This window comes from Chromatium okenii (assembly GCF_016583745.1).
Taxonomy (GTDB): Bacteria; Pseudomonadota; Gammaproteobacteria; order Chromatiales; family Chromatiaceae; genus Chromatium; species Chromatium okenii.
In genome coordinates, this window is the sequence record NZ_NRRQ01000003.1 from 1 (window position 1) to 57,178 (window position 57,178).

Annotated in this window: 55 protein-coding genes, 2 tRNA genes and 1 pseudogene (1 of these 58 cut by a window edge); 30 read left to right on the top strand and 28 right to left on the bottom strand. The window is 52.6% G+C overall.

Annotation, left to right across the window (positions count from 1 at the left end; translation table 11 throughout):
• Positions 1–86: 86 nt before the first annotated feature.
• From CKO12_RS01515 to typA, 9 genes are all read left to right on the top strand, one after another.
• Positions 87–845 carry a hypothetical protein gene (locus tag CKO12_RS01515; protein WP_200152970.1) on the top strand — a complete coding sequence of 253 codons (759 nt, stop codon included), beginning with the start codon at positions 87–89 and terminating at the stop codon, positions 843–845.
• 234 nt (positions 846–1,079) lie between these two features.
• Complete coding sequence (locus CKO12_RS01520) at positions 1,080–1,490, top strand: hypothetical protein (protein ID WP_200152971.1); 411 nt, start codon at positions 1,080–1,082, stop codon at positions 1,488–1,490.
• A 108-nt stretch (positions 1,491–1,598) separates the two neighbouring features.
• Positions 1,599–1,802: a type II toxin-antitoxin system HicA family toxin gene (locus tag CKO12_RS01525; RefSeq protein WP_200152972.1), complete on the top strand. Its 204-nt coding sequence runs from the start codon at positions 1,599–1,601 to the stop codon at positions 1,800–1,802.
• 400 nt (positions 1,803–2,202) lie between these two features.
• Positions 2,203–2,442: a type II toxin-antitoxin system RelE family toxin gene (locus CKO12_RS01530; RefSeq protein WP_200152973.1), complete on the top strand. Its 240-nt coding sequence runs from the start codon at positions 2,203–2,205 to the stop codon at positions 2,440–2,442.
• 12 nt (positions 2,443–2,454) lie between these two features.
• Complete coding sequence (locus tag CKO12_RS01535; RefSeq protein ID WP_200152974.1) at positions 2,455–2,652, top strand: type II toxin-antitoxin system Phd/YefM family antitoxin; 198 nt, start codon at positions 2,455–2,457, stop codon at positions 2,650–2,652.
• 103 nt (positions 2,653–2,755) lie between these two features.
• A complete protein-coding gene (locus tag CKO12_RS01540; protein ID WP_200152975.1) occupies positions 2,756–2,947 on the top strand; it encodes a type II toxin-antitoxin system HicB family antitoxin in 192 nt (63 codons plus the stop codon).
• Positions 2,944–3,117 carry a type II toxin-antitoxin system HicA family toxin gene (locus CKO12_RS01545; RefSeq protein ID WP_200152976.1) on the top strand — a complete coding sequence of 58 codons (174 nt, stop codon included), beginning with the start codon at positions 2,944–2,946 and terminating at the stop codon, positions 3,115–3,117. The genes CKO12_RS01540 and CKO12_RS01545 overlap by 4 nt, the downstream gene beginning before the upstream one ends.
• 61 nt (positions 3,118–3,178) lie before the next feature.
• Complete coding sequence (locus tag CKO12_RS01550) at positions 3,179–3,868, top strand: hypothetical protein (RefSeq protein ID WP_200152977.1); 690 nt, start codon at positions 3,179–3,181, stop codon at positions 3,866–3,868.
• Between the two features lie 180 nt (positions 3,869–4,048).
• Positions 4,049–5,866, top strand: coding sequence for a translational GTPase TypA (gene typA / locus CKO12_RS01555; RefSeq protein WP_200152978.1), 1,818 nt, complete (start codon positions 4,049–4,051; stop codon positions 5,864–5,866).
• Between the two features lie 67 nt (positions 5,867–5,933).
• Here typA and mutS read toward each other — a convergent pair whose 3' ends face one another.
• Positions 5,934–9,599: a DNA mismatch repair protein MutS gene (gene mutS / locus CKO12_RS14815; RefSeq protein WP_242466152.1), complete on the bottom strand. Its 3,666-nt coding sequence runs from the start codon at positions 9,597–9,599 to the stop codon at positions 5,934–5,936.
• A gap of 138 nt (positions 9,600–9,737) precedes the next feature.
• On the opposite strand from mutS, the pseudogene CKO12_RS01565 reads away from it, so the two are divergent.
• The 3 genes and pseudogenes from CKO12_RS01565 to CKO12_RS01575 form a co-directional block, all read left to right on the top strand.
• Positions 9,738–10,100 (top strand): annotated as a pseudogene (locus CKO12_RS01565) (cobalamin biosynthesis protein); the annotation flags it as partial.
• A 69-nt stretch (positions 10,101–10,169) separates the two neighbouring features.
• Positions 10,170–11,474, top strand: coding sequence for a cobyrinic acid a,c-diamide synthase CobB (locus CKO12_RS01570; protein ID WP_200153077.1), 1,305 nt, complete (start codon positions 10,170–10,172; stop codon positions 11,472–11,474).
• Between the two features lie 37 nt (positions 11,475–11,511).
• A tRNA-Lys gene (locus CKO12_RS01575) sits at positions 11,512–11,587 on the top strand.
• 61 nt (positions 11,588–11,648) lie between these two features.
• On the opposite strand, the gene purE is transcribed toward CKO12_RS01575, so the two are convergent.
• On the bottom strand, positions 11,649–12,122 hold the full coding sequence (purE, locus tag CKO12_RS01580) for a 5-(carboxyamino)imidazole ribonucleotide mutase (protein ID WP_200153078.1): 474 nt from the start codon (positions 12,120–12,122) through the stop codon (positions 11,649–11,651).
• A 41-nt stretch (positions 12,123–12,163) separates the two neighbouring features.
• Positions 12,164–13,324: a 5-(carboxyamino)imidazole ribonucleotide synthase gene (gene purK / locus CKO12_RS01585; RefSeq protein ID WP_200152979.1), complete on the bottom strand. Its 1,161-nt coding sequence runs from the start codon at positions 13,322–13,324 to the stop codon at positions 12,164–12,166.
• A 38-nt stretch (positions 13,325–13,362) separates the two neighbouring features.
• Between purK and CKO12_RS01590 the strand changes: the two genes are divergently transcribed.
• Positions 13,363–13,758 carry a DUF7682 family zinc-binding protein gene (locus CKO12_RS01590; protein ID WP_200152980.1) on the top strand — a complete coding sequence of 132 codons (396 nt, stop codon included), beginning with the start codon at positions 13,363–13,365 and terminating at the stop codon, positions 13,756–13,758.
• Positions 13,759–13,763: 5 nt separating this feature from the next.
• Here the strand turns inward: CKO12_RS01590 and CKO12_RS01595 are convergent, their stop codons facing one another.
• Positions 13,764–14,417 (bottom strand): HAD-IIIA family hydrolase, encoded by a 654-nt coding sequence (locus CKO12_RS01595; protein WP_200152981.1) that lies wholly within the window; start codon positions 14,415–14,417, stop codon positions 13,764–13,766.
• On the bottom strand, positions 14,414–15,427 hold the full coding sequence (locus CKO12_RS01600; RefSeq protein WP_207146214.1) for an RluA family pseudouridine synthase: 1,014 nt from the start codon (positions 15,425–15,427) through the stop codon (positions 14,414–14,416). Before CKO12_RS01600 ends, CKO12_RS01595 begins: the two co-directional genes overlap by 4 nt.
• 591 nt (positions 15,428–16,018) lie before the next feature.
• Between CKO12_RS01600 and rne the strand changes: the two genes are divergently transcribed.
• Positions 16,019–18,619, top strand: a complete 2,601-nt coding sequence (rne, locus tag CKO12_RS01605) for a ribonuclease E (RefSeq protein ID WP_242466153.1) — start codon at positions 16,019–16,021, stop codon at positions 18,617–18,619.
• A gap of 60 nt (positions 18,620–18,679) precedes the next feature.
• Here rne and polA read toward each other — a convergent pair whose 3' ends face one another.
• Complete coding sequence (polA, locus tag CKO12_RS01610) at positions 18,680–21,385, bottom strand: DNA polymerase I (RefSeq protein ID WP_200152982.1); 2,706 nt, start codon at positions 21,383–21,385, stop codon at positions 18,680–18,682.
• Positions 21,386–21,602: 217 nt separating this feature from the next.
• Here polA and CKO12_RS01615 point away from each other — a divergent pair, with 217 nt between their 5' ends.
• The 5 genes from CKO12_RS01615 to hisC all read left to right on the top strand — a co-directional run bounded on the left by CKO12_RS01615 (position 21,603) and on the right by hisC (position 29,168).
• Complete coding sequence (locus CKO12_RS01615; protein ID WP_200152983.1) at positions 21,603–24,938, top strand: type ISP restriction/modification enzyme; 3,336 nt, start codon at positions 21,603–21,605, stop codon at positions 24,936–24,938.
• A 54-nt stretch (positions 24,939–24,992) separates the two neighbouring features.
• The gene (locus tag CKO12_RS01620) at positions 24,993–25,526 is read left to right on the top strand and encodes a hypothetical protein (protein ID WP_200152984.1); all 534 of its coding nucleotides are present in this window, start codon (positions 24,993–24,995) and stop codon (positions 25,524–25,526) included.
• Entirely contained in the window at positions 25,523–26,719 is a 1,197-nt protein-coding gene (locus CKO12_RS01625; RefSeq protein ID WP_200152985.1) for a protoporphyrinogen/coproporphyrinogen oxidase, read from the top strand. The genes CKO12_RS01620 and CKO12_RS01625 overlap by 4 nt, the downstream gene beginning before the upstream one ends.
• Before the next feature lie 68 nt (positions 26,720–26,787).
• Complete coding sequence (hisD, locus tag CKO12_RS01630) at positions 26,788–28,092, top strand: histidinol dehydrogenase (RefSeq protein WP_200152986.1); 1,305 nt, start codon at positions 26,788–26,790, stop codon at positions 28,090–28,092.
• A complete protein-coding gene (gene hisC / locus CKO12_RS01635) occupies positions 28,089–29,168 on the top strand; it encodes a histidinol-phosphate transaminase (RefSeq protein WP_200152987.1) in 1,080 nt (359 codons plus the stop codon). Before hisD ends, hisC begins: the two co-directional genes overlap by 4 nt.
• Before the next feature lie 16 nt (positions 29,169–29,184).
• On the opposite strand, the gene CKO12_RS01640 is transcribed toward hisC, so the two are convergent.
• Entirely contained in the window at positions 29,185–29,742 is a 558-nt protein-coding gene (locus CKO12_RS01640; protein WP_200152988.1) for an NADH-quinone oxidoreductase subunit B family protein, read from the bottom strand.
• 60 nt (positions 29,743–29,802) lie between these two features.
• On the opposite strand from CKO12_RS01640, the gene CKO12_RS01645 reads away from it, so the two are divergent.
• Positions 29,803–30,798, top strand: a complete 996-nt coding sequence (locus CKO12_RS01645; RefSeq protein WP_200152989.1) for a serine/threonine protein kinase — start codon at positions 29,803–29,805, stop codon at positions 30,796–30,798.
• A gap of 8 nt (positions 30,799–30,806) precedes the next feature.
• Here the strand turns inward: CKO12_RS01645 and CKO12_RS01650 are convergent, their stop codons facing one another.
• The 14 genes from CKO12_RS01650 to bchZ all read right to left on the bottom strand — a co-directional run bounded on the left by CKO12_RS01650 (position 30,807) and on the right by bchZ (position 41,337).
• Complete coding sequence (locus tag CKO12_RS01650; protein WP_200152990.1) at positions 30,807–31,565, bottom strand: YdcF family protein; 759 nt, start codon at positions 31,563–31,565, stop codon at positions 30,807–30,809.
• A gap of 28 nt (positions 31,566–31,593) precedes the next feature.
• Positions 31,594–32,577, bottom strand: a complete 984-nt coding sequence (gene lipA / locus CKO12_RS01655; RefSeq protein WP_200152991.1) for a lipoyl synthase — start codon at positions 32,575–32,577, stop codon at positions 31,594–31,596.
• A 26-nt stretch (positions 32,578–32,603) separates the two neighbouring features.
• Positions 32,604–33,203 (bottom strand): isopentenyl-diphosphate Delta-isomerase, encoded by a 600-nt coding sequence (gene idi / locus CKO12_RS01660; protein WP_200152992.1) that lies wholly within the window; start codon positions 33,201–33,203, stop codon positions 32,604–32,606.
• Complete coding sequence (locus CKO12_RS01665) at positions 33,200–34,543, bottom strand: RuBisCO large subunit C-terminal-like domain-containing protein (RefSeq protein ID WP_200152993.1); 1,344 nt, start codon at positions 34,541–34,543, stop codon at positions 33,200–33,202. The genes idi and CKO12_RS01665 overlap by 4 nt, the downstream gene beginning before the upstream one ends.
• 3 nt (positions 34,544–34,546) lie before the next feature.
• Positions 34,547–34,975: a secondary thiamine-phosphate synthase enzyme YjbQ gene (locus CKO12_RS01670; RefSeq protein ID WP_200152994.1), complete on the bottom strand. Its 429-nt coding sequence runs from the start codon at positions 34,973–34,975 to the stop codon at positions 34,547–34,549.
• Between the two features lie 77 nt (positions 34,976–35,052).
• Positions 35,053–35,250, bottom strand: coding sequence for a light-harvesting antenna LH1, alpha subunit (pufA, locus tag CKO12_RS01675; protein WP_200152995.1), 198 nt, complete (start codon positions 35,248–35,250; stop codon positions 35,053–35,055).
• Positions 35,251–35,385: 135 nt separating this feature from the next.
• Positions 35,386–35,514, bottom strand: coding sequence for a light-harvesting antenna LH1, alpha subunit (gene pufA, locus CKO12_RS01680; protein ID WP_200152996.1), 129 nt, complete (start codon positions 35,512–35,514; stop codon positions 35,386–35,388).
• A gap of 326 nt (positions 35,515–35,840) precedes the next feature.
• The gene (pufB, locus tag CKO12_RS01685) at positions 35,841–35,987 is read right to left on the bottom strand and encodes a light-harvesting antenna LH1, beta subunit (protein WP_200153080.1); all 147 of its coding nucleotides are present in this window, start codon (positions 35,985–35,987) and stop codon (positions 35,841–35,843) included.
• Positions 35,988–36,084: 97 nt separating this feature from the next.
• Entirely contained in the window at positions 36,085–37,176 is a 1,092-nt protein-coding gene (gene pufC, locus CKO12_RS01690; RefSeq protein WP_200152997.1) for a photosynthetic reaction center cytochrome PufC, read from the bottom strand.
• Complete coding sequence (gene pufM / locus CKO12_RS01695) at positions 37,173–38,171, bottom strand: photosynthetic reaction center subunit M (RefSeq protein ID WP_200152998.1); 999 nt, start codon at positions 38,169–38,171, stop codon at positions 37,173–37,175. Before pufM ends, pufC begins: the two co-directional genes overlap by 4 nt.
• A 16-nt stretch (positions 38,172–38,187) precedes the next feature.
• Positions 38,188–39,024, bottom strand: coding sequence for a photosynthetic reaction center subunit L (gene pufL, locus CKO12_RS01700; RefSeq protein ID WP_200152999.1), 837 nt, complete (start codon positions 39,022–39,024; stop codon positions 38,188–38,190).
• 118 nt (positions 39,025–39,142) lie between these two features.
• Positions 39,143–39,340, bottom strand: coding sequence for a light-harvesting antenna LH1, alpha subunit (gene pufA, locus CKO12_RS01705; protein WP_200153000.1), 198 nt, complete (start codon positions 39,338–39,340; stop codon positions 39,143–39,145).
• Between the two features lie 96 nt (positions 39,341–39,436).
• On the bottom strand, positions 39,437–39,577 hold the full coding sequence (gene pufB, locus CKO12_RS01710; RefSeq protein ID WP_200153001.1) for a light-harvesting antenna LH1, beta subunit: 141 nt from the start codon (positions 39,575–39,577) through the stop codon (positions 39,437–39,439).
• A 320-nt stretch (positions 39,578–39,897) separates the two neighbouring features.
• Complete coding sequence (bchZ, locus tag CKO12_RS01715; protein ID WP_200153002.1) at positions 39,898–41,337, bottom strand: chlorophyllide a reductase subunit Z; 1,440 nt, start codon at positions 41,335–41,337, stop codon at positions 39,898–39,900.
• Between the two features lie 135 nt (positions 41,338–41,472).
• Between bchZ and CKO12_RS01720 the strand changes: the two genes are divergently transcribed.
• The 3 genes from CKO12_RS01720 to CKO12_RS01730 are packed head-to-tail and all read left to right on the top strand — an operon-like array spanning position 41,473 to position 44,489.
• Positions 41,473–42,531 carry an FAD:protein FMN transferase gene (locus tag CKO12_RS01720; RefSeq protein ID WP_200153003.1) on the top strand — a complete coding sequence of 353 codons (1,059 nt, stop codon included), beginning with the start codon at positions 41,473–41,475 and terminating at the stop codon, positions 42,529–42,531.
• A 5-nt stretch (positions 42,532–42,536) separates the two neighbouring features.
• Positions 42,537–44,108, top strand: coding sequence for a polyphosphate:AMP phosphotransferase (gene pap / locus CKO12_RS01725; protein WP_200153004.1), 1,572 nt, complete (start codon positions 42,537–42,539; stop codon positions 44,106–44,108).
• A 21-nt stretch (positions 44,109–44,129) separates the two neighbouring features.
• Positions 44,130–44,489, top strand: a complete 360-nt coding sequence (locus CKO12_RS01730) for a hypothetical protein (protein ID WP_200153005.1) — start codon at positions 44,130–44,132, stop codon at positions 44,487–44,489.
• Between the two features lie 12 nt (positions 44,490–44,501).
• Here the strand turns inward: CKO12_RS01730 and CKO12_RS01735 are convergent, their stop codons facing one another.
• The 3 genes from CKO12_RS01735 to cysG are packed head-to-tail and all read right to left on the bottom strand — an operon-like array spanning position 44,502 to position 46,667.
• Positions 44,502–45,005, bottom strand: a complete 504-nt coding sequence (locus CKO12_RS01735) for a Slp family lipoprotein (protein ID WP_200153006.1) — start codon at positions 45,003–45,005, stop codon at positions 44,502–44,504.
• 6 nt (positions 45,006–45,011) lie between these two features.
• Positions 45,012–45,212: a Trm112 family protein gene (locus CKO12_RS01740; protein ID WP_200153007.1), complete on the bottom strand. Its 201-nt coding sequence runs from the start codon at positions 45,210–45,212 to the stop codon at positions 45,012–45,014.
• Positions 45,213–45,251: 39 nt separating this feature from the next.
• Positions 45,252–46,667 carry a siroheme synthase CysG gene (gene cysG / locus CKO12_RS01745; RefSeq protein ID WP_200153008.1) on the bottom strand — a complete coding sequence of 472 codons (1,416 nt, stop codon included), beginning with the start codon at positions 46,665–46,667 and terminating at the stop codon, positions 45,252–45,254.
• A gap of 145 nt (positions 46,668–46,812) precedes the next feature.
• Here cysG and CKO12_RS01750 point away from each other — a divergent pair, with 145 nt between their 5' ends.
• Positions 46,813–47,136 (top strand): rhodanese-like domain-containing protein, encoded by a 324-nt coding sequence (locus CKO12_RS01750; protein ID WP_200153009.1) that lies wholly within the window; start codon positions 46,813–46,815, stop codon positions 47,134–47,136.
• An 11-nt stretch (positions 47,137–47,147) separates the two neighbouring features.
• Here CKO12_RS01750 and CKO12_RS01755 read toward each other — a convergent pair whose 3' ends face one another.
• The gene (locus tag CKO12_RS01755) at positions 47,148–48,233 is read right to left on the bottom strand and encodes a response regulator (RefSeq protein ID WP_200153010.1); all 1,086 of its coding nucleotides are present in this window, start codon (positions 48,231–48,233) and stop codon (positions 47,148–47,150) included.
• Position 48,234: 1 nt separating this feature from the next.
• Positions 48,235–51,072, bottom strand: coding sequence for an ATP-binding protein (locus CKO12_RS01760; protein WP_242466154.1), 2,838 nt, complete (start codon positions 51,070–51,072; stop codon positions 48,235–48,237).
• A gap of 32 nt (positions 51,073–51,104) precedes the next feature.
• Here CKO12_RS01760 and CKO12_RS01765 point away from each other — a divergent pair, with 32 nt between their 5' ends.
• The 3 genes from CKO12_RS01765 (at position 51,105) to CKO12_RS01775 (ending at position 54,240) form a co-directional block, all read left to right on the top strand.
• A complete protein-coding gene (locus CKO12_RS01765; protein WP_200153012.1) occupies positions 51,105–52,400 on the top strand; it encodes a hypothetical protein in 1,296 nt (431 codons plus the stop codon).
• A 10-nt stretch (positions 52,401–52,410) separates the two neighbouring features.
• Positions 52,411–52,827, top strand: coding sequence for a type 2 periplasmic-binding domain-containing protein (locus CKO12_RS01770; protein WP_200153013.1), 417 nt, complete (start codon positions 52,411–52,413; stop codon positions 52,825–52,827).
• Positions 52,828–52,920: 93 nt separating this feature from the next.
• Positions 52,921–54,240 carry an MFS transporter gene (locus CKO12_RS01775; RefSeq protein ID WP_200153014.1) on the top strand — a complete coding sequence of 440 codons (1,320 nt, stop codon included), beginning with the start codon at positions 52,921–52,923 and terminating at the stop codon, positions 54,238–54,240.
• Between the two features lie 52 nt (positions 54,241–54,292).
• On the opposite strand, the gene CKO12_RS01780 is transcribed toward CKO12_RS01775, so the two are convergent.
• Positions 54,293–54,366, bottom strand: a tRNA-Cys gene (locus tag CKO12_RS01780).
• 116 nt (positions 54,367–54,482) lie between these two features.
• Between CKO12_RS01780 and menB the strand changes: the two genes are divergently transcribed.
• Genes menB through CKO12_RS01795 form a run of 3 tightly spaced genes read left to right on the top strand, consistent with a single transcriptional unit; the run spans position 54,483 to position 57,087 of the window.
• A complete protein-coding gene (gene menB / locus CKO12_RS01785) occupies positions 54,483–55,331 on the top strand; it encodes a 1,4-dihydroxy-2-naphthoyl-CoA synthase (protein WP_200153015.1) in 849 nt (282 codons plus the stop codon).
• Between the two features lie 30 nt (positions 55,332–55,361).
• Positions 55,362–56,579: an AAA family ATPase gene (locus tag CKO12_RS01790; RefSeq protein WP_200153016.1), complete on the top strand. Its 1,218-nt coding sequence runs from the start codon at positions 55,362–55,364 to the stop codon at positions 56,577–56,579.
• Positions 56,572–57,087 (top strand): hypothetical protein, encoded by a 516-nt coding sequence (locus tag CKO12_RS01795; RefSeq protein WP_200153017.1) that lies wholly within the window; start codon positions 56,572–56,574, stop codon positions 57,085–57,087. Before CKO12_RS01790 ends, CKO12_RS01795 begins: the two co-directional genes overlap by 8 nt.
• Before the next feature lie 67 nt (positions 57,088–57,154).
• Here the strand turns inward: CKO12_RS01795 and CKO12_RS01800 are convergent, their stop codons facing one another.
• Positions 57,155–57,178 carry the 3' portion of a CARDB domain-containing protein gene (locus CKO12_RS01800; RefSeq protein ID WP_200153018.1) on the bottom strand. The gene runs 630 nt beyond the window's last position, so the window shows 24 of its 654 coding nt (coding positions 631–654); its start codon lies beyond the right edge, outside the window — the gene reads right to left on this strand; it ends in the stop codon at positions 57,155–57,157.

Genomic DNA, 57,178 nt, shown 5'->3' on the forward strand with positions numbered 1-57,178 from the left:
CGGAGTAGCGATTAAAAACTGAATGTAATCTTGTTCGGTACATTTTGCAGCGTTCATCTTTGTATAGCCAAGCCAGAATAAATTGATTGCGGCACAACAGTAGGATTGAAGGTGCTGCGCCGATTTTAACAATCATTTTGTGGTGGATCGACTATATTCTAAAGCTATTTTTGGTCAACTGCGTAACTCCTAAATGTATTGAAAATTTAATTTCGCAGATTGAAGAGACCATTGAGGAACTTGAGCCTCACGACTATTTTAATGAATCATTAAGGCGTAATTCAAATGCTTTGCTTCATCTGTTCTATTGTAATTATGAAAGAATAAAGGAAAACGAGTTTAGTAAGATTGATGAAAGAATTGAAATTTGTAGAAGAACAATAGTTGATAAGCATGGTGAAATAAACTACTATGTAATTGCACAACAATTACCGCTTTTTATTATTAATCTATATTTTAATAGTAAGGTTTTTACTAATGAAAAATATAACTATATTCCGTTGCTTAACCATAAGAAATCAGACATTAGGATTGTAACGTATTATTGTTTGTGGAACATCAGAGCTGAAATAAACAACGAAAAAATAATAGAATGTTTACTACTTAATATCGCGGAAACCTTAGGTTATGTAGAAGAAGCTGTTGGGCTGCTTTTTGGAATAATAAACGATGAAGATGATTTTTTTAAAATTGCGTTAAATTATACTCCACCCAACAACTGGACTGAGCAATTCAAGAGTAGGATTAGTCAGGTTAAAGAAAACAACCTACTTTCACATTGCTACTTAGAAATGCTCAACGAAGAAGTAAAAACGCTTAAGCATATAGAAAATATGTTGGAATAAATAGCAGCGTAGGTTGGGTTGCTGCTTTTGGCAATTAACCACCTAAACGGCGCAATGCTTATTCAAAGTTTTCAATTAAAAACCCTCACTTTCTAACTAAAATGGGGGTTTATTTTTTTATTGAGGTTCCTGTTTGATCGGAGCATCTATGAATTATTTTCGTCAGTGTTGACGAATTTTTAGTTTGCCTTGAGCCTCAGATTCGAGGTCGAAATCTCGTTAGGGTCAAAAGACATGACTTGTTCTGGCACCATCTGTGTGAAATGCGGTGAATCGCTTGAATCCATCGACTTGGCGGCTGCGCCACGAATTCCCTGCCCACGCTGCGGCAGTACTACACGCGCCTTTACAGAGATGATCATTGATGGTCTACGCATATTCGATTCTCTGCACGGACGCCTCAAACGTCCATCTCTCCCAAGCAATAAAAAAATACGCTGGGAGTCGTTTACCGGTTATGAATTCAGTCATGACCGCCAAAAGATGGTTCAAAAAGTACGTATGTTTGACAAAGATACCGACGAGTACGTGGAGCGCGTTATAGATATCGAGACTGGTGAGATCATTCATGAATGCGTTGAACCATTAACTAAGCATGTTGGACATGGCACAACAAAGCAGCGTAGGTTGGGTTGCCGTTTTTAGCAACCCAACAACTAGCAACATTGAACCACGCAGACGGCACTGCGCTCATTCTGCAACGCTATACCAGCGAGGTTGTTTAACCTACTCGTTAGGAAAATGGGGTTTCCAGTGCCACAGAAGATTCGTGACTTGCTCAAAAGGCTGAAACACGCCGGCTTTACGGAAATTACTGGAGGTGGAAAAGGATCGCACCGAAAGTTTGTTCACCCGAAATACCTTGGTGCAGTGACAGTGAGCGGACAGTCAGGTGATGACGCGAAGCAATATCAAGAAAAAGATGTCGTGCAAGCAATTGAAATGGTGAGCAAATGAAAGCGTTCGATAAGTATCATAAATGGGTGGATTGGAGTGAGGAAGATCAGGTTTATATCGGCAGATGCCCTGACCTCATCACCGGAATACATGGAGATGATCCTATCGCTCTTTATAGCGAGCTTTGCGCTGTCGTTGAGGATGTAATCCGCCACTTTAACGCTGAACAGCGACCACTTCCGGAGCCACGAGTTCGCCCTATGCGCGAAGTCGCTTAAGAGAATGTTTAGCAGCGTAGGTTAGGTTGCTGCTTTTAACAACCCAACATTCAATCAATCGGAACCTAACTGGCTGCTGCACCGGAGACCGCGCCATTGTAATTAAAGTACCGCAAGGTGCGACTTCGGTGAGCAAAGACGTTAGCTAAAAGCAGCAACACCAAAAATTAAGCACATCGCGCATGAAGATCGAATTAAAACCTCAAGCGATTAAAGATTTACGCAGTCTTCAGAAACAGGACGCTGCCCGTATTTTGGAGAAACTCAGTCAACTGGAACATGAATTTAGCGGAGATATTAAGCGCCTAACGAACTTTACTCCTGAGTATCGTCTTCGCGTTGGTAACTACCGTGTTCTTTTTGAGATCGAAGAATCTGCAATCGTCGTATATCGCGTAATGAATCGAAAACACGTTTACTAAAAGAGGTAATCAATGAATCTGCATCCGCAATTCATAGGACAAAACGGAGCCGAAGAATACGCAATTCTTCCAATTAAAGAATTTCGTGCGCTCACAGAGGTTCTTGAAGACTATCAAGATATAAAGAATCTGCGTAGTGCCAAGCGAGCTGAGGCTACACAAAAATCAACATCTTTGCCTGATGTCATCAGTGAACTTGACCTACGATAACAGCTAACAAGCAGCGCAAATTGGGTTGCCGTTCTTAGCAACCCAACATCAGCAATCAACACCTAAACGGCGCAATACTTAACAAGTTTATAAAGGCGCAACAATGACAACACTTAAGTATATTTATTGGCAAGATGAAGACATGTGGCTTGGATACCTTGAAGAATATCCAGATTATATGACGCAGGGAGATACGCCAGAAGAGCTACAGGAAAATCTAAGAGACATCTACCAAGAATTGACTAATAATTCTATTCCGTCTGTGCGTCATGTTGGAGAACTCGCAGTCGCATGAAAAGACGCGAACTAATCGCTCGATTGCAAAGAATAGGCTGCGTTTTAATCCGGCATGGCAGTAAACACGATTGGTATCAAAATCCGCTGACCAAAGAATCACAGCCTGTGCCGCGACATATCGAAATTAAAGACGTTCTCGCCAATCACATTCTAAAAAAGTTGAGTTGAGCGAGTTAGCTTAATTATTCAGTTCTGCGCTATGCGGTAAATTTAGCAACTGTTTTTTATCATGCTTTCATCATCCCACCCCGCAAAAATTGCTCGTCGTGCCATGCTGCGTTGGCAGCGCGGAGCAACCATTCCCGAATTGACCGATTATTTTGTTCACGCGCTGCCGCAACCTGAATTGATGCAGCAGTTGCTCATTGCGTCTCCCGCTTTACTGTTGCCATTACAAATCGCTTTGCAGCAAGCAATCATCATTCGTGAACAACAAATCGCAACAAAAGCATTGCGGCAATTGGAAACAACGCAAAAAACCCTTATTCCAACGATTGATGATGAGCAATTACTGCGCGACATGGTTGAGCAATGCCGCAGCGATGGCAGTTTAACGCGCTGGTTAGCAGGTTTATCACCTCAGCAACGAGATAAATTAGGTACGCCTGCTGAACGACACGCTGCAATTGCGTTGCGAAAACAAGGCGTTACTGCTTCAATAGCGCGGCAAATTCTCAATTGCTCTCTCACTGAATTAAATCGCTGGACGCAAGAAAATCGTTTGCAAGTGCTATATCAACGCACATTGATGCTGCCAAAACAAACGCTGGCACGGTTTTGGTTACGCAGCGATTTAGAAGCTGTCATTCCGCAACTCGTCGCATGGCTCAGCGAATGGAATCAACGCAAAACGGCTAAACGGACGCGCTTGCGTTTGGTTAAAGTCAAGCAACACGCCGAATCAACGTCGCCAAAATAACGTTGACAACCTTGCGCAAGCACTCAAAACGCGCTCGCTCCCGCCTAAAGACGCCAAACAGCATATACTTACCCCGCTAGTTGCCCCGCATTTTGGCAACATCCCCAGCGGTGTACCGCTAAATTCCTGATTTTTAAGCCTAAATTTTTCTTTTGTGACCGTTTTTTGGAGCTTGCCCTCGTGATCGAAACTCTTCGCAACATCGCCATCATCGCCCACGTCGATCATGGAAAAACCACGTTGGTGGACAAGCTCTTACAGCAGTCTGGCACCCTCGGCGACCGTTTTGGCCCGGTGGAGCGCGTGATGGATTCCAATGCGCTGGAGAAAGAACGCGGGATCACAATTCTGTCGAAAAACACCGCCATTCGTTGGAATGATTACCGCATTAACATCGTTGACACGCCCGGACACGCCGATTTTGGCGGCGAGGTCGAGCGCGTGTTGTCGATGGTGGATTCCGTGTTGCTGCTGGTCGATGCGCAGGAAGGGCCGATGCCGCAGACCCGTTTTGTGACCAGCAAAGCGTTCGCGCACGGGCTGCGCCCGATTGTCGTGATTAACAAAATTGACCGCCCCGGCGCACGTCCCGATTGGGTGATTGATCAGGTGTTTGAGCTGTTTGATCGGCTCGGTGCGACCGATGAACAGCTTGATTTTCCAATCGTTTACGCCTCCGCCATCAACGGTTATGCCGGGCTAGACAACACCGTCAACGGTGGCGACATGACGCCGTTATTTGAGGCGATTGTTGAGCATTGCCCCGCGCCAGAGGTCGATCCCGATTCGCCGTTTCAAATGCAAATTTCGACGCTCAATTACAACTCGTTTGTGGGCGCGATTGCGGTCGGGCGCATCCGTCACGGCAGCGTGCGTCCCAATCAACAGGTCGTCGTGGTCAAGCCCGATGGCGAACGTTATAAAGCCAAAATTGGCTTAGTTTACGGCTACTTAGGTTTGGATCGTTACGAAGTGCCCTCGGCATCGGCGGGCGACATCGTGGCGCTGACCGGCATCGACGCGCCCAACGTATCCGACACGCTCTGCCATCCCGATCACGCTTACGCGCTGCCGGCGCTGACGGTGGACGAGCCGACCGTGACCATGACGTTTCAAGTAAATACTTCGCCGTTTTGTGGGCGCGACGGCAAATACTTGACCTCGCGGCAATTAAAAGATCGTTTAGAACGCGAGTTAATTCATAACGTCGCGCTGCGGGTTGAAGAAGGGAATGATCCCGAAAAGTTTCGAGTTTCCGGGCGCGGTGAATTGCATTTATCCATTCTGCTCGAAAATATGCGCCGTGAAGGTTATGAAATGGCGGTATCGCGTCCTGAAGTGATTTTCCGTGAAATTAACGGGCAGATTTGCGAACCGTATGAACAATTAACGGTTGATATTGATGAGACCGCGCAGGGCGCAATTATGCAGGCGTTAGGTGAACGGCGCGGCGAATTAAAAGATATGATTCCAGATGGTAAAGGGCGGGTGCGTTTGGATTATGAAATTCCGTCACGCGGCTTGATTGGGTTTCAAACAGAATTCATGTCGCTGACCTCCGGCACTGGTTTGAAATATCATATCTTTGATCGTTATCGTCCGGCAAATCAGAGCGGAATTGCGCCGCGTCGCAATGGCGCATTGATTTCTAATGGCACCGGCAAAGCCTTGGGTTATGCGTTATTTAGTTTGCAAGAACGCGGGCGCATGATGGTTTCACCCGGTGAAGAAGTCTATGAAGGACAGGTCGTTGGCATTCATTCGCGTGATAACGATTTGACCGTCAATCCGTTGAAAGCCAAGCAGTTGACCAATATCCGCGCTGCTGGTTCGGATGAGAACATTTTATTAACGCCGCCGATTAAGTTTACGCTGGAGCAGGCGTTAGAATTTATTGAAGATGATGAATTGGTGGAGATCACGCCGAAAGCCATTCGGGTGCGCAAGCGTCATTTAACTGAGAACGAGCGCAAACGCAGTTCCCGCATTAAAGTTTAGCTGTTCAGCATGTTGTGTTAAATAAAAAAGCCGCCCCAGTTTGGCGGCTTTTTTATGTGTGGCGCATTTACTTGGTTTCATTCAATAACGCCCGCAGTCGATATAATGCCGCCAATGCGTCACGCGGCGTTAATTCATCAGGATTTAATTCACGCAGCGCGATATGCAATGGAGATTCCGATTCTGGCTGCGGCGCAGGTTGTGATTCTGGCGCGGTAAATAACGGCAATTGTGGCGGTTCCCGTTCTGCTTGTCGCCGCGCTCCAGCTTCTAAATCGCGCAACCGCGCCCGCGCTCGTTCAATCACCACTCGCGGCACTCCCGCCAGCGCCGCCACTGCTAAACCATAACTTTGGCTGGCTGCGCCCGCGTGGACGCGATGTAAAAAGACAATTGAATGCCCGTGCTCAACTGCATCTAAATGCACATTCGCAATTCCAGAGTGCGTGTCTGCTAATTGCGTTAATTCAAAATAATGGGTTGCAAATAAACTCAATGCGCCAATGCGGGTCGCTAATTCCACTGCACACGCCCATGCTAACGATAACCCATCAAAGGTGCTGGTGCCGCGTCCAATTTCATCCATTAACACTAAACTTTGTGCCGTCGCGTTATTCAAAATGTTGGCGGTTTCTTCCATTTCTACCATGAATGTAGAGCGCCCGCCCGCTAAATCATCAGAAGCGCCAATCCGCGAAAAGATGCGATCAATAGGGCCAATGCGTGCCGTTTGCGCGGGAACAAAACTGCCGCTATACGCCAATAATACAATTAAAGCTGTTTGGCGCATGTATGTTGAATTGTGGCTAACGAATCCGTTTGCAATATAAGCATGTTCTTGTGTCACACTTAAATCAAACACTTCAGCATCTTGCGCAGTTACACTGACAATATGATCGTAAAAATAGTTGTTTTTATAAAGTGTTTCTAGTTCTGCATCAGGCAAAGCTGCTGATTTTTTCTTGTGAGTCAAGCGAAAACCAACGCGCTGATGAAAAAGAATTGCATTTTCGCCATCAATACAAATAATGTAGTTTGGATGACAGGTTGTTTTTTTCGTTCTCAACGCAGCAATGATGCCAAAATTTAATAAAACTAACTGCACCTGGGTTGCCATTTGATAAGAAGATGTAGAGAGTTCAACGTTGCCATAACGATTGTCTACTGTTCCGTCTGTATCAAATAAGCCTTGTAAAAAAGCGACGACTATTTCTTTTGGTGCAATCAAAATACTCTCTGGAATGTATTTATGCAGCGAATTCACATATTCCAAACCTAGTTGCGCAAAAAACATTCTGATTTGCAGACTGCACAGCCGATACCGATATTGCGGTGTTTCGACGACAGTATAATGAAATAAATCTGCGCAAATTTTCGTAAAGGCGTCCGTGATGTCACGATCAGCATTCGTGAAGTCCAGATAATTTTTATAAATCAATGACCCATCACCAATAAGCAGCCCCATTAAATAAGCTAAATCGCTGCTCAATTTATTCGGTAGCGGATACTGTTTTTTGAGATTGCGAATTTTGGGCAATGCAGGAATAGCAACAGTTTTGCCCCACAAGTCGATATGCCGATCAATAATGATGATTTCGTTACCGCGTAAATCACCCAAACAACACCACTGTTCATCACCATTGTCGGTTTTAATGCGTACTTTGTGTTCGGCAGTTCCTTTTAAACTAAACCCATACCCAGTGGTGATTTTAATGGTTTTTTGAATACCACCAGAATAAAAATGTGTCGCAGTTTGTTGTGTGTGTAAACTTTTAACAATGACGTTGTGCGCTAAAGGTGCAAAATCATGTTCCGGTGCGCAATGCGGTTTTAATGCTGCGAGTGACATCAGCCCTTGTGATGTAAAAATGAAAGTATTGGCGGCTAAACATTTCCCTCCCATATTTGGCCCAGTAATCATTAACATTTGTTGCGTTGCGTTGAGCTGTAAATCATTGGCAACAAACGGTAAATCTAAAATGCGTTCCACAACCGGATGTCGCCCTTCAATAATATCAAGCTGGCGCGTACTGGTGAATTCAGGGCATTGCCAATGCAGCGTCGCCGCCCGTTCCGCCAAATTAGTGAGCACATCAAGCGTCGCCAATGCGCCAGCGGTGGTGTGCAGCGGCTCCAACGCCGTCGTCAATTGCATCAGCAGCGCTTCATACAGCATTTTTTCTCGCGCCAGCGCCCGCTCGCGGCTACTCAACACCTTGTCTTCAAACGATTTTAATTCGGCGGTGATGTAGCGTTCGACGCCTTTTAGCGTCTGTCGGCGCTGATAATCAGGCGGCACCTGTTCTGCTTTGGCGCGACCCAATTCGATGTAATAGCCATGCACGCGGTTGTAGCCAACTTTGAGCGTCGGTAAGCCAGTGCGAGCGCGTTCGCGGCTTTCAAAATCCAGCAAAAACTGATCAGCGTGATCCGATAGCGCCCGCAATTCATCCAATTCGGCGTCATAACCGGGCGCGATCACGCCACCGTCGCGGATCAACACCGGCGGCTGCGCGAGCAAGGCGCGAGTGAGCAATTCCAGCACGTCGGAATGTTCACCCAGCTCGGCAGCGATTTGCGCCAATAACGGCGCAGCAGTCGTCGTCAGCACCGCCAACTGTTTCCGCAGTGCCGGCAGTAGCGCCAGCGAATCGCGCAAGCCAGTCAGATCGCGGGGACGTGCCGAACCGAGCGCAATTCGCGCCAAAATGCGCTCAATATCGCTGCTGCCCGCCAGCGTTGTGTGCAATTCGGTCACGCTCGCTTCCGCCGCCAGCAGCGCCGTGACGGCCTGATGACGCGAGCCAGCGATCTCCTGCGCCCGCAGCGGACGTTTGAGCCAGCGCCGCAGCAAGCGACTTCCCATCGCCGTCGCCGTGCGATCAACGATGCCCAGCAACGTGTGCGCCGGGCGTCCGGTCAAACTGGCGGAGATTTCGAGATTGCGATGCGTGGCGGCGTCGAGCAGCAGCGCGTCATCGCGTTGCTCGGTGGTCAAGCCACGCAGATGCGGCAGCGTGGCGCATTGGGTGGCGCGGACGTATTGCAGCAAACAACCCGCTGCGCCAACCGCCAGCCGCAGCGCTGCGCAGCCAAAACCGCTGAGATCACGGGTGCCGAATTGGGCGCACAGCAGGCGCTCGCCGCTATCGGGATCAAAATGCCACGCCGGACGGCGGGTGATGCCGCGCTCCAGCCGCAGCTCCGTCGGCAACGCGCTGTCTTCATCGAGCAGAATTTCTGCCGGTTGCAGCCGCTCCAGCTCGCTGGTCAACGCCTCGCGGGTGGCGACTTCCAACACCGCAAAGCGTCCGCTGGAGAGTTCCAAATACGCCAGCCCGCAGCCGGTTTTACCCTCGGCGATGGCAAGCAACAGATTGTCATGGCGCTCTTCCAACAGCGCCTCATCGGTCAAGGTGCCGGGCGTGACGACGCGGGTCACGCGCCGTTCTACCGGGCCTTTGCTGGTCGCGGGATCGCCGATTTGTTCACAAATTGCCGCAGAAATACCTTTGCGCACCAATTTAACGAGATAACTTTCCAGCGCGTGATACGGCACGCCTGCCATTGGAATGGCTTGACCGGCGGCGTGACCGCGTTTTGTGAGGGTAATATCAAGCAATTGCGCAGCTTGTTGGGCATCTTCAAAAAAGAGTTCATAAAAATCGCCCATGCGATAAAACAATAATACCTGCGGATATTCGGCTTTTAAGCGCAAATACTGCTGCATCATGGGAGTATGGTTAGCGAATAAATGACTGGTCATTGCATAAAAAAACTGTGGCAGTGAAAACGATTAAAAGGTATTGAATACGACGCCTCATCACCCAATGAGGCGTTACAAGTTGATTATAATGAGTTGTGGCGAGCGATGAATCAAATTGTGATAGTCGGAATTGGCGGGCAGCGCGGCATGACGGTGGCGACGCTGACGGCAGCGGTGGATGCGGCGCTGGCGCAGGTCGGCGCGGTGCAGGTGAGCGGGTTGGCGACGCATGAGTGCAAAGCGACGGAACCGGCGCTGCTGGCGCTGGCGGCAGCGCGGGGCTGGCCGCTGCGGGCGTATTCATCGACGCAACTGGCGACAGTGCCGGTGCCCAATCCGTCGGAGCGCGTAGCGGCGGAAATGGCAACGCCCAGCGTGGCGGAAGCGGCGGCGCTGCTGGCGGCAAATAGCCAGACGTTGTTGCTGGAAAAGTGCATTTCTCACGGCGCTGACGGCAAGGCGGTGACGGTCGCAGTGGCGCTGTGCCAATCGCCGCTCGCTACAACTGCCAACTGCCAACTGACAACTGACAACGCAATGCTCTGCCCGGCGCTATTTCTGACTGCGACTGCGTCCGGGCAAGGCAAGACGACGTTTGTCGCGGCGTTGGCGCGTTATCACCAGCGGCTGGGGCGACGGGTGCGGGTGTTCAAAACTGGGCCTGATTTTCTTGATCCGATGATTTTGTCCCGCGCCAGCGGTGCCGAAGTGCTGCCGCTGGATATGTGGATGGTGGGCGCAGAAGACTGTCAGCGGGCGCTGTATCAGGCGGCGCGTGCGGCGGATTTGATTTTAATTGAGGGCGCGATGGGCTTGTTTGATGGGATGCCATCTGGTGCCGATCTCGCTGCGCAATTCGGCATTCCGGTGGCGGCGCTGATTGATGCGCGAGGCATGGGGCAGACGTTCGGGGCGCTGGCGCTGGGATTGGCGACGTATCGCCCGACGCTGGCATGTGCCGGAGTGATCGCCAACCGCGTCGCCAGCGCCCGCCATGCCGAGATGATCGCAGCGGGAATGCCGCCAACGGTGCCATTTCTGGGCACCTTGCCGCGTTTGCCAGAAGCGGTGTTGCCGAGCCGTCATCTGGGGCTGGTGCAGGCGGAGGAAATCGCCGATCTCGATGCGCGGCTTGATGCGGCTGCGGATGCAATTGCGGCAACTGCGTTGGCGAGTTTGCCAGCGCCGGTGCGATTTCAAGCGCCGCTCCCAGCGCCAGCACTGCCGCAAGTGCTGACGGGACAACGGATTGCCGTTGCCCACGACGCAGCGTTTTCATTTTTATATGCCGATAATTTGCGCACATTGACGGCGCTGGGCGCGGCGCTGCATTTTTTCTCGCCGTTGACGGATGCGGCAGTTGACGCAGACGCGATCTATTTGCCGGGCGGTTATCCCGAATTGCATCTTGCGGCGCTGGCGGGCAATACGGCGATGAAAACGGCGCTGCGCCAGCACGTTGCTGCTGGTCGTCCGCTCTATGCTGAATGCGGCGGGATGTTGTATCTGCTTGATTCTTTGCGCGATCAAGCTGGTGCTGGCGCGGAAATGGTCGGGCTGCTCGCCGGGCGCGGGCAATTGCAAACGCGAGTGGCGGGGCTGGGAATGCAGGAACTGGCGACATCTTTGGGCAGTTTACGCGGGCATTGTTTTCATCATTCCACGCTGGAGACGGCGCTGGTGCCGCTCGGCTTCAGTCGGCGGCAGCGCGATGGCGCACGCGGCGAGGCGTTTTATCAACAGGGCGCGGTGCGAGCGAGCTATCTCCATCTCTATTTTCCGTCAGCGCCAGCAGCAGCGGCGGCATTATTTCAACCTGCGCCGCTGGCGTTGGCTTGCTGAACTGACGGCAGGCGGGTATATTCCGCGCCTCAACGCCGGGTCGTTAGCTCAGTTGGTAGAGCAGTGGACTCTTAATCCATCGGTCGTAGGTTCGAATCCTACACGACCCACCATATTGAAAAAGCCGCTGATTTCAGCGGCTTTTTTTGTGGCTTGAATAATGATCGTGCCGATTTATTGCGTGGTCGCGCCTTCCAATTGCGCCGCCTTATCCAGCACCAACAGCTCTAACTCCTGTTTGTAACACACGATCCGCTCGCGCAACGCCGGGTCAGCAACGCCGAGAATCTGCGCGGCGAGAATGCCAGCATTTTTCGCGCCATTGATCGCCACCGTCGCCACCGGCACTCCGGCTGGCATCTGCACAATCGACAGCAGCGAATCCTCGCCGGACAAAAAGGTGCTTTTCACCGGCACCCCAATCACCGGCAACGGCGTGAGCGCAGCCGCCATGCCCGGCAAATGTGCCGCGCCGCCTGCGCCCGCAATGATGACGTGCAGTCCGCGAGCAGCAGCGGTTGCCGCGTAGTCATATAACCGCCGCGGCGTGCGATGCGCCGAGACAATCGTCATCTCATACGCCACGCCAAATTCCGTCAAAATCGCTGCGGCCTCACGCATCACCGGCAAATCCGAATCGCTGCCCATGATGATGCCAACCTGTGCCGAAGCCGGTTGCTTTAGCTGTTTCACGGGTGATCTTCTCCTGAAATTTCAATCAACTCGCGCACCTGTTGCGCCTTGCGGCACGCGGTGGCGAGATCAGGATCCAACACCGTCACATGCCCCATTTTGCGAAACGGCGCGGTCGCTGCCTTGCCGTACAGGTGCAAACAGACGCCGGGAATTGCCAGCGCCGCCGCCAGACCTTTAATCACCGGGCGTCCACGATGTCCGGGCGCACCGAGCAGGTTAATCATCGCCGCCGGTGATAATTGATCGGTTGCCCCCAGCGGCAAACCGACAACGGCGCGGAGATGTTGCTCAAACTGATCGGTCACGTTCGCTTCAATCGTGTGATGACCGGAATTGTGGGTGCGCGGCGCGACCTCATTGACCAGCAAACTGCCGTCTTCTTGTAAAAACATCTCCACCCCGAAGATGCCGACCCCGCCGAGCACTGCCACCGTGCGCATCGCCAATGCTTGTGCAGCTTGGGCGATGGCAACGGGAATTTGCGCCGGTGCCAACAAGAGATCAAGCACATTTTCCCCGGCGCGAAACCGCATCTCGACCACCGGATAGGTGCGGCAATCGCCATCGCGCCCGCGTGCCACCAGCACTGCCAATTCTTTCGTCGCTGGAATCAGGCGCTCCAACAACGATGGCACCGGCAGATGCTGCGCAAAGTCAGCCGCACTGGACAAAATAGCGACGCCGCGCCCGTCATAACCACCGCGCCGCGCTTTTTGCACCAACGGATACCCAAACGCGGCAAAATCCGCCGGATTCGGCGTGGGCATGGCGATGAAGGGCGCAGTCGGAATGCCAGCAGCGGCAAGCGCCTGTTTTTGCGTGAGTTTGTCTTGGATCAGCGCCAGCACCTGCGGCGAGGGATGAATCTGATGCCCTTCGCGCTCCAATTGGATCAGCGTCTCGGTGTCGATGTCTTCAATGTCAAAAGTGGTCACGTCACACGACGCCGTCAGCTCGCGCAGCTTGGCGGGATCGTGCGAGTGGCCGACGATTTGATGACCGGCGACTTGACCGGCGGGCGAGCCGGGCGTGGGATCAAGCACCACGCAGGTGCAGCCGAGACGTTTGGCGGCTTTGGCCATCATGCGTCCGAGTTGACCGCCACCGATGATGCCAAGGCGAACGAGCGGGAGAGGGAGATAAGTGTCGGTCATGGTTCGTCAATTGGTGTGGTGATGAGGAAGAGAAACAAATGGCAAAAAAACGTTTTCCATGTGGACATCAAGGACAGGGACAATACTGTCATCGCTGTGCGCAAGAACAGAATCAAACTGCTAAACAAGAACAGACTCAAATTGCACATCAAGAATGGCTGGCTTTATTCGAGTCTGATCCGGTGAATTTGCGGCGACTCGATAATAAACAGTTGATTGATAAAGCGAGAAAAATCATCAATGATATTCATGCTGGAGTGTCATATACCCACTATAAAGGAAAACGGATGCGTTACAACCGCGATATTATTTCGGTTCCTGTCAACCGCGATTATCGTTTAGTGTTTCATACGCTTGAAGGGAAAATTCAAGTGTATAAGTTAATGAGCCATGAAGAATACAATGTGAAAAAGCCGGGTGAAAAAAACCGCTAATTGTTTTATTGCACACTGCGCAACCACGCCGGCAACGCGCTCACGCTGTCCAAACATGCCAGCGGCTGAAATGCCAATAACCGTTCGGCAGAATGCACGCCGCAACATACTGCGACCGCCGCCGTGCCCGCGTTGTGCGCCATTTGCAGGTCATATTCGGTGTCACCCACCATCAACGTCGCTGCCGGGCGAACGCCCAGCTCGTCCATGATGTCAAACAACATCTGCGGATTCGGTTTTGAGCACGTTTCATCGGCGCAGCGCGTCGCATGAAAAAAGCCGTTTAAGTCAGTCTCGGCGAGCGCCAGATTCAACCCTACCCGACTTTTGCCGGTCGCCACCGCCAACAAATACCCGTGCGCGGCGAGCTGTTCGAGCGCCTCGCGCACTCCGGCAAATAACTGCGAGCGCGTCGGATTCGTCACCAAAAAATGCTGGCGATACCGTTCAATCAAATTGGCGCACAGCGTCGCATCCGCCGTCGGATACAGCCGCAGCATCGACTCTTCCAAACCCAGCCCGATGATGTCGCGGGCAGCAGCGTGGCTCGGTGCGGGCAGAGCAAGATCGACAAACGCCGCCTGCAAACAGGTGACGATCCGCGCTTCGGAATCCATCAACGTTCCGTCCCAATCAAATGCGATCAATTCAACCGTCACGCTTTGGCTCCCAATGCAGTTAAAACCTGTGTTAATTCAAGCGGCAAGGGCGCTTCAATGCGCAGTGCAGATTCCCCCTTTTTTCCGGTTGCCAACGGAATCCGCAGCAGCGCCGCGTGTAAAAACAACCGCGTCAGCCCCGCCGCTTTTAGCAGCCGATTTGCCGCCTCGTTGCCATATTTCGGATCACCCGCCAGCGGCGTGCCGAGATGGGCGGCGTGAACGCGGATTTGATGGGTACGCCCGGTGATGAGCTGCGCCTCCACCAGCGTCAAAATCTGCCCCTGCCATTCCAACCGCTGCAAGCGCCGCAGCCGCGTCCGCGCTGGTTTGCCGTCTACCAAATCAACGCGCACCAGCCGCTCACCGCTGCTTAACACATTTTTTTGCAACGGCACATCCACCGTCATCTCCGCTCGCGGCAAATCGCCCACCAGCAGCGCGATATACCGTTTATCCAGCTTGCCGTCGCGGATCAATTGATGCAGCTCGCGCAACGCGCTGCGCCGTTTGCTGATGATGATGCAGCCAGAAGTGTCGCGGTCGAGCCGATGCACCAGCTCCAATTCGTGCCCGGGGCGCAGTTGGCGCAACGCTTCAATCAAGCCGTAACTCAGCCCGCTGCCGCCGTGTACCGCCAGCCCGCTCGGTTTATTGAGCACCAGCAGCCGCTCATCTTCAAACAGCACTCCGCGCTCCAATTGCGCCAATTGCGGCGCGGGCGCATGTCCGGGCGCTGCTGGCGCGGCAAGATGCAGCGGCGGAATCCGCACCACGTCGCCGCAGCGCACCCGATAGTCCGCTTTGATGCGTCCTTTATTCACGCGCACCTCGCCGCGCCGCAGCACCCGATACAGGTGACTGCGCGGCACACCTTTGAGAATCCGCAGCAGAAAATTGTCAATCCGTTGCCCGTCGGCTTCGGCAGTGACGGTGACGTGCTGAACCGCAGGTGGCGCACTTGAGGCGGGAATTGGGGGCTGAGACGGTAAATTATGTTGTAATTTCAAGAGGATTTAATCCGAACGAAGTGGCTTAATTGCTGCAAATAGGCTTTCACTGGTACCATTGGTGCCGTGCGCTGGCGAGTGGAATCGCGTTTTTACAGAGTAAATTTTGCGTTGTGGGCATCGATTGACCACCAATGACACGCCAATTTTTGGCAGATTGAACAAACCTGCCACCTCTTTCTCCCCAGTTCCATCTCTTGATTTTCCGCACCGAGCCTGCTGCATTTCAACCGCCGTGCAGTGGCTTTGCAACCCGCGCACCTGTAAGCAAGTGGCGGATTCTACACCAGTTATTGATTCAACGGGGTGTGCGCTGACCGGTCAGTTGCACCGCTGCTCGCCACGCCGTTGTCTGATCTGCTCCTCCTTGAGTCAGATCATCCATCGCGGATTTTCAACCCTAGCGGTCGAAATCCGTTCATGCTTGTTGAAGTGCGCGTGCCCGATGGTGCGCCTCCACGCGAATGACCGCACGAGAGAGTGCTTGCGCCTGCGCATTGCGAGCCAAACTCAACCGTCCGCAGTACCGATGCGAGGGGTCAACGGCGAGGCGCCCAATCACGGAGCACGCGCCGTGGTGAGAGACACACAATGAAAAGAATGCTGATTAACGCCACCCAGCCCGAAGAGCTGCGCGTGGCGACCGTTGACGGCCAACTGCTGTACAACCTTGACATCGAATCACCGGGACGGGAACAGAAAAAAGCCAACATTTACAAAGGCATCATCACCCGCGTTGAACCCAGTTTAGAAGCCGCTTTCGTTGAATATGGTGCCGACCGGCACGGCTTTCTCCCGCTGAAAGAAATCGCCCGCAGCTATTTTGAACCGGAAACCACCAAATCCGGTGCTCGCGTCAGCATTAAAGACTCCGTGCGCGAAGGGCGCGAAGTTGTCATCCAGATTGATAAAGAAGAACGCGGTAGCAAGGGCGCAGCCCTCACCACCTTTATCTCGTTGGCGGGGCGCTATCTCGTCTTGATGCCCAACAATCCCCGCGCCGGCGGCGTGTCACGGCGCATTGAAGGGCAAGATCGCAGCGAACTGCGCGAAGCAATGAGCCAGCTCGTGATTCCTGAAGACATGGGGCTGATCGTTCGCACCGCCGGCGTTGGCAAAAATGTTGAGGAATTACAGTGGGATTTGGATTATTTGCTGCAACTGTGGCGAGCGATTGAAACTTCCAGCGCCAGCCGCAAAGCGCCTTTTCTCATTTATCAAGAAAGCGACGTCATCATCCGCTCCATCCGCGATTATCTTCGCGCCGACATCGGCGAGATCGTGATTGATGATCGCGCCGTTTACGACCGCGCCGAGAATTTCATCCGCCAAGTCATGCCGCAGAACCTCAAAAAGCTGCGGCTGTATGACGACGAAGTGCCGCTGTTCACCCGCTATCAGATTGAAAGTCAAATCGAAACTGCGTTTCAGCGCGAAGTCCGGCTGCCGTCGGGCGGCTCAATTGTGATTGACCACACCGAGGCGCTGACCTCAATTGACATCAATTCCGCCCGCTCGACGCGTGGCGCTGACATCGAAGAAACCGCGCTCAATACCAATCTGGAGGCTTCAGATGAAATCGCCCGCCAACTGCGGCTGCGCGATCTTGGCGGTTTATTTGTGATTGATTTCATCGACATGACGCCGTTGAAAAACCAACGCGCCGTCGAAGATCGGCTGCGCGATGCGCTGAAACAGGATCGGGCGCGAGTGCAATTAGCGCGGATTTCGCGCTTTGGTTTGCTGGAAATGTCGCGCCAGCGCCTGCGTCCCTCGCTCGGCGAATCCAGCCAGCAAGTGTGTCCACGCTGCAAAGGTCAGGGCACGTTGCGCGGGGTGGAATCGCTGGCGCTGTCGATTTTGCGCATCGTCGAGGAAGAGGCGATGAAAGAGAGCACTGAGCGCGTGATTGCGCATTTGCCGGTCAGCGTCGCCACGTTTTTGCTCAACGAAAAACGCCGCGCCATTCTCGATATTGAAGCGCGACAAAATACCGAAGTGCTGCTGCTGCCGAATGAGCATCTGTTGACGCCCGATTACCGCATTGAGCGGGTGCGGTTGCAGGACGTGAAAACTGCCGAGGGGCTGCCAGCCAGCTATGTGTTGACCGCGCAGCCAGAACCAACCGTCGCTCCGCTGTACGCCAAACTGGAGACGAAGCTCGGTCAGCCCCCGCGCATTGAGGAACCGGCAGTGCGGCAAGCCGCGCCTGATGTGCCCGTGCCGTCGCGCCCAGACACCATCGGACGTGCCGAGCCAGAAAGTTTGTTGAAACGGATTTGGACGGGGCTGTTTATGCCGCGAGTGGTGGAGGCGTCGCCACCTCCGGCGGTGATGAGCGAGGAAGCCGACAATCAGCCGCTGGCGCGGGTGCAGCCATCCAGTGCTGACCGTGATCCGCAGCCGTTGCGTCCGCGCACCGCTGGCAGCAATCGCCATGAACGCGAGCGTCCACCAGCAGCGCCGCGTGTGCATCAATCCCGCGAGGAGCGGCAGGCGCGTCCGCCGAATCGCAATCGCCATGAAACGACCTCCAGCGCCGACCGTGATCCGGCACCAGCTCCGGCTGATGCTGAGGGCGCAGCGGAAAGTCGTTCGCGTCGTCCGCCGCGTCCACCCCGCGAGCCGCGCCCCGAACGTGAGCCGCGAGTGCCGGTGCCGGTTGCAGAGGTTGCGCCACCGAGCGCGGTTGATACGGTCGCACCGCCGGAGACCACTGGGCAGCGGTGGTGGGAGACGACGGTGGAATCGGCTGAGGACGAGCGGGAAGTGGCGGAGCCGGTGGATAACGTGAAAGCGTCACGGCAGCCAGTGCGACATGAAGCGCCTGCGCCCGATGCTGATTTTGATGCCACCGACAGTGACACGGACGGTGATGGCGAGGATGAATCTGGCGAAGCAACGGCGGCAAATCCAGCGCGGGCGCGGTCGTCACGGCGGCGGCGCGGTGGGCGCAATCGGCGGCGTCCGGCGGTGAATGCCGATGGCAGCGTCAATGCTGAGGAAGGCGCTGAGGCGGAGGCGGTTGAGTCGCCGGCAGCGGAGAACAGTGGCGCGACGGCTGCGCCAGCGATGCCGTTATTACCACCGCCGGTGGTGGCGCAACCCGCGCCGGTGGTGCCAGAACCAGCGCCGCGTCCGGTCATCATTTTGGGCGATGATTCCCAACGGACGAAAGAAGACAACGTTTAATTAAACCGTTCGCTGTTTTCAGCATTATTCCCACGTCAAAGCGTGGGAATAATGAATCACTTAATGCGCCGCATCCCAATTGTCACCGTAACCAATATCAACAATTAACGGCACCGCTAATTGCGCCGCTGATTCCATTGCTCCCCGAATGCGTTCGCTCACTATTGCCACTGCATTAGTGGCGACTTCAAAGACCAATTCATCATGCACTTGCAGCAGCATTTGCACCGGCGGCTGTTCTCTTTCAAGCCATTGATTCACTGCGAGCATGGCGCGTTTAATAATATCGGCTGCCGTGCCCTGCATCGGCGCATTGATTGCGGTGCGTTCGGCAGCAGCGCGACGCGCTTGATTGCTGTGGTTAATTTCAATTAAATGCAAGCGCCGTCCGAATAACGTTTCCACATAACCATTTGCCCGCGCTTGTTGGCGAATGCGTTCCATAAATTCTTTGACGCCGACGTAGCGTTCAAAATAACGCTCCATATAACTCGCCGCTTCGCGTTTGCCGCAATCCAATTGCTGCGCCAGCCCAAACGCCGACATCCCGTACATCAAACCGAAATTCACCGCCTTTGCTGCCCGCCGCTGCGCAGTCGTCACGTCTTCCAGCGCGATGCCAAAAATCTCGGCAGCAGTGGTGCGATGTACGTCCACGTCCACGCCGCTGCCGAATGCCGCCAGCAGCCGCTCGTCACCGGACAGATGCGCCATGATCCGCAGCTCAATTTGCGAATAATCCGCCGACAGGAGCTGATGCCCGGGCGCGGCGATGAACGCTTGCCGAATCCGCCGCCCGTCCTCGCCGCGAATCGCAATGTTCTGCAAATTCGGATCGCTGGACGACAGCCGCCCCGTCGCCGTCACCGCTTGATGATAGGAAGTGTGCAGCCGCCCGGTCGTCGGATTGACCAGCTTGGGCAGCGCGTCGGTGTAGGTTGATTTGAGTTTGGACAAGCTGCGATGCTCAAGCAGCAGGCGCGGCAGCGGATGTTCGGCAGCGAGCTGTTCGAGCACATCTTCTGAAGTAGACGGCTCACCTTTGGGCGTTTTGCGCACGGGAGTTAAACCCAGTTCCTCAAACAGAATCGCGCCGAGTTGTTTGGGCGAGCTGAGATTGAACTGCCGCCCCGCCGTTTCGTGTGCATTCAATTCCAGCACCGCCAGCCGCTGCACCAATTCCGCACTGTGCTGCGCCAGCAATCCGCAATCCAGCATGACGCCGCTGCGTTCCATCCGCGCCAGCACCGGAATCAACGGCAATTCAAGTGCTTGATACAACTGGACGAATTGCGGATTTGCCTGCACTTGCGGCCACAGCGTCTGCTGCAAACGCAGCGTGATGTCGGCATCTTCAGCGGCGTATTGCGCGGCAGTTTCGACTGTCACTTGATCGAAGGTGATTTGCTTCCTGCCCTTGCCCGCCACGTCCTCAAAATGAATCGTCGCGTAGCCGAGATGTTTTTGTGCCAGCGCATCCATGCCGTGACTGGCGGCAGTGCTGTCAAGCACATAACTGGCCAGCATCGTGTCATGCGCAATACCGCGCAGCGTGATGCCGTAACGCGCCAAAATGTTGAGATCAAATTTGAGGTTTTGCCCGACTTTGGCACGGCTGGCGTCTTCTAACAGCGGCTTTAATTGCGCCAGCACGGTGGCGCGATCAAGCTGCGTGGGCACGTCAAAATAGCGATGTGCCAGCGGAATGTACGCCGCCTGCTCCGGCGCGACGGCAAAGGACACGCCGACCAACTCCGCCGTCATCACGTCCAAGCCGGTCGTTTCGGTATCAAACGCAAACAGCTCGGCAGCGGCGAGTCGCGCCAGCCAAGGCTCCAATTGTTCCGGCGTGAGAATCAGATCGTAAGTGGCGCGAAGCTGCGGCGGTGAGGCGCTCTCCAGCGGCAATTCCGCCGCGCCGAGTTTGGCTAAAAGACTTTTCAATTCAAAGTGTTGATACAGCTCGCGCAGCGCGGCGACATCTGGCGCGGTCGGGCGCAAATCGGTCGGATGCAGCGCCAGCGGAACATCGCATTTGAGCGTCGTGAGCTGGCGCAGCAGCGGCAATTGCGGCAGCGCAGCGCGGAGGTTCTCGCCAGCTTTGCGCGGGATCGCGTTGGCGTGAGCGATGAGAGTGTCCAGATCGCCGTATTGGGTGAGCCATTGCACGGCGGTTTTTTCGCCGCAGCCGGGCACGCCGGGAATGTTGTCGCTGCTGTCACCTTTCAGCGCCAGATAATCGGCGATGCGCTCCGGTGGGACGCCAAACGTTGCGACCACGCCGGCCGGATCAAGCAGGCGATTTTTCATGGTATCAAGCAGATGAATCCGCTCGCTGACCAGTTGCGCCAAGTCTTTGTCGCTGGTGGCAATCAGCGTGGCGATGCCAGCCGCAGCGGCCTGCGTCGCCAACGTCCCAATCACGTCATCGGCCTCCACGTCAGGAATAATCAGCAGCGGCCAGCCGAGCGCCTGCACTGCGGCTTGCAGCGGCGCAAATTGCGGGCGGAGATCGTCCGGCAGCGGCGGGCGCTGCGCTTTGTAGGCGGGGAACAACTCGTGACGAAAGTTGCGCCCACCGGCGTCAAAGACGATGCCGAGATACTCCGGCTGATATTCATCAATCAGCCGCTGCAACATGGTGAGCACGCCGCTGAGTGCGCCGGTCGGTTCGCCCTGTTTAGTGGTCAGTTTGGGGAGCGCGTGATAAGCGCGGAATAAATAGCCGGAGGCGTCAACGAGAATAAATGGGTATTGCGTGGACATAAGCGCGAGTAATCAATAATGGATAGTGGACAATAACGTGACGGAATAGCGCCTGATGCGGCTGGCATTTACCGCTGCAATTGCGGTAATTGCGGTAATAACAGAAAGCGGCAACGAGAATGAACCAACACTGTAGAAAATTTTTATACAAAATGCAATACTGCAATTTTGCTGGCGTAACTATAGGCGACAGCATTTCACCGCACGAGATGCAATCATGTTATCGCTCACTGCTTTTGTTGACAACATCGCCGCGATTTATGCCACTGGCAATGCGACCGAACATTCTTATCGTCCGGCATTGGCAGCATTATTGAACAGTTTGGCAGCCGATCTCAATATCATTAACGAACCCAAACGCATCGACTGCGGTGCGCCAGATTTTATGGTTCAAACCGGCGAGCGCGTGATTGGGCATATTGAAGCCAAAGATGTCACGGTTGATCTCTTTAATTTTAGTGCGCCAAATCGAGAGCAACAAGCGCGTTATCGCAAGGCGTTACCGAATCTGATTTATACCAATTGTTTGGATTGGCAGTTTTTCCGCAATGGCGATTTGATTGCGTCGGTGAGCATTGGGAGCTGGCACGAGGGGATTCGTGCCGATGTTGCGCAATTCGCCACTTTGGAGAATTTGCTGCTGGATTTTATTCAACAGCGCCCAATCAGCATCACCACTCCGCAAGTATTAGCCGAGCGCATGGCAGGTAAAGCCTTACTCATTAAAGACATTTTGCGCAACACGCTTCAAGCCGATAAAAATCAGTGCGCTGAATTAACCGAACAATTCCAAGCCTTTCAAGAGAATTTAATCAGCGGCATCACTCCCGATGAATTCGCTGATTTATATGCGGAAACGTTGGCTTATGGCTTATTTGCGGCGCGGTTGCACACGACCGACCCGCAGCAGTTTAATCGTCACACTGCGCTCAATTTATTGCCGAAATCCAATCCATTTTTACGCGCTTTATTTGCGTATATCGCCGGCGCTGATTTAGATGAGCGCATTGCGTGGATTATTGATGATTTGGTGCTGGTGTTTCAGATCACTGATATTGTGCAGGTGCTGGCTGGCTTTGGCAAACTCACTGGACATACCGATCCCTTTTTGCATTTTTATGAAACCTTTTTAACGGCATATAATCCCGCTAAACGCAAAGCGCGGGGCGTTTGGTACACGCCAGAAGCGGTGGTTGATTTTATTGTCCGCGCTGTGGATGAGGTCTTAAAAACTGAATTTGATTTGCCCGATGGTTTGGCGGATACCTCAACAGTCACGCTTGATTGGAATACGGGCAAACAGGATAAAAACGGCAAGCCAATCCTCGTTAAAAAAAACGTGCATCGGGTGCAAATTCTTGATCCGGCAGTGGGCACCGGCACTTTTTTAGCGGCAGTGATGAAACATATTGCGCCGTGCATTAAAAACGTCGCGGCTGGCTTGTGGTCGAGTTATCTCGAAACTGATTTGATTCCGCGCTTGCATGGTTTTGAGTTGTTGATGGCGTCTTATGCAATGTGCCATCTGAAATTGGATATGATTTTGACCGAGCTGGGTTATACGCCAACGGGTGTGCCGCCGCGTTTATCGGTGTATTTAACCAACACGCTGGAAGAAGGCAGTTTGAGCACTCAAAATCTGCCCTTTGCGCAATGGTTGTCGAATGAAGCCAAGTCAGCAAATGCGGTGAAACAGCATTTGCCAATTATGTGCGTGATTGGCAATCCGCCTTATTCTGGCGAGAGTGTGAATAAAGGCGAGTGGATTTCTGGCTTGATGGATGTGTATAAAAAAGAGCCGGGCGGAATAGATAAACTCAACGAGCGTAATCCGAAATGGATCAATGATGACTATGTGAAGTTTATTCGGTTTGCCGAGCACATGATTCGTAAAAACGGCGAGGGCGTGTTGGGTTTTATCACCAATCACGGTTATTTAGATAATCCAACCTTTCGCGGAATGCGTTGGCATTTGCTCAATACTTTCAGCAAGATTTATGTGTTGGATTTACACGGCAACGCGAAAAAGAAAGAGGTCACGCCAGACGGTCAGCCAGATAAAAATGTGTTTGATATTCAGCAGGGCGTCGCCATTATTATCGCGGTGAAAAAGCAAGCGGACGCAGCGACAAAGCCGCTGGCTGAAGTGTTTCATGCAGATTTGTGGGGCAAGCGGGCGGAAAAATATGCTGCATTGCAAGAACACACATTAACGGGAAATATCTGGCAGCCGCTGATTCATACTGCGCCACTATATCCATTTGTGCGGCGCGATGATGAAAAAGGCGCGGCTTATCGGGCTGGGTTTAGTGTGCAGGAATTGATGCCGGTGAATTCGGTTGGCATTGTGACCGCCCGCGATGCGTTAACGATTGATATGGATAAAATGACGCTCTGGCAGCGCGTACAGGATTTTGCGGCATTAACACCAGAACAAGCGCGAGTGAAATATGATTTGGGAAAAGATGTGCGCGATTGGCAAGTAAAATGGGCGCAAGAAGATATTAAAGCCAATTTTGGCATTGAGCGCATTGTGCCGGTGATGTATCGTCCTTTTGATCGCCGCTGGATTTATTACACTGGCAACTCACGCGGATTTATTTGTTATCCGCGCCACAACGTGATGCAGCATTTGTTGCAGCAAGATAACATTTCTATGACTATCAGTGCGCAACAAAAAACACCGCATGGTTTTCATCACGTTCTCGTTCATTCCACAATTTCTGAATCCAGTTTAGTCTCAAATAAAACATCAGAAATTGGATCAGCGTTTCCGCTTTACCTTGATTCTGAAAATCAACGAATTGACCCAAAACGTAATAAAGTATCCGCAGATAAAAATGTCGGTTTGATTTATTCACGGCAGACGATTAGCGGTGAAAGTCCGCCGGTCAATATCATGCTGACGGATACTATTTTTGATAATCGTGGGGTTTTTACCAATAAAGGCATTGCACAAGCTGCGCCGTTGTATCTCTATCCCGAAGATCAATTGACTGACCAAAACCGCCGCGTCAATTTTGATCCTGATTTATATCAACGGCTGCAAAAGCAAGCGACGCATCCGCAGCGCGGCATTCCCAATGAACTCAACGTGTTTGATTATGTTTATGGCGTGTTGTATTGCCCCGCGTATCGAGAAATTTACGCGGAGTTTTTGAAAACTGATTTTCCGCGTATTCCGTGGCCGCGCAATGCGGATGAATTTTGGGCAGTTGCAGATCAAGGTGAGCAGTTGCGGCGTTTGCATTTGATGGAACCGGCAGCAATTGGCGCTGCTATTTATCCATTTACGGGCGAAGGAAAGCCGGTGATTGATAAGCCGCGTTATGATGCTGGCAAGGTGTGGATCAATACAACGCAGTATTTTGATAACGTGCCAGAATTGGCGTGGACGTTTTATATTGGCGGCTATCAACCAGCGCAAAAATGGTTGAAAGATCGCAAGGGAAAAGAATTGATTTTTTCTGACATCAAGCATTATCAGTCCATTCTCAAAATTTTGAGCGAGACAGATCGCATCATGCGCAAAATTCAATTGCAAATAAACTGATTTTTAGTTCATCATTCACGCTTGAATCGCTATCTATTTGAATGGAGTTGCTGCATGTCTGACATGCTGTTTGATCTCAGTTTTGAGGGCACCTTGGCAGCAGATGCCGATCCCGCCGTCGTGCGCCAGCATTTGGCCGCGTTATTCAAATTGGATGCGGCTGGCGTCGCCCGTTTGTTTAGCGGGCAGCCGGTGGTGGTGAAACGGGCGGTGGATGGCGCGACCGCCGCTCGGTTTGAGCTGGCATTTCATCAAGCTGGCGCGGTGTTGCTGCTGACGCCAACGCCGACCGAACCCGCCGCCGTCGCGCCAGCTCCGCCGCCAGCCGCAATCGTTGTTGCCGATAATCCGCGCTTCATCGCTGCGCCCGACGTGCTGGAGGTGTTGCCGCAGGATGGCTTTATTGAGCAGGAGGCGGTCGTTAAGATGCCGGCGCTGGATACCAGTTATTTGAGCCTCGTGACGGCAGCGGATTGGAGCCTCGCAGATTGCCAACTCCCCGTCGCGCCAGCGCCGGTCGCCGACTTCAGTCACCTCTCGCTTGCCGCGCTTGATCCCACTTCCACTCGAAAAGACAACGAATTATGAGCACAGATTTTGATCACATCGTCATCGGCGCGGGCATCAGCGGATTGGGTGCGGCGCATTTCTCGGCGCAGCGCGGACGCACAACGCTGGTGCTGGAAGCGAGCGAGCGCAGCGGCGGTTGTCTCAACAGCCCGCATTTCGCTGCGCTCGACAATTTTTGGGTAGAAGCGGGCGGTCACACTTGCTTTAACAGTTACGGCAATTTGCTGACGATTTTGGACGATCTCGGTTTGACTGCGCAGGCGCAAGCCAAGGTCAAAGTCGGTTATTCGCTGTGGCAAGACGGCAAGCGCCGGTCGATTGTGTCGGCGCTGCACATTTTTGAGGCGCTGCGTTCGATTCCGCGCATGTTCACGGCCGAGAAAGACGGGCGCAGTGTGGCGGATTACTACGGCAGCGTGTTGGGGCGGCGCAATTATCAGGATTTGCTGCGCCACGCTTTCGCCGCCGTGATTTGCCAGCCAGCGGATGATTATCCGACGGAGGCGCTGTTTCGCCGCAAACCGCGCCGCAAAGAGATGATTAAAGCGTTCACCTTCGCCGAAGGGCTGACGACGATTGCCGACGCCATCGCCGCGCAACCGGCGCTCACCGTACGCACCAAGCAACAGATCACCGCCATTGCCTGCGACGGCGACGGTTTTCGGGTGGAACTGGCGAATGGCGACACGCAGCACTGCGATTATCTCACGCTCGCAGTGCCGCCAGATGTCGCCGCACGACTGCTGCCAGCGGGATTTGAAGCGGCGCACAATCTGATTAAACCCATCGGCATGGCGGAAATTGAGACGCTGGCGCTGGTGTTGCGCTCGGCGGATGTCGCGCTCAAACCGCTGGCGGGATTGATCGCAGTAGACGATGCGTTTTATTCGGCGGTGTCACGCGATTTTCTGCCCGATGACCGTTATCGCGGCTTCGCCTTTCATTTCCGCCCCGGCGTGTTGTGCGCGGAAGCGCAGCTCGAACGCGCCTGCGCAGTGCTCGGCGTCTCACCGCAGCGCGTCGCCGCGCACACGCACATTCACAACCGGCTACCCGCGCTGCGCACCGGACACATGAATCTGGTGCGCCAGCTTGATGCCGCATTGGCAGGCACGCGGCTGGGCATGACGGGCAATTGGTTTTTTGGCGTGTCGATTGAAGATGCGTTGACGCGCAGTCAGGCAGAAATGGCGCGATTGTTTGGCGCGTGATGGCGCAACTGCTGGGCGCAATCCGTGCTGCCAGCATCCACTGAGTTCTTGATTTGAGTAATCCAACCGTGACTGACATCAAACGCCTTGCAACGACCGATGCCGATTTTCAGCGCCAGCTTGATGCGCTGCTGGCGTGGGATTCCGTTTCTGATGACCGCGTGCAAACCACCGTCGCCGCCATCATTCGTGACATCCGCGCTCGCGGCGACGCGGCACTGCTGGAATTCACCACCCGTTTTGATCGCTGGACGCCAGCGACAGCAGCGGATTTGGAATTGCCCCGCGCCCGTTTAGAACAGGCGTGGCACACGATTCCCGCTGCGCAGCGCGACGCGCTGGCGCTGGCTGCCGAGCGCATCCGCCGTTATGCCGAGCGGCAAACCTTGGAAAGCTGGAGCTACCGCGAGGCTGACGGCACGTTGCTGGGGCAGCAGGTGACGCCGCTGGATCGCGCTGGGCTATATGTGCCCGGCGGCAAAGCGGCTTATCCGTCGTCGGTGCTGATGAACGCGATTCCCGCCAAGGTTGCCGGAGTCGGCGAGTTGGTGATGGTGGTACCAACGCCGGATGGCGAACTCAACGCGCTGGTGCTGGCTGCCGCGCACATCGCGGGCGTTGATCGTGCGTTTGCGATTGGTGGAGCGCAGGCAGTGGCGGCGCTGGCGTATGGCACTGCGACCGTGCCGCCGGTGGATAAGATCGTCGGCCCCGGCAATATCTACGTCGCCACCGCCAAACGCGCCGTGTATGGGCAAGTTGGGATCGACATGATTGCGGGACCGTCGGAGATTTTGGTGATTTGCGACGGCGCGACCGATCCCGATTGGATTGCGATGGATTTGTTCTCGCAAGCCGAGCACGACGAGGATGCGCAGGCGATTTTAGTGAGCTGGGACGGTGACTTTTTAACGCAGGTCGCCGCCAGCATTGCGCGGTTGCTGCCAACGTTGGAGCGTCGCGCCATCGCGGAAGTCGCGTTGCGCGAGCGCGGGGCACTGATTCAAGTGCGCGATCTCGACGAGGCGCTGACCGTCGCCAATCACATCGCGCCGGAGCATTTGGAGCTGTCGATTGCTGATCCCGAAGCGGTGGTGACGCGGCTTCGTCACGCCGGCGCGATCTTCATGGGACGCTACACCGCCGAGGCGCTGGGCGATTATTGCGCCGGCCCGAATCACGTTTTGCCGACTTCGCGGACGGCGCGATTTTCCTCACCGCTCGGCGTCTACGATTTCCAAAAACGCTCCAGTTTGATCATGGCGTCGTCTGCTGGCGCGGCGGAATTAGCAAAAACGGCGTCGGTGCTGGCGCGGGGCGAAGGATTAACCGCTCATGCGCGTTCGGCCGAATATCGCGGAGCTGGCGCGTGAACACGTTAATTGCGCAGTTAATTCGCCCGGAAATTCGCGCCCTCAATGCGTATCACGTTCCCGCTGCGGACGGGTTAATGAAATTAGATGCGATGGAAAATCCATATTCATTGCCAGAACCATTGGCAGCGGAATGGCGCGAGCAATTGCGCGGCATTGCATTCAATCGTTATCCCGATCCCACCGCACGACAATTACAACATGCGCTGCGCGAGGCAATGGCAATTCCAACTGCAATGGAATTATTACTCGGCAATGGTTCTGATGAGTTAATTCAGATGCTGGCGCTAGCAGTCGCTGCACCGGGGCGCACGATTTTATCCGTTGAACCCAGTTTTGTGATGTATCGGATGATTGGGTTATTTGCCGGCATGAATTACGTTGGCGTGCCGCTCAACGCCGAAGATTTTTCAATTGATGTGCCGGCGGTATTGGCAGCCATTGAGCGCACCCAACCGGCATTGATTTATCTCGCTTATCCGAATAATCCCACCGGCAATCAGTTTGCGGTGACCGATATGGAGCAAATTATTGAAGCCGCGCCCGGTTTGGTGATTATTGATGAAGCCTATTCACCATTTACGGATGCGAGCTTTCTCAATTCTTTGGGTAAATGGCCGAATGTGTTGGTAATGCGCACCGTCTCCAAAATGGGATTAGCCGGACTGCGCTTGGGTTATTTAGTCGGGGCAATTGAATGGCTGCGCGAAATTGATAAGGTGCGCTTGCCGTATAATATCAACGTATTAACGCAGCTTTCCGCCACGTTTGCATTACAGCATAAAGCGGTGTTTGATGCGCAAACGCAAGCAATTCGAGCAGAACGCGAGCAGTTATTTATGGCGTTAAACCGACTCAGCGCACTGCAAGTTTATCCGAGTGAAGCCAATTTCATTCTGGTGCGTACCCCAGAAAATCAAGCCACTCGCATGTTTGCTGAATTAACAGCGCGAGGGATTTTGATTAAAAACCTGCATGGCGCACATCCATTATTGCGCGACTGTTTACGATTAACGGTGGGCTTGCCAGAAGAAAACGCCGCCCTGCTGGCGGCATTGACTGAGATGGTGCATTAAATCCCTAACCTCCACTTTAAAGGGGAGCTTTTTGTTGCTCCCTTTTAGTTGAAAAAAGGGGCTGAGGAGATTGCAGTGCTGCCAGCAAACCGGTGATTAAATCAAATGGCGCTGGCGGACAACCGGGGATTTTTATATCAACCGGAATGACATTTTCTACTGCGCCACAACTCGCATATGACACGCCAAACTCGCCGCCAGTACAGGCGCAATCGCCCGCTGCAATGACGACTTTTGGCGATGGAGTTGCCCGCCAAGTGCGACGCAGCGCGGTTTCCATGTGGCGCGATACCGGCCCTGTTACCAATAGCGCATCGGCATGACGCGGTGACGCCACGAAATGAACGCCAAAGCGTTCAATATCGTGATACGGATTATTGAGCGCGTGAATTTCTAATTCACAGCCATTACAGGAACCAGCGTCCACTTGCCGAATGGCTAAACTGCGTCCCAAGCGCGTATCAATTAAACGGCGCAATTGAATACCAAGCCGCGCTAATTCGGCATCATCGTGAGTGGGGGCGGGTTCAGTGATCACGCCAATGCGCAATGATTGTTCGAGAATGCGTAACATCAGATTTCCGGCTCCATTAACGCACAACGCAGCGTTGTTTAATAAAAGTGCAATTTTAATATGACAACTTCAGTGACACCTTACGCCAATCTTACTCCCGATGTTGTACTTGATGCGATTGAAAGTTTAGGTTTAATCACCGATGGACATTTACTGACACTCAATAGCTATGAAAATCGCGTTTATCAAGTGGGAATTGATGAAGCCGCGCCGTTGATTGCTAAATTCTATCGACCACACCGTTGGAGCGATGCCGCAATTTTAGAAGAACATCAATTTAGCCAAGAACTTGCTAATCACGAGCTGCCAGTGGTGCCACCATTACGTTTTGGTGGACAAACATTACACTATTTTAATGACTATCGTTTTGCGCTCACCTTGCGCCAAGGTGGACGCGCTCCTAATTTAGAACATGCAGCAGTGCGAGAATGGTTGGGGCGCTTATTGGGGCGGATTCATGCAGTTGGCGCGGTGACAGCGTTTACACAGCGTCCAACTTTGAATTGTGCGCATTTTGGAATTGAATCGCGTGATTTTTTATTAGCCAATCAGTGTTTACCTTCGGCGCTGTTATCGACATATCTCAACACTGTTTCCGAAGCCTTGGTGCAGATTGATGCCTGTTATGAACGCGCTGGAACTGTAAAACTCATTCGTTTACATGGAGATTGTCATCTCGGCAATGTATTGTGGGCAGATGATGGTCCGCATTTCGTTGATTTTGATGATGCGCGACAAGGGCCAGCAATTCAAGATTTGTGGATGTTATTGGCTGGAGATCGTGAGGAAATGCGCCAGCAACTTGATGATGTCTTAGCGGGTTATGAAGATTTTTGTGAGTTTAATTGGCGCGAATTACAGTTAATTGAAGCCTTGCGCACATTGCGCATCATTCATTATGCGGCGTGGTTGGCGCGGCGCTGGGATGATCCCGCTTTTCCAGCCGCGTTTCCTTGGTTTAATACGGCACAATTCTGGCATGATCATATTTTGCAATTGCAAGAACAAATCACGGCAATGGCGGCTGGTGCTTTATGGACAACAGGAAATGATTAAAGTGATGCTTAGTTTTGCCATGCTTTTAATTGATACCACACGCGCCCGATGTGTTCATGAATAGCATAATAACTCAATAAAAAGCTCCGCGCTGACGGTAAAAAATCCCAATACGTTAATTTGGTTTGCCAATGCGGGCGATGCACAAAACCAGTGGGAGCGGGCGTTATGATAAAACCCATTTCTGTAAAAGCATCCACTGCTCGCGGTAAATGCCACGCATCACTCACTAATAACACATGCTGAATGCCAATAGGCTTTAATAATTGCGCGGTATTGCGAGCATTTTCCCAAGTCGTTTGGCTGCTGGTCTCCATTCCCGCCACCGTTATTCCATAATCTTGCTGCAACGCCGCCGCCATTAATGCCGCAAGTGTTTGTTGTTCCTCAGATAATTTTCCGCCCGCTACATAAAGCGGCAAACCGGTTTGGCGCTGCAAGATCGCGCCGTACCGCAGCCGCCGCCAACTCGCATCATCAAGCGTGTCGCCGCCATATTCCGGTGCATCCGTCACCCGCCCGGCGCTCAAAATCACAATCGCCTGCGCGGTGGGCGGCAGCGTTCCCAGTGCCGGATAACGCTCCAAAGGCATCATCAATACCGTCGCCACCACTGGCAACGTCATCAACGTGAACAGCGAAAAAGTGATAAAGATCAATATCTTTTCAAATACGCCGCGCACCAGAAAAAATGCGATTCCCAACAGCAGGAGCAACAACCCCGGCGGTAACAGCAGACTTTTAGCGATGCTATACAGGAGTGACATGCGCTAAAAAATCGCTTTTTTGCGTGTTTTATCGAGTAGAATCAATGACATCACCAGCTTGGCGATCCGCGTGATAAGACGAGCGCACCAGCGGCGCACTGGCGACGTGCGCAAATCCCAGCGCCTCGCCCGTGCTGCGCAGGTCGTCAAATTCGCTCGGCGTCCAATAACGATGCACGGCAAGATGATTGCGACTGGGCTGGAGATATTGTCCTAAAGTCAACATGTTACAGCCGTGCGCCCGTAAATCGCGCATCACCGTCACCACCTCCTCGCGGGTTTCGCCCAAACCGAGCATCAGCCCAGATTTTGTCGGCACCTCGGGATGGCGCGTTTTGAACGCCTGCAACAACTGCAAAGAACCGGCGTAGTCCGCGCCGGGGCGGGTGTGGCGATACAGGCGCGGCACGGTTTCCAAATTGTGATTGAACACATCTGGCACCGCGTCGTCAGCGAATTGCGCGAGCGCCACCGCAGCGCGACCCCGAAAATCTGGCACCAAAATTTCTATCTTTATCAGCGTGTTATCGCGGCGCACTGCCCGCACGCAGTCGGCAAATTGTCCGGCACCGCCGTCGCGCAAATCATCACGATCCACCGAAGTAATGACAACATAACGCAACGCCAACGCCGCAACCGCCTGCGCCAACTGCGCTGGCTCCTCTGGATTAACGGGCTGGGGTTGTCCGTGCGCAACATCGCAAAATGGACAACGGCGTGTACAAATATCGCCTAAAATCAAAAAGGTAGCGGTGCCAGATTTGAAACATTCGCCCAAGTTAGGGCACATCGCTTCTTCGCACACCGTTGCCAAGTTGTGCCCACGCAACAGCGCCTTCATCCGCGCAACATCAGTACCGAGTGGCGCTGGAGCACGAATCCAATCCGGTTTTCGCAATTGCACCGGCGGCGGCTCAACCTGTTGAGGAAGCCGCGCTAATTTGTCTTGACCGCGTTGATGGGTGTCTGGCGTGGCGCGTGATGGAGCGCCAATGGAATCAGGAATTGGCATAAACCGCTCGGCGCACAATTAAAAACTTAATGCGCGGGAATAAAATTATGAGGGTGATCAATTAACAACTTATCCATTAACAAATGGAACCAAGGTGTAAACCACTGTGGATGCGCGTGTAATGCGCGTTGAATTGCAGGAATAGGCATCCAGCGCCATGCGCCAATTTCTGAGGGTTCTGGATGCGGTGAACCGTTATACGCGCCATAAAACATGTGCAGATATTCGTGTTCAATTAAACCCGAATGTGCATCTTCAGCGCGATATACAAATTGCGTTCGCTCTATTAAAGCCACCGCAATTCCAAACTCTTCTTGCAAGCGGCGACAAGCGGCACTTAACACGGTTTCATCAGGTCGCGGATGTCCGCAACAGGTATTCGACCAGCAGCACGCAAAATGGTATTTACCATCGGCGCGACGCTGCAATAATAAGTCACCTTGAGAATTAAATACGAGAATTGAAAAAGCGCGATGCAATTGACCGGTGCGATGAACTTCTAATTTACCAGCAGTGCCCAATGACTGGTCATTGTGATCGACAACAATCACTTCTTCTATTGCATCGCGTTCCCAAGCACGGTGCCATTCGGTAGCGGCAAGTGGCGGCACAAAATTGGTGCTCACGATGTACCTTGTATATCAGATGCAGGAGTTGGAAGCGTATGAGAAACACCAAATGCCTGAAATGCAGCCTTTAATTCTTCATGTGTTGTTGCGTATTCAGCGACTGATTGACCTGCTGCAATGGCATCCCAAGCCTGACGAATACTCGCAGCGCCAGCGCGGGGGCCGAGCGGATGTCCAAAGACGCCGCGTCCGGGCACAAATCCAAAATCAACGGTGCCAACTTTTTGATAAACCTCGTTTAATGTTCCCGCCCAATCGCTTCCGCCTGGCACCGGTAAACTGCGTTTAATCGCACCCATTGGCGCAAGGCAAGCATTAACATTTGCAATGACTTCCGCATCGCTCATGTGCATTCGCGCCCCAAACCCCGGCATAATGATGGCATCAAAACCAGCTAATCGTTGTAATTTTGTAAAGACTTGAGAATGAATTCCAAAGTGCGCCAAACGATTAAACGGCGCTAATAATGGAAAGTGCGCAATAAGGGGCACGGTGGCATGTTTGCATAACATACGCACGGCACTTAATCCCACCGGCATTGCATTCACTAATAACGCATTTGCGCCATTCGCAACGGCAAGATCGTGTAATTCAATTAAACGATCTACTTCATCGGTGATATTGGCAAGATAACATTTAGGCACCCCCGTTTCATATTCAGCTTGACGGCGTGCTGCGCCTAATAACGCCGAGCGTTCACTGAGTGGACACCAATCAGTATCCGCAAGCATTTCATCATCTTTGGCAATATCAAGACCACCTAACCAACTTTCATAACCAAGCTGACTAAAGGCATCAGGAGGTAAACCGATATTCGGTTTAATCACTCCAAAAAAGATGGGGCGTTGATACACTTGCAATTGCTCACGCAAGCCTTCAACGCCGAAACGCGGCCCTGTGAACGCGGCTAAATACGCATCGGGAAAACGAATATCAAGGAGTTTAATAATCGGGGCACCGGGAGAAAAAAAGGTGCCTTCACCACACACTGCACTTAATAAATTAGGTAATCGCGCTCCAAAATTAGCGTGTGGATGCGCAATTGTGAGGTGGCAAGCAGAAACCCGCTCGCCCGGCGGAGTGCGAATCCCATAACTAAACGCGGTGAGTTCTGAATTGAGTATGGTTAAATCAATGACTCGCGCTGCAAACTGTGCTCTTAAATCCTCAGCATGACCAACCCGTCGCCATTGCGCGGTTGATTGTTCCGCACAAAAATGCGCTGCTGCAAGACGTGGATCACCCGTACATTCTAAGTAATAGTCAAGGTGAATATACGCATCTTGATCCAGTGTTTGCGCATCAGCAAAGAAACCCGCGCTATCGGAATCCAACATCAATTAACGCTCTCCTGCTATTTGCACCCGCAAGATACGCTCTTCGCGGGGGCCATCCAATTCAATAAAAAAGATGGATTGCCAATTCCCTAACAGCAATTCTCCATTGACAATCGGAATAGTCTCGGACGCATTCATAAACAAACCGAGTAAATGTGAATGCGCATTTAACCGTCCGTCAATTGGATTGATATTGTGGCGCAAGGAGTGCGGAGGCGGGACTAACGTCATTAAAAAATCGACCATATCCTGCTGCAACATCGGCTCACATTCGTTAATTGCTACGAATGCAGTGGTGTGTGCGGAATAGAGCGTGAGTTGTCCGTTATGAACGGGATGCTGCTGAACGATGCTCTTGATGTGGGTCGTAACATCAATGATCTGAATAGGGGCAGTGGTGGTTAAGCGAATGGAATCATTAAAAAAGAACATGGCTAGTAACGAATGACGACAACGGACAGGGTGGGTTTAAGCGTTCCCCGCCCGCCGACGTTGAAACGCCACTAGAATCAGCGGATAACTGGTAACGCGGTCATTTGCGCAACTGCTGCGGGCATCGTTTCCGAACCTTGCAGCCAATTGAACGACGGGCTGCTGAACAACAGAATGTGAATGACAAAAGCAAGAGCAAACAACGAGCCGCCTGTGCCCATGATAATGAGCTTGGGGCTATATTGTTGCCACAGTTTCCAAGTGTATTGTTGCATTGACTGCGACTCCTATATCACACCGAACATGCCAATCAGGAATTAGTCATCTCAGTGCAGGTTCAGAATGGAGTAATCAGATAAATCTTGGGGCGTATACAGTACGCCCCAAGAGATTTCCACTGGGGCTATAACTTAGCTGATCCAGTTAAATGCGGGGCTGCTGAGTAGAATGAAATGAATCAACAGTGCCAGCACAAACAGAAAACCAAATAATGCAACGAGGGTTCTGCGTGGGTCGAAAATCTGCCAAACTTTATGCATGTGTATTCTCCAGTCTTGATATGGGTGGGCATTGTCAGTGAACAATTACCCGGTCGTCACAAACACTACATCAAAAACCGCTACTAAAAACCAATGAATTTCTCAAAGGTTTGTATTACGCCGTCCCTACCATGACCTTAAAACGGATTACAAGGCCTTGACTCTTGAGTAAGGAATAACGTCCAGCCGTAGCGTGTCTGGACGGTGCGAAAAAAAGCACCGGAAACAACTTAATCGAAACGCTCAAGTTGTGTCAAATCGCTATAACCATGAACATTTTTTTAGAACAGCGAACAGTTCAATCAACAGTTATGCGCCATTAACCATTACAGCCACGGACGCCACAACCATACGAGAATATGTGCAAACACCACAATCCCCGTAAACGCAACGAAACTAGACACAAAGATCGCATGAAATTCCCTTGCTTCGTCTTCTGTAAGTCCAGACATCGAGCGGTTCTCACTAACCATTATCATGGTGCCTCACTACTTTTGATGTCATCTCCCAAAGTATCAAATTGCTTTGATACTTTGAGAAGCATCCTTGCATAACGTCACACCGATCAGGCTACAGATTTTGCGCAGTCGGTGCGAGTGCTTCAACCGGTGCAGCCTCAACTGGTGCTTCTGGAGCAACTGCTGCGGGTTGTTCAACCTTCGCAGGAGCAATCAGCACCGGATAATCCTTCAACATCTTCGCTGCATACAGCGGCTTATATGCGCCCTGATGGCAGGTCATACAACTGACTTTGAAGGGATCGCCATAAGGTCCTTTACGCGATGCTGGGAGCACATCGTTTAATGGCCAAATGTAGTTCTGGTTCATATCCCGCACATGACGAATTGCATACCAAGCAGTAGTGCGTTTCGGTGTGCTTTGTTGCCAATTGGAGAATGCCCGCGTGTTATGACAGAAGGTGCAATTCACACCCAACGCATCAGACATCTGCATCATCAACGCATACGTCCATTCAGCTTGCTTAATAGACGTTTTATTGCCACTTGGCAGCGCCGTCTTGCCAATCACGCGAATTTCATTCGCTTGATCAAGAAAAGGCGTAAATGGATCGTAAGGCAGTGAAGAATACGCAGCCGTAGAAGCAACCGTATTCTGTCCGCTTGGTTTCACGCCAGAAGGATGATTTGGACCTGGATCTGTCACCCAAACATACTTCGGAACGGGATTACCACGATGGCAGGTGTAACAGGTAATACCCGTATCTGCGACGTGTGTTTTCCAATTCGCATTGGTTTGCCGCACCATTTCAAACATCCGCCGCGATACAACCTTGGTATAGATGTCATCAGATGCAAAGTTGCCCGGAACGTGGCAATAATTACAGCCTTCTTTCGGTGCAACCCATAAGGTCGCTGCTACCATGATGCGAGTGAAATCAGCAACACTCAATTCCTTCAATACCTGCACGTTTTGATAAACGGCGGATACGTTAGGACCACCCGGTGCTGCAGCTGCAAGCGCTTCTGGAGGCAGATTAGCTTTCATACTTTCAGCTAACAAACGCGGATTGTAATTCTGCTCCATTGCCAATCCACGATAACCACCCTGTACAACTTCTGGTGGTGGACGCTCGCAGCCTAACAAGAGTACGGAAGCGACCACTGCAACCAATGGAATGGATGCGTGTTTTCCAATATTCATTGCGCGACCCCCTGCTGGATCATGTAAGCATCCTGCGGCATCGTGTACGGATCCTGCACGAGCACATCAATTGGATAACTTGGTGCAACTCCATGCTTCACAGCCCAGAGATACCAGTTGTCAACGACGGTACCAGTCAAAAGAATCCCAATTCCTGCAGTGATGACGGTCAATACGGCAAACCACCAACTCCAACGGTGAATGGATTCCATTGACGCATTGAAGCCCATCGTCCAGCGCCAAAATAATGCTGCGCGTTCTGCTGCGGTTCCACGATCAGTAATCTGATCGATTTCCCGATCACCACCAAAGCGGCTTACTGCCAAGATGGTCGCGCCGTGCATTGCAAATAACAATGCTGATCCATACAAAAACGCAATAGACAACATGTGGAACGGGTTGTAATACAGATTTCCATAACGAATGGAGAATGCTGCCGTCCAATCTAAATGCGGGAAAATGCCAAAGGGAACTGCTTCTGCCCAACTTCCCATCATTACCGGGCGAATAAAACCCAAGCTCAGATAGAAGAAAATGGCGGCAGCAAATGCCCAAGACAAATGTTGACTCATTCCTAATGCTGCGGCGCGTTTATAAGTACGAACCCACCATAAGATAATGGATGCGGTCAAAAAGACTCCCGCCATAATCCACCATCCACCTTCTGATAATGGCGGAATACTCAAGCCATAAGAAGGCGCTGGCGGCTCAAGCGCCAACCAAAACAAGTTCTTTACCAGTTCGATTGGACTCCAATCAACTGATGCCAGCATGTTTAAACCAATGATCTCTAAAGCGATGAAGCCAAAGATCAATGATAAAGTGCCAGTGAAACCCAGATACAGCGGACCGATTTGCGCGTCGCCGATCTTACCAGCCCAATAGGAAAACAGCGGCTTACCAAGGCGCGGCAGGCTGCCTTTCGGCAATGGCACACCAGGATAAGCTGGTGAGCGAACCTGCACACTATTAAAAATATTCTGATATTCAGGCATTGTCGTCTCCTAGTTCCTACCAGAGCGGAAGCTCAAGCCACCAGTTCCACCATTCCGGCCATCCTCGCGTCCAGAAAGGTCCACTAATGACGATACAAACCGCGCTCCAGAACACGGCACTAAGTGCCAGGAACAAACCCAAGCGGTGAATGGCGAGCGCACCAATGGAATAACCCACGATGTCACGGAAAAAAGTATTTTCATGCTCACTCGTCTTCACTACTTCACCTTCTTGCGGATTGGTCACTGACAGAATCAATGAACCGTGCATCGACAATGCTAAAGCATTGGTGAAAAAGAAGGTGATCGCCAGCATGTGCGCTGGGTTGTAATGGAAGTGTAGGAACTGATAGCCCACATTAGAAACCCAATCAAGATGACTGAGAATTCCGTATGGGAAACCATGTCCCCAGCCGCCGAGTAAAATCGGACGTACGACAACAAGAACCAAATAAGCGCCAATTGCAAAGGAGAATGCAAACGGAATATGGAAACCAATTCCTAATTTGCGACAAATTTCAACTTCGCGCAGCGCCCAGGAAACAAACGCACCAATTGCGCAGATTGTAATGATCTGCCACAACCCACCTTCAGCCATCGGTGCCATTCCTAACCCATAACTCAGGTCTGGTGGCGCAATGCTAATTTGCCAAAGATTAAAGGTTTGCAGTTCCGCATTAGGACCGAGGGTGGCGCCCCAAGCCATTAGGAGCGTTCCTAGCAACGCAAAGAAAAACCCTGATACTCCGAAGAAGCCGACGTAAAACGGCCCCACCCAGAAGTCGAACAGGTCTCCTCCTATCAACGTCCCGCCACGGACGCGGTACTTTTTCTCAAAACTGAGCATGGCCATTATAAAACCCTCTGCTGGGGAGACAGCCTGGCCGGACATCTCCTCTTAGCACTACTGGCGGTAGACGAGGCGTGCCATGAAACAATGCCTCACCTGCCGCCCCCGTCAAGGACACGATTTAGCGTTGTGGTACAGCTGGTGTCGTTTGCTGTACGGAAGCAGCCGGAACGCCGTCTTCGAGCCAATTGAAATCAGTGGTGCTTAACAGGATCATGTGAATGGCAAGTGCCAATACAACCAAGAAAACAAACACTGCGATCAGTACGCGGCGGGGGTCGATTAACAACCAAATTTTCCACATATCAGGTGACATCATTGGTTTTCTCCACAATTCAAGTTATTAGGAATAAATAGTCGGCAACAACTTTTAGTGAATGCTTAATTCAGTTGTTGCAGCGGGCATCATCCGCAATTACAGCCAAGGACGCCACATCCAAGCCAGGATATGCGCGAATACAACGATTCCAAAGAAAGCAGACATGCTTTGCATAAAAAAGCCATGGAATTCTTGAGCTTCTTGTTCGGTCAATCCGGTTAAGCTGTTGTTAGCCATTGAAAATCCTCCAAAATCTCAACAAAGAATAGAGATATAATCGTTGAATGATGCCGCACATCGTGTGGCAGTGGCGCCGTGAATCGACTCGCTACGGCTGGGAATCCACCCGCTGAAAACGGGTTTAAATCTCGTCAAGTGATTGCTTGAACAGGAATCACGAAATCAGCGTTGGGTCTTCCAACAGCGGCTATCGACACGATCACAGGCCGAAATCTGCTGCAAGAAACGCCCGTCTAACTTGCCTGACGAGGTGACTAGATTCAGGTGTCAGTCTAGCTTGACTGACACAGATGTCAATCTACATTTACACCTGATTTTTACAGGCTGCGCTGCGTGGCAAAAACTCGCGCTGCCGTGACCAGTTCCTCGCCAGCCGTCCGCGCCGCCCGCTCTGTCGCATCACGCAACTGTTTGGCAGCCGAAATCCGCACCACCACCGGCTGACTGTCCACAATCTCATCAAACGCCGCCCGCGCCGCTTCATCCCAAGGCAATTCGCGGTGCATTCGCGCCGGCGTCGCCTCAACTTTATCAAGCTCCGTGCCGAGCGGAATGATGTGAAAAAGCGCGTCAAATAAAGCGTTACACACCTCTTGAATGAGATAAGTCGCGCCCGCGTAACCCATAAATGGAGTGCCGGTATGCCGCCGAATCACGGTGCCCGGAAACGACGCCGGAATATAAGTTGCGCGTGCGCCCATTTCGGCGAGATACATCCGCTCGTTATAACTACCGAATACGATCAACGGCGTTTTATCCCGAATGGTTTGGCGAATCAGATCGTTATCTGGCTTAACGCCCGCCTGCCGCGTAAATGCAAAATGACACGGCAAACCCATTTCATCTTCTAAAAAATGCCGCAGTCCCCGACTATAAGTTTCAGTCGCCGCCACGCCAAAACTCGCTGTACCAAAAAAATCCTGCGTTACCGACCGCCATAAATCCCAAATCGGTTTGATCGTCGTGTGTTTTTCCTGCGCGATAAATGGCTCCGGGTCTAAATTCAATAACTCACCCAAAGCGCGTAAAAACTTCGTCGTGCTATGCAATCCAATTGGCGCTTGTAAAAACGGACGCTCCAGCGCCTCGCACAATGAACGCCCAAATTCACGGTATAAACACACATTCACTTCCGCATCCGCCAGCTTGGGCACGTCGGCGAGCTGACAGCCGAGCGGAAAAATCAAATTCACCTCCGCGCCGATGCCCTCCACCAGCCGCCGTATTTCCGCCACATCCGACGGCGCATTAAAGGTGCCGTATATCGACCCAATCAAATTGACTCGCGGCCGTCCCGTCGCCGCTCGCGGCTGGCGCTTGAGTGCCGCCCCTTTTTTGCTGCCAAACTGCGTCCACAGCCACATCAAAGCGCGATTGGCGCTTTGCCATTGATCTTCGTCGATGGTTCGCGGCAAAAAGCGCAGAATGTTGGTGCCCTCCGGCGTCACGCCGCCGCCGATCATCTCCGCGATGGAACCCGTCACCACCACCGCCGGGCGCGTCGGATCAAGGGTTTGATACGCTCGCCGCATCGCCTGTTCAGTGCCGCGCTGCCCGAGTTCCTCCTCGCCCAGCCCGGTCACCACCACCGGCAACTCGTGCGGCGGCAGCCCGTCGGTGTAATGCAGCACCGCCGTCACCGGCAAATTTTCACACCCCACCGGACCATCAATAATGACTTGCAGCCCCTTGATTGCCGTAAACACATACACCGCTCCCCAATAACCACCAGCGCGATCAAGATCATTGATTAACATAAATAAAACACACCTCATTGTAATGGCAATTCGCAGCACACTCGCCGCATTTAATCGACAACCGTTGTCGGGTTAAACTAACATAAACGCTTTATTGTTTCACTCAGCACTTTTGCGCAACTAGGAGCATTCCCAATGGCGTTTAGTTCATTGCTCACTCAGCAACAACCGCACCACAACTGGCGCTGGTTAATTCTGATTTTTGCCGTGTTATTCAGCGGCTGCGAACGACCAGACCCCATCATTGAAATTGATGGCCCCACGATGGGCACCTATTATTCCGTCAAAGTAGCGCGACCACCGCAAGGCATGACCGCTGCAAGTTTAAAGCAAGGTGTAGAAAAGATATTAGCCCAAGTCATTGCTGAAATATCCACCTATGATAAAACTTCAGAATTATCACGTCTCAATCAAAATGCGAGCACTGATTGGATTCCCGTATCCGCAAACGTCTATCAACTCATTGCCGAAGGACAGCGATTAGCGGCACTCACGAATGGCACCTATGATATTACCATCGGGCCATTAGTGAATTTATGGGGCTTTGGCCCAGAAGCACGGCGCGATACACCACCATCACAGGATGACATTCAAGCAGCGCAAGCACGCGTTGGGTGGAAAAAATTAGAATTGCAAGCGCAACCACCCGCCGTGCGCAAAGCGCAAGCCGATTTATATCTTGATTTATCTTCACTCGGTGAAGGCTACGGCGGCGATCAAATTGCTGCATGGTTAAAAACGCAAGGTGTGACCGATTATTTAGTCGCCATTGCGGGCGCAATTCGCACTGCGGGAGTGAATGCTAAACGACAACCTTGGGCAATTGCAATTGAAGAACCATTGATTGAACATCGCACCATGCACCGCGTGATTCCCATTTCTAATCGCGCCGTTGCCACTTCAGGCGATTACCGCAATTTTTTTGAACGCGACGGCAAACGCTATTCACATGAAATCGACCCCCGCACGGGTACACCAGTGACACGCAATCTCGGCTCTGTCACTGTTGTTGGTGAAGTGGGAATAACAGTGGATGGATTAGCAACTGCGTTAATGGTATTAGGTGATGAACGCGGTTTAGAACTCGCCAAAGCGCAAAATGTTGCTGCCTATTTTATTATCCGCGATGGTGAAGAATTACGCGGAATTGCCACACCCGCTTTTCAACAACTCTTTGATCACGCTGAGGATTAAATGCCATGTTTGAAGCGACCAAAGTTGGACGTTCCGTTAGCAAAGAAGATTACCGCGAACAGCAAGAAGTATTGCGCACTGAATTATTGAGTGCTCAACGCGATTTGAAAGCAGCCAATGTGCCGGTGATTATTTTAATTTCTGGCGTGGAAGCTGCTGGCAAGGGTGAAGTCGTCAATCGTTTGAATGAATGGCTGGATGCGCGAGGTGTACAAACCTTTGCTTTTTGGGAAGAATCTGATGAGGAACGCGACCGCCCGCGTTATTGGCGCTTTTGGCGTTCATTGCCAGCACGAGGTGATTTTTCAATTCTCTTTGGTGGCTGGTATCAAACGCCAATTGAATATCGCTTTAAGGGCTATTGTTCTGATGCGGAACTTGACGGCGAACTCAATCGCATTGTCGATTTTGAGCGGATGCTAATTCAAGACGGCGCATTGATTCTCAAGTTTTGGTTTCATTTGTCCGAGAGCGATCAAAAATCGCGCTTAAAAGAATTATCCCGTGATGATAAAAGTCGCTGGAAAATGCTGCCGGATAAAAGCAAGTTTGCCGAGCATTATGCAGCATTTGAACACGTCGCCGAGCGGGTCATCTTACATACTGATCGCGGCAGTTCGCCTTGGTATTTAATTGAAGCAGCCGACCGACGCTATCGTGATTTGACAGTTGGCAAAACGCTATTGCACGCAATTCGTTTACGCTTGGCAGAAACCACTGCTGCGACTGATGATGCGCCGCCAGTTATGCGTCCAGAATTGCCCAGCAGTGCCAGTGCGCAGATTACTCTGCTCGATCAATTAGATTTGTCGCGGGCAATTGCGCGGGATGATTACAAGCAAGAATTGAAGCATTTGCAGAATGAGATTAACGAATTGGCGTGGTTGGCGTATAACCAAAAACGGTCAACGGTATTGATGTTTGAAGGCGTTGATGCTGGCGGTAAAGGCGGCGCTATTCGGCGCATTACCAGCAGCGTTGATGCGCGGTTATATCGCGCAATTCCCGTTGCTGCGCCCACCGATGAAGAAAAAGCGCATCATTATTTATGGCGCTTTTGGCGACATATTCCCCGCGCTGGTTTAATGACGTTGTATGATCGTTCATGGTATGGGCGCGTTTTAGTCGAGCGCGTTGAAGGCTTCGCAACAGATGCGGAATGGCGGCGGGCGTATGCGGAAATCAATCAGTTTGAAGAGCAATTGGTGGATCGCGGTATCATTCTATTAAAATTCTGGCTGCATATCAGTCAAGATGAACAATTGCAGCGGTTCAAAGATCGGGAAAATGTGCCGTATAAACGCTATAAAATTACCGCTGATGATTGGCGCAATCGGGAAAAATGGCCGCTGTATAAAGAGGCGGTGAATGAGATGGTGGCGCGTACCAGTACCAAATATGCAACATGGACGCTGGTGGAAGGGAATGATAAACCGTATGCGCGAATTAAAGTCTTGCGCACGATTTGCGAGTCATTGCGGCTGGCATTAAAAACCGATCTCGCGCCCGTTTCCGGTTATGTCCCGTGCGGAGATAAACGGATGAATACGGCACCAAATCCCCTTGACATCATTTAATCAATTTCGCGTTGAGTGGCAATGTTAAAACTACTGTTTATCAGTGCGTGTTTGTGGTTTGGTGTGATTGCCGTGCGGCATTATTGGTGGACGCTATTGGATATAGAAACGCCAGCTCCATCGGCATTATTACGGCATTTCGCTGCGGGTTTGTTAATTGTAATGGTGACGGTAACGGCTATTCAGTGGTCATGGCAATGGTGGCGTGACCGTGAATTGGTGACGGTGCAGGTGGTGAATGCGAATACCGGTCTGGTGACGGTGTATCAGGCGCGGCACGGGAGTGTCGAAGGGCGGCAATTTCGTACCGTTGACGGGCGCGAGATTCGCATGGCGGATGTGGAGCGAATGATTATTTTGCCCGCTAAAACAACAGATTAACGCGCTGCGCTGTTAAAAATGGATGCCGAAACCGCCGCCGATCCGCCCGCCGCCGCCGTAAATGCCGATGCTGATAAATGGCCATAACAAAATGGGATGCGCCATATCAGCGGCGGCTGGCGCGTCCGGCCACACGCGGACGACGGCTTCATCAAGCGTGGGAATGGCGTCAGCGGTTGGCAACAGGCGTCCGGTCGCGGTGAGGTGTTGCCCAGCAAGCGGGGTGACGTGATGACGATGGCGCACCAGAAACTGGCCAACCGCAGGCTTGTGAACTGCCGGATGTCCGCAGCGATCCAGCGGATAAGCGGTGACTTCGGAGACGATGGCGGCATCTTCGCTGCTGCTGGCGACCACCACGCCGCCCCAACTCACCACCGTTTCAGCAGTTTGTCGGCTGGCAACCGCCGGAGTGAGCGCCGGATCGCCAACGGGTTTGACGCACAGTTGACGCGCCGCGCAGCCGCTCACCACGCTACTTGTGAGCGCCAGCGCCAGCAGTTGCGCCGCCGTCATCTCCGGCTACCGCGCTTGCCGATAACTGTCCATTTCCTCCAGCGCGAGATGACGCGCCTCATCTTCCAGCATCACCGGAATGTCATCGCGGATCGGATAGGCGAGCTGCGCGGCCAACGAAATCAATTCGCCCCGAGCGGCATCAAAAATGAGCGGAGCCTTGGTCACGGGGCAGACGAGGATGTCGAGCAGTTTTTTATCGAACATGAATAAACCCTTATTTTTGTTGTGAAAATGAACTTGCAGTTATAACGGACGTTCCGCTTCGGGTGGCGCATCTGGCGGACTGAACCAATTGAGCTTGTCGCGCAGCGTGACCACCTCGCCCACGATGACCAACGTCGGTGGCTGCGGCGGGTCTGCCATCACCACCTCCAAAATGGTCGCCAACGTGCCGGTGTAAACCCGTTGCAGGTGCGTCGTACCCTGTTGAATCAGCGCCAGCGGCATCGTCGGCGCGACACCATGCGCCAGCAACTGTTCCACAATCACCGGCAGCCCGACTAAACCCATATAAAACACCACCGTTTGATTGGGTTGCGCCAGCGCCGCCCAGTTGAGATTGATGGTGCCATCTTTGAGATGCCCTGTGACGAAGGTCACGGACTGCGCATAATCGCGGTGCGTCAACGGAATGCCCGCATACGCCGCGCAGCCGGACGCGGCAGTGATGCCGGGGATGACTTGAAACGGCACGCCTTCCGCCGCCAGCGTGTCGATTTCCTCGCCACCGCGCCCAAAGATAAACGGATCGCCACCTTTGAGCCGCAACACGCGATGTCCTTCTTTGGCGAGATCAGCCAGCAGCCGATTGATGTCTTCTTGTCGCATCGCGTGATGATTGCGCTCTTTGCCGACATAAATCCGCCGCGCATCGCGCCGCGTCATCTGCAAAATCGGCTCGGCAACCAGCCGGTCATACACCACCACATCCGCCTGCTGCATCAAACGCAGCGCCCGAAACGTCATCAAATCAGGATCGCCGGGACCGGCACCGACCAGATAAACCTCGCCCATATCGTGTTCCAGCGCATCGGGTGCCAATTCGCGCTCAATCACCGCCTCCGCTTCGGTGAATTGTCCAGCCAGAATCCGCTCGGCGACTGCGCCCTGCAACACCCGATCCCAAAAGCGGCGGCGGTCGCGCTGGGCGCTGAAGCGGGCTTTGACCCGTTCCCGATAACTGCCCGCCAGCGTCGCTAACCGCCCGTAACCAGCGGGAATCAGCGATTCCAAGCGGGTGCGCAGCATCCGCGCCAACACTGGTGAAGCGCGTCCGCTGGAGACGGCAATCATCACCGGAGCGCGGTCGATAATCGACGGCAGCAAAAAGGTGCAGGCGTCGGGATCGTCCACCACGTTGACGGGAATGTTGTGCGCCCGGGCGAGCGCAGCGATCTGCCGATTAACGGTGAGATCATTGGTGGCGGCGATAATCAGGCGCTGACCGTTGACATCCTCGGCTTGAAACGCCCGCGCCTGATGCTGCAACTGCCCGCTCGCAGCCTGCGCAGTCAAGGTGTCATTTAACGTCGGTGCCACCAGCGTCAGTGCTGCGCCCGCTCGCAACAGGCTGGTGGCTTTACGCGCCGCAGTCGCGCCGCCGCCGACGATCAAACAAGGCTGTGCCTCAAGATCAAGAAAGATGGGAAGAAAATCCATTGCGCATTTCCGCTGTAAAGACTGATGACTGACGATGATGGGGGCGGGGGCGGCGAGTGCCGAGTGAAGTTATGAGATTCGTTGAGTTATCACGAGAAAGTCCTTAATATGCTTAATTATTTAACGATTGAGTAGAATTGCAATTGTGATTAACGAGATTGACTCTGAGACTTTGCAAGCACGGATTGCGGCAGGTGAGCCGCTGTTATTAGTGGACATTCGCACGCCCAATGAACGGCTACAGGGCGCAATTCCACACGCGCTGCCGATGCCAATGCACACCATCCCGCTGCGCCTCAGCGAATTGCCTACCGATCAAGATGTGGTGCTCTACTGTCACAGCGGAGCGCGGTCTTATCAAGCCACTGCTTATCTGGTGCAACACGGTTTGGAGCGCGTCATCAATCTGCGCGGCGGCATCATCGCGTGGGCGCGGCACGGCTTTCCGCTCGAAATTCCCACCACTTAACGCCGCAGCAATCAGCACTGCTGCGCAACCACTTCAAGCTGCGGCAAGATGATGACAAAGGCCTCGATCACTTCGGGGTCAAAATGTTGACCACTTTCGCGCTTTATCATCGCCACCACTTCTGGCATTGGCAACGGTTCTTTATACGGACGGCGCGTCAACAGCGCATCAAACACATCGGCCACCGCCATCAACCGCGCTGCCAACGGAATTGCGTGTCCTTGTAAACCGTCGGGATAACCGCAGCCATCCCATTTTTCGTGGTGATAATGGGCAATATCTTTTGCCAGTTTCAGAAATTCGCCGTGCTCGCCGAGATGTTCACCCGCTCGCGCCAACATTTCATAACCGCGCACGGCATGAGTGCGCATGATGACGAATTCTTCATCCGTCAATTTGCCGGGTTTGAGCAAAATATGATCGGGAATTGCAATTTTACCGACATCATGCAGCGCCGCTGATTTCGCCATCAATTCGATATAACTGGAAGTCAATTGATGTTGATAACGCGGTAAATGCGCGAGTTGCTGCGCCAGCAAGCGAACATATTCTTGCGTGCGTTGAATGTGATTGCCGGTGCATTCATCGCGGAATTCCGCCAGCGACACCATCGTCAAAATCGAAGCATCTTGAAAACGATTGATGTCTGATAACCGCTTTTCAACTTCGCGCAACAGCCACGCATTTTGATCGAGCAAAAAATCCTGCCACGCTTTGAGTTGTAAATGTGAACGCACCCGCGCTGCGACAATCGGCAAACTGATTGGTTTATGAATGAAATCAACTGCGCCAACCGCAAACCCTTGTTCTTCATCTTCCGTTTCAGTTTTGGCGGTGAGAAATAACACCGGAATCCGTTGCAACGCTTCATCTGCTTTCAAGCGGCGGCACACTTCATAACCGTCTAAATCCGGCATCATAATATCCAGCAGAATTAAATCGGGATGCCGTTCTTGTGCCAATTGCAACGCTTTGGTGCCGTGATTCGCTAATAAAATTCGGTAATCTTTGCCGAGAAAACCATTCAGCAAACTGAGATTAACCGGGGTGTCGTCCACCACTAAAATTGTGGGGCGATCAATCGCTGTGGGAATCATATTAAAAATCCGTGTTGATGGACGTTGCTGCGCAAACTGGTTCAGCATCAGCGATTGGCAATAACGTCAAAGCAGTTTCAAAATCAAAATTGAATATCGCTTGATTAATTTTGCGCACTTGTTCCGGCGCACAGCACTGCGCAAATGCCGTTTGATGCGTTTCCCACAAAGTGACGGCATCGCCATCACAGGCATCCAATAATTGGCGCAACTGGGGCAAACACTCCGGCAGCGCCGCCGCGATGGGCGCTGGTGCCGTCGCCGCTGGTGCCAGCGCGGGCGCGGCGGTCATGCTGAGAAATGTGTGCAAGCCCGTCACCAGCGGCTGCAATTCGGTGATCAGCGGCACCCACGCCGCCTGCGCAGTTTCCTCAGCGCAGTGCCGACATGCCGTTTCCAGCATTTGCGCTCGCTTCCGCACCGATTCAGCGCCGATGGTGCCTGCTAAACCGGCGAGCGTATGCGCCCACCGCTCGCTCGTCGCCCAATCGCTAGTGGCAAAGAAGGTCGCCCACGTCGGCGGGACGGCAGCAAATTCCGCCGTAAAACTGGTCAACAGGTGCTGATACAACTGGGCATTGCCGCCCATGCGCCGCAATCCGCTGGCGGCATCTAAACCCGCCAGCACCGGCAACGGTGCTGGCGTGAGCATTGGATTGGTTGGCACCGTTTCCGGCAGCGCCAGCTCCGGCGGGGCGTGATAGTGCTGCGCGAGCACCGCATACAGCGCCGCCGGTTCAATCGGCTTGCTCAGATGTTCTGCCATGCCCAGCGCCAAACACTGCTCGCGCTCTTCCATAATCGCGTGTGCGGTCATGGCGATGATCGGCAGCGCCGCATAACGCGGATCAGCCCGCAGCCGCCGTGTCGCCTCATATCCATCCATCACCGGCATCTGGATATCCATCAGCACGGCGTGATAGTGCAACGGCGGCTGGGCTGCGAGCAGGTCGAGCGCCTCTTGGCCGTGCTTGGCAACCGTCACCGTCACGCCCTGACTGGCGAGCAATTCCACCGCCAATTGTTGATTGATCGGATGATCTTCGACCAGCAACACCCGCATTCCCGTCAAATTGATCGCGTGTGCTGCTGGCGCTGCCGGTGACGTCGCCGTCACGGTCGCTGGATCAGCGGCAGCGAATTGCGCCGTAAAGGTGAAACAGGAACCCACGCCGGGCTGACTGGTCACTTCGATCTCGCCATTCATCAAACTCACCAGCCGCTTGCTGATCGCCAGCCCCAAGCCGGTGCCGCCAAAGCGCCGCGTGGTCGAACCGTCGGCTTGGGTGAACTCCTGAAACAGATTGTCAATCTGCTCGCTGGTCAAGCCGATGCCGGTGTCGTGAACACTGAAACGGAGAACGCAGTCGCGGTCGCGGCGCGTGACGGTCGATAACGTCAAGTTGACCGAGCCGTGCGCGGTGAATTTGACGGCGTTGGAAAGCAGGTTATTGAGCACCTGCCCCAGTCGCAGCGCATCGCCGTAAACCACGCCGCTCGTCTCACGCAGCGCCGGATCAATGATGTCCACCACCAGCGCGATGCCTTTTTCCTCGGCGCGGTGCCGCACCAACGCGAGCGCATTGTCCAGCACGTCCGTCAACCGGAAGGCGGCCAGCTCCAACTCCAGTCTGCCGGCTTCAACTTTAGAAAAATCAAGGATGTCGTTGATGATCCCCAGCAGCGATTGCGCGGCAGCGTGGACTTTGCTGACGTAATCGTGCTGGCGCGGGGAGAGCGCAGTTTGGAGCGCCAGATAACTCATGCCGATGATCGCGTTCATCGGCGTGCGAATTTCGTGGCTCATGTTGGCCAGAAACATGGATTTGGCGCGGGTGGCATTTTCAGCTTGGCGACGAGCGGTTTCTAAGGCTTGTTGCGCGGCTGCTCGCGCCAGCAAGTCATATTCAATCGACTGCGCCATGCCATCAAAAATGGAACCCAGCGAGGTGAGTTCCTCAACACCCAGCAATTGGCAGTCTTTGGCATCCAGCACGCGGGTGGCATAGTTGCCGGCGGTGAGTTTTTTTGCGGCATCACCTAAGCGCCGAATGGGTTGTAACACCTGCCGTTGAATGATCCGTGACGCCAGTAACACCAGCACCACGTTGATCGTCATAAATCCTAAAGACAGGGTGATGAGTTGACTTTGGCGCTGGGTGGCGGCGTCGGTTTCTTTGCGGGTGCGTTGGTCGGTGAGGCTCATCAGCGTTTGCACGGAGACGGCTAAATCCGCTTTGCAGCCGTTGTATTCCGCGCTGTTGACGAGCGTGCTGGCGAAATCAAGACGCGGCGCACCATCCGAGATGAATTCAGCTTTTTCCGGGTCGTACAATCCTTGGGTGGCGGCGAAGGCGATTTGTTCGATTTGATTGAGCGCGGCGGTCGCAGTGCGAATCCGCTCCAGTGCCGCAAACTCGTTTTGACTGAAACCCAGCGCACTCATGCGGGCGGCAAGTGAGATGCTATTTCCGCTGGCGGGCAGTCGATGTTGGCGACGTCCGGCGATCACTTCATCCCAATAGGTGGTGGGATCGAACGCCAGCGGCGGTGGTTTTTCTCCCAAGCGAATGCTGATGATGTCGTAATAATAAAACAGATAACGCGGCTCGCCGGTGGCGGTATATGCCCGCACCAAACGCGCTAACTGTTCAGTTTCCTGCTGTAAATTATAGGTGAGCGCCAGCGCTTCTTGGCGATGCGCTTGGGTAGCCAGCAGGCTGTTGTGTGCTTGCGCCATCAAAAACAACAGGATGCCGTTGGCGATGAGCGCCAGCAGCACGAGAACCGAAAACCAAATGGAAATGTTGCGCAGTTTCATGGCGCTATTTTCCGTCATTTGCAGATTAAAAAGCGATGTGAGCTAAAGAAATGACGCACTTGCACTCTCGCTATCTTTTAGCAGCACTCCTCAGCTTGGGTGCGCATCCCGCGCTGGCGCTGGACCTGTCATGGTCTGGCTATGGCACGCTCGGTTATGTCCGTTCGGATCAATCCTATCTCTATCAGCGCGTCATCACTGACCGGGGCACTTTTGCGCGTGACAGCCTGTTTGGAGTGCAATTAGACGCCAAGTTCAATCCGCATTGGAGCGCCACTGTTCAAGCGCAAATTTCACCTGCCGACGATGACGATAACCGCTGGAATCCAACGTTGTCGTGGGCATTTTTATCGTGGCGACCGGATGACGATTGGTTGCTGCGGTTGGGTAAGCTGCGTATTCCGGGTTATCTCAACTCAGAAAATAAAGATGTGGGTTGGACATTTGATTATGCCCGTTTACCAATTGAAGTGTATTCAAGTTCACCGACCGTCGATTTCACGGGTCTTTCAATTGGTAAAACATGGGGATTAGGAGCGGGCGATCTCAATCTTGAATTGTTTTGGGGCAGTGCCGATAGCGCGTGGCGCGTTTCGGTGCGCGATACCATTCCGGGATATTTTGCTGCTGGAGAGTATTTTATACCCATTCGGGTCGAAGCCAAGGGCGTGGTGCTGTCGTATCGGGAGCAGGAAAATATATTTCGTTTTAGTTTTTACAAACCATCTGGTGAGCAGCGGATTGATGGGCAAAAGTGGATTTATCACTTACCGTTAGTCAGTCCATTACCGGGAATTAGCTATTACGCAATACAACCAGAAATCGCATTAGGAACAGAAATTCCCAGCGGGCGCACCGAAGATTTTTCAGTGACCATTGTGGGAACGGATATTGGGCTTGGTTACGATATTCGCCTCGCTGCCGAGTATGTCAGACGCCTCGTGAAATATGCAGAAGATGGCATCAACAGCAATGGTGGTTATGCGTCACTGCGCAAGCGCATTGGCAAATGGACGCCCTATCTTTATTACGCTTGGCTCCGTTCTGAAGATAACGCTCTCGATTTAAGTTTGGCGCTCAATCAATCTTCTGTTCCCAAATGGCTTCCCGGCGCAGCGTTAATTAACACTTCGCAGCGTGTCGTTGCTGATATCTTTATCGCTTATGACCAGCAGACTTGGGCGCTGGGCACTTCTTACGCGCTCACGTCAACCAGCAAAATTAAATTGGAATGGGCGCGTACTCATATCGGCATGGCGTCGAGTTTCGTGGATACGCCCGCTGGCGGCGAAGTCAGCGATGAAGACATCAATCTGTTTTCCCTGTCCTATCACTTTGTTTTTTGAGGAGCCGGACATGGACAATAAACTGATCGCGTTTGTCCTCTTGTTCCTCATCAGCATCATTAATCAAGCGGTCGCTGAGGATGTGCTGATTATCGGGCATCCAGATATGCCAAAGCTGGATCGCGTCACCGTCGAAAAGCTCTTCACCGGACGCATCATCGAAGTGAACGGGCGACCGGCAACGGTCGTGAATGCAGCGCCCGGCACGATGGTGCGTAAGCAATTTTTGGCCACCGTTCTCGCTAAAGATGAAGATCAATATCTGGCTTATTGGGTGGTGCGGCGCTTTATTGGCAAAGGGACGCCGCCGAAGGATTGCGCCAGCAGCCGTGAGATCATTGAGTTTGTGAAATCCCAGCCCGGCGGCATCGGCTACATCAGCGCCAATGAGCGGACATCAGAACTCAACGTGTTGATGGAACCGTGAATCTGCCGAACCCTGCGCCAGCATTGCGTTAATGCACTGACCTCGTTAGCGTGTACGCTTCAATCAATCCACTGAATCTACAGCTTATTTGCCATGTCTGTATCAAATTCCCTGTCAACTGCTCTCACGCAAATCGGCCCGCTGCGGCTCGCGCCCGGCATTCACGCGCAACACGGCTGGACGTTTTTGATCGTCGCTTTTTTCTCGATTGGGCTGATGATCTTCATCTCCATCGGCCAGACCTACATCCTCAACGAACATCTGCACATTCCGGCATCTGAGCAGGGCACCGTCAGCAGTAATCTCGTGTTTTTCACCGAGATTTTAACGCTGCTGCTGTTCATGCCCGCTGGCATTGCGATGGATCGGATTGGGCGGCGCTCGGTGTACGCCAGCGGCTTTCTCTTGCTGGCGCTCACTTACGCCCTGTATCCGCTTGCCACCTCAATTGAGATGCTGTACGCCGACCGCATCATTTACGCGCTGGCGGTGGTCACGGTCGCCGGCGGGTTATCGACCGTCATGGCGGACTATCCCGCCGAGTGTTCACGCGGCAAATTGGTTGCTGCCGTCGGTTTATTCAGCGGATTGGGCGTGGTGGTGATGAGCCAAGGATTCGGTGCGCTGCCCAAGCTGTTCGTCAATCACGGCTGGGATGGCGTTGCTGCCGGTCAGCTCACTCATTTCATCGTCGCCGGCATCGCGGTTGCGGTAGCAGCGTTCGCATTTTGGGGCTTAAAACCGGGCATCCCGCTGCGGCAAGAGGAACGACCGACGGTGCGCGATTTGTTAATCAGCGGCTTCACCCAAGCGCGTCACCCGCGCATTTTATTGGCGTATGCCAGCGCGTTCATCGCTCGTGGCGATCAATCGGTCAACGCCGTCTTTTTGATTTTATGGGGCACTTTGGCGGGCAAAGCGGCGGGATTGGAACCGGCAGCCGCCGTGATGAGCGGCACCATGATTTTCGTCATCTCACAAGTCGCAGCGTTGGCGTGGGCACCGCTGCTCGGCCCGCTGCTGGATCGGATGGATCGAGTCAGCGCGTTGGCGGTGTGCATGGCGTTATCTGCGGGCGGCAATTTGGCGTTACTGCTGCTCGACGATCCGCTGGCGAGCGGCGGCACCGTCTTTTTCATCCTGCTGGGGATCGGTCAAATCAGCGTCTTTCTCGGCGGGCAATCGCTGATTGGACAGGAAGCACCGCTGGCGCAGCGCGGCTCAATTTTGGGCGCATTCAACGTCGCTGGCGCACTGGGAATTTTATTGATGACGGCAATCGGTGGGCGACTGTTTGATCAAGTTGATCCGCGAGCGCCGTTTGTGGTCATCGGCGCGGTCAACATTGTGCTGTTGGTTGCCAGCATTTACGTCCGCATCCGCCATCCGCACCCGATCCCCAGCGACGCTTAAAACGCTGGGCATAAAAAAACAGCGTCGCGGTGAGCGACGCTGTTGTGAAATTTGGAGGCTGAACCCGGAATCGAACCGAGGTACACGGCTTTGCAGGCCGCTGCATGACCACTCTGCCATTCAGCCTTGAGCGCCCAATTATAGGCAGTTACTCGCAGCTTGTCACCTCATGCCGCGCCCAGCGCGATGCTGTTTGCGGCTAAACTGCGTCATCATGCGCCTCTTTATTGGAAATAATCGCTATGCAATCAATTGACAATCAACGCCTTCCAATTCACTGGCAACAGCCAGAATCATTGCCTTATCAAGACATTCTGTATCACGTCGCCGAGCACATTGCCAAGATCACCATCAATCGCCCCGAAGTGCGCAACGCATTTCGTCCGCAGACCGTGCGCGAATTGATTGATGCCTTTCATCGGGCGCATCACGATCCAGATATTGGCGTCATTATTTTAACGGGCGCGGGTGAATTAGCGTTTTGTTCTGGCGGCGATCAACGCATTCGTGGCGACGCGGGTTATCAAGACGACGCCGGAATTGAGCATTTGAATGTGCTCGAATTACAGCGGCAAATTCGCACCTTACCCAAACCAATAGTGGCGATGGTGGCTGGTTATGCGATTGGCGGCGGTCATGTGCTGCATTTAATTTGTGATTTAACCATTGCTGCGGATAACGCTCGCTTTGGACAAACGGGGCCAAAGGTCGGCAGCTTTGATGGTGGGTTTGGTGCTGGTTTAATGGCGCGGACGGTGGGATTAAAAAAAGCCAAAGAGATTTGGTTATTATGTCGTCAATACGATGCGCAAGCAGCATTAAATATGGGTTTAGTGAATACAGTCGTACCGCTGGCAGATTTGGAATTGGAAACGGTGGCATGGTGTCGGCAGATGAATCAATTATCGCCTACGGCGCTGCGGGTATTGAAATCTGCTTTTAATGCAGATACCGACGGTTTAGCCGGTATTCAGGAATTGGCGGGTAATGCGACGGCGCTGTTTTATATGACCGCAGAAGGGCAAGAAGGGCGCAATGCGTTTTTAGAAAAGCGAGCGCCAGATTTTGGGCAATTTCCTCGGCGTCCTTGAAGTGTTTAGCAATTAAAACGGTGGTGATTGATGCGCCTGCAACGCGTTATTTTAGAACACTTTCGCGCTAAAGCGTTGTTATCTCTTGAGCTGGGACGCCGCTTAACGCTGTTAATTGGCGCGAATGGTTCAGGAAAAACCACCGTGCTAGATGGAATTGCCATCGGTTTGGGAGCGGTGTTGACCCACTTACCCAATCTCACGGGGTTATCATTCAAAAAAACCGGCGAGATTCGCCAAAGCAACAACCTATTGGCTCCTTATGTGCGGGTCACGCTTGAAACCACCAGCGGGTTACGCTGGGATCGCACCCAGCGCCGCGATAACAGTAAAAAAACTGCATCACAAATAGCAAATAGTTTGGGTGTGCGTGAACTGGAGCACTATCTCAATCACACAGTGCTTGATCCATTAAATAACGGCAACAGTGTTGAATTGCCGTTATTTGTGTATTACGGCGTCGGTCGCGCCTTACTTGACTTGCCATTAAGTCGTAAAGGGTTTCCCAAAGAACATGCGCCATTTGAAGCATTAGCCAATGCGTTGAATGCAGACAGCCGGTTTAAGTCTGCATTTGTTTGGTTTTATAACAAAGAAAATGAAGAACATCGCTTGCAAAAAGAGCGCCGCAGCTTTGATGCAAGTTTGCCAGAACTCAATGCAGTGCGCACTGCATTAACTGCGCTGTTTCCAGACCTGTCAAATCCACATATTGCCCTCAATCCCTTGCAATTTGTCGTGCAAAAAGATGGCGAACAATTAAACATCGGGCAGTTGAGTGATGGCTATAAAACCCTGATCGGTTTAGTCATTGATTTAAGTGCGCGGATGGCAATGGCAAATCCACATCTTGCCGAGCCACTCACTGCGGAAGCAGTCGTTATGATTGATGAAATTGATCTCCATCTTCATCCGTCATGGCAACAGCGGGTGATGGGTGATTTGTTAAAAACGTTTCAGAATACGCAATTTATCATCACTACCCACAGCCCATATATTGTGGAAGCCATCAATAATCAACTGAAACGCGATAAAGTTGCACATCTTGCGCTTGAGGAAGACATTAAAAACCTCGTTCCAATTGCAGCAGCGGATGTTGCCGCGTATGTGATGACCGCAGCAGGTGAACAATCGTTACTCAATACTGAATTAGGTTTATTGGATGACACGCTACTCAATTATTTTAACGAGTTGACTCAAGTGTATGACCGAATGCGCGATCTTGAATGGGAACAGTGTTGTGATTGAGGTTGCGCGTTTTGAACATTGCGTCTGCCGAAAAATGGATAATTGCCATCAATTATGTGCAGGTGCGTTCATGCTGGCGGAGCGCGGAAAAAAAGTTAAATTTAGCGTTCGTGCTGGGGAACAGGTTAAAGCAATTGTAATTGATGGTTGTGTTTGTAATGATAACGATAAAAAGTGTGATGGTTTGTTTCTCTTTTTGAGTCATCAGCGCAGTGCGGCTTTTTTAGTCGAATTGAAAGGAGGCGATTTATCACATGCTTTTGAACAGCTTCGATTTACGAAAGAACAGCGTCCAGAGTATATTGAATTAGTGAGTACGCTCGCAAGCAATAGCGGCAGAAAAGTGATTGAAAAAAGTTTCATTATCAGCAATAAATTAGTCAGCGCAGTTGCAAGAGAGCAACTAGAAAATCGCTATCAAATCCGCGTGCATCGCATTTTGCATTGTGAGGCAACAACAAAAATTCCTGATTTGCGTGATTATCTAAACTTTACCGATAACCGCTAAATAAACCATCCACATCTAGCAAACCCCCGCCGCCATGTCACATCTTGCGCATGGCGGCGGAATTTAACTATTTCACCGTATAGCGTTTAAC

What these genes read in the sequence shown, in the direction of transcription:
- CKO12_RS01625 (WP_200152985.1), top strand. Translation starts at nt 25,523, where the DNA reads ATGAGCACAGATTTTGATCACATCGTCATCGGCGCGGGCATCAGCGGA.
- pufA (WP_200152996.1), bottom strand. Translation starts at nt 35,514, where the DNA reads ATGCATAAAGTTTGGCAGATTTTCGACCCACGCAGAACCCTCGTTGCA.
- pufA (WP_200153000.1), bottom strand. Translation starts at nt 39,340, where the DNA reads ATGATGTCACCTGATATGTGGAAAATTTGGTTGTTAATCGACCCCCGC.
- CKO12_RS01545 (WP_200152976.1), top strand. Translation starts at nt 2,944, where the DNA reads ATGAAAAGACGCGAACTAATCGCTCGATTGCAAAGAATAGGCTGCGTT.
- CKO12_RS01615 (WP_200152983.1), top strand. Translation starts at nt 21,603, where the DNA reads ATGTTATCGCTCACTGCTTTTGTTGACAACATCGCCGCGATTTATGCC.
- pap (WP_200153004.1), top strand. Translation starts at nt 42,537, where the DNA reads ATGTTTGAAGCGACCAAAGTTGGACGTTCCGTTAGCAAAGAAGATTAC.
- menB (WP_200153015.1), top strand. Translation starts at nt 54,483, where the DNA reads ATGCAATCAATTGACAATCAACGCCTTCCAATTCACTGGCAACAGCCA.
- CKO12_RS01765 (WP_200153012.1), top strand. Translation starts at nt 51,105, where the DNA reads ATGACGCACTTGCACTCTCGCTATCTTTTAGCAGCACTCCTCAGCTTG.
- CKO12_RS01540 (WP_200152975.1), top strand. Translation starts at nt 2,756, where the DNA reads ATGACAACACTTAAGTATATTTATTGGCAAGATGAAGACATGTGGCTT.
- CKO12_RS01770 (WP_200153013.1), top strand. Translation starts at nt 52,411, where the DNA reads ATGGACAATAAACTGATCGCGTTTGTCCTCTTGTTCCTCATCAGCATC.
- polA (WP_200152982.1), bottom strand. Translation starts at nt 21,385, where the DNA reads ATGTCCACGCAATACCCATTTATTCTCGTTGACGCCTCCGGCTATTTA.
- CKO12_RS01570 (WP_200153077.1), top strand. Translation starts at nt 10,170, where the DNA reads ATGCTCTGCCCGGCGCTATTTCTGACTGCGACTGCGTCCGGGCAAGGC.
- CKO12_RS01735 (WP_200153006.1), bottom strand. Translation starts at nt 45,005, where the DNA reads ATGACGGCGGCGCAACTGCTGGCGCTGGCGCTCACAAGTAGCGTGGTG.
- CKO12_RS01775 (WP_200153014.1), top strand. Translation starts at nt 52,921, where the DNA reads ATGTCTGTATCAAATTCCCTGTCAACTGCTCTCACGCAAATCGGCCCG.
- pufB (WP_200153001.1), bottom strand. Translation starts at nt 39,577, where the DNA reads ATGGCTAACAACAGCTTAACCGGATTGACCGAACAAGAAGCTCAAGAA.
- lipA (WP_200152991.1), bottom strand. Translation starts at nt 32,577, where the DNA reads ATGCCAATTCCTGATTCCATTGGCGCTCCATCACGCGCCACGCCAGAC.
- CKO12_RS01535 (WP_200152974.1), top strand. Translation starts at nt 2,455, where the DNA reads ATGAATCTGCATCCGCAATTCATAGGACAAAACGGAGCCGAAGAATAC.
- CKO12_RS01665 (WP_200152993.1), bottom strand. Translation starts at nt 34,543, where the DNA reads ATGTTGGATTCCGATAGCGCGGGTTTCTTTGCTGATGCGCAAACACTG.
- CKO12_RS01620 (WP_200152984.1), top strand. Translation starts at nt 24,993, where the DNA reads ATGTCTGACATGCTGTTTGATCTCAGTTTTGAGGGCACCTTGGCAGCA.
- pufA (WP_200152995.1), bottom strand. Translation starts at nt 35,250, where the DNA reads ATGCAACAATACACTTGGAAACTGTGGCAACAATATAGCCCCAAGCTC.
- pufB (WP_200153080.1), bottom strand. Translation starts at nt 35,987, where the DNA reads ATGGTTAGTGAGAACCGCTCGATGTCTGGACTTACAGAAGACGAAGCA.
- purE (WP_200153078.1), bottom strand. Translation starts at nt 12,122, where the DNA reads ATGGGCAGCGATTCGGATTTGCCGGTGATGCGTGAGGCCGCAGCGATT.
- pufM (WP_200152998.1), bottom strand. Translation starts at nt 38,171, where the DNA reads ATGCCTGAATATCAGAATATTTTTAATAGTGTGCAGGTTCGCTCACCA.
- CKO12_RS01670 (WP_200152994.1), bottom strand. Translation starts at nt 34,975, where the DNA reads ATGTTCTTTTTTAATGATTCCATTCGCTTAACCACCACTGCCCCTATT.
- cysG (WP_200153008.1), bottom strand. Translation starts at nt 46,667, where the DNA reads ATGGATTTTCTTCCCATCTTTCTTGATCTTGAGGCACAGCCTTGTTTG.
- pufL (WP_200152999.1), bottom strand. Translation starts at nt 39,024, where the DNA reads ATGGCCATGCTCAGTTTTGAGAAAAAGTACCGCGTCCGTGGCGGGACG.
- CKO12_RS01730 (WP_200153005.1), top strand. Translation starts at nt 44,130, where the DNA reads ATGTTAAAACTACTGTTTATCAGTGCGTGTTTGTGGTTTGGTGTGATT.
- CKO12_RS01790 (WP_200153016.1), top strand. Translation starts at nt 55,362, where the DNA reads ATGCGCCTGCAACGCGTTATTTTAGAACACTTTCGCGCTAAAGCGTTG.
- CKO12_RS01720 (WP_200153003.1), top strand. Translation starts at nt 41,473, where the DNA reads ATGGCGTTTAGTTCATTGCTCACTCAGCAACAACCGCACCACAACTGG.
- CKO12_RS01755 (WP_200153010.1), bottom strand. Translation starts at nt 48,233, where the DNA reads ATGATTCCCACAGCGATTGATCGCCCCACAATTTTAGTGGTGGACGAC.
- purK (WP_200152979.1), bottom strand. Translation starts at nt 13,324, where the DNA reads ATGACCGACACTTATCTCCCTCTCCCGCTCGTTCGCCTTGGCATCATC.
- CKO12_RS01650 (WP_200152990.1), bottom strand. Translation starts at nt 31,565, where the DNA reads ATGTCACTCCTGTATAGCATCGCTAAAAGTCTGCTGTTACCGCCGGGG.
- pufC (WP_200152997.1), bottom strand. Translation starts at nt 37,176, where the DNA reads ATGAATATTGGAAAACACGCATCCATTCCATTGGTTGCAGTGGTCGCT.
- CKO12_RS01590 (WP_200152980.1), top strand. Translation starts at nt 13,363, where the DNA reads ATGGCAAAAAAACGTTTTCCATGTGGACATCAAGGACAGGGACAATAC.
- bchZ (WP_200153002.1), bottom strand. Translation starts at nt 41,337, where the DNA reads ATGTTAATCAATGATCTTGATCGCGCTGGTGGTTATTGGGGAGCGGTG.
- rne (WP_242466153.1), top strand. Translation starts at nt 16,019, where the DNA reads ATGAAAAGAATGCTGATTAACGCCACCCAGCCCGAAGAGCTGCGCGTG.
- CKO12_RS01530 (WP_200152973.1), top strand. Translation starts at nt 2,203, where the DNA reads ATGAAGATCGAATTAAAACCTCAAGCGATTAAAGATTTACGCAGTCTT.
- mutS (WP_242466152.1), bottom strand. Translation starts at nt 9,599, where the DNA reads ATGATGCAGCAGTATTTGCGCTTAAAAGCCGAATATCCGCAGGTATTA.
- CKO12_RS01640 (WP_200152988.1), bottom strand. Translation starts at nt 29,742, where the DNA reads ATGTTACGCATTCTCGAACAATCATTGCGCATTGGCGTGATCACTGAA.
- CKO12_RS01645 (WP_200152989.1), top strand. Translation starts at nt 29,803, where the DNA reads ATGACAACTTCAGTGACACCTTACGCCAATCTTACTCCCGATGTTGTA.
- CKO12_RS01740 (WP_200153007.1), bottom strand. Translation starts at nt 45,212, where the DNA reads ATGTTCGATAAAAAACTGCTCGACATCCTCGTCTGCCCCGTGACCAAG.
- CKO12_RS01760 (WP_242466154.1), bottom strand. Translation starts at nt 51,072, where the DNA reads ATGACGGAAAATAGCGCCATGAAACTGCGCAACATTTCCATTTGGTTT.
- CKO12_RS01550 (WP_200152977.1), top strand. Translation starts at nt 3,179, where the DNA reads ATGCTTTCATCATCCCACCCCGCAAAAATTGCTCGTCGTGCCATGCTG.
- CKO12_RS01520 (WP_200152971.1), top strand. Translation starts at nt 1,080, where the DNA reads ATGACTTGTTCTGGCACCATCTGTGTGAAATGCGGTGAATCGCTTGAA.